The sequence below is a fragment of the Nonomuraea sp. NPDC026600 genome (genome assembly GCF_040638335.1).
GTDB lineage: Bacteria > Actinomycetota > Actinomycetes > Streptosporangiales > Streptosporangiaceae > Nonomuraea.
In genome coordinates this window covers 1-54,232 of the sequence record NZ_JBEZYD010000021.1, presented here as the reverse complement: position 1 = coordinate 54,232, position 54,232 = coordinate 1, and the positions used below count along the sequence as shown (strand labels likewise).

61 protein-coding genes, 2 tRNA genes and 1 pseudogene (1 of these 64 cut by a window edge) are annotated in these 54,232 nt (G+C 68.0%); 22 read left to right on the top strand and 42 right to left on the bottom strand.

Going from position 1 to position 54,232, the window contains the following annotated elements; translation table 11 throughout:
* From AB0F17_RS37855 to AB0F17_RS37845, 3 genes are all read left to right on the top strand, one after another.
* Nucleotides 1–2,517 carry the 3' portion of a S8 family serine peptidase gene (locus tag AB0F17_RS37855; RefSeq protein ID WP_358032959.1) on the top strand. 627 nt of this gene lie to the left of the window's left edge, so 2,517 of the gene's 3,144 nt are visible here — the last part of the coding sequence; the start codon falls outside the window, past its left edge; the stop codon is at nt 2,515–2,517.
* 247 nt (nt 2,518–2,764) lie between these two features.
* The gene (locus tag AB0F17_RS37850) at nt 2,765–3,943 is read left to right on the top strand and encodes an alpha/beta fold hydrolase (protein ID WP_358032957.1); all 1,179 of its coding nucleotides are present in this window, start codon (nt 2,765–2,767) and stop codon (nt 3,941–3,943) included.
* Nucleotides 3,885–4,127 (top strand): hypothetical protein, encoded by a 243-nt coding sequence (locus AB0F17_RS37845; RefSeq protein ID WP_358032954.1) that lies wholly within the window; start codon nt 3,885–3,887, stop codon nt 4,125–4,127. Before AB0F17_RS37850 ends, AB0F17_RS37845 begins: the two co-directional genes overlap by 59 nt.
* 127 nt (nt 4,128–4,254) lie before the next feature.
* Here AB0F17_RS37845 and AB0F17_RS37840 read toward each other — a convergent pair whose 3' ends face one another.
* From AB0F17_RS37840 to AB0F17_RS37830, 3 genes are all read right to left on the bottom strand, one after another.
* Nucleotides 4,255–4,803 (bottom strand): MerR family transcriptional regulator, encoded by a 549-nt coding sequence (locus AB0F17_RS37840; protein WP_358032952.1) that lies wholly within the window; start codon nt 4,801–4,803, stop codon nt 4,255–4,257.
* A 10-nt stretch (nt 4,804–4,813) separates the two neighbouring features.
* Complete coding sequence (locus tag AB0F17_RS37835; protein ID WP_358032950.1) at nt 4,814–5,674, bottom strand: SDR family NAD(P)-dependent oxidoreductase; 861 nt, start codon at nt 5,672–5,674, stop codon at nt 4,814–4,816.
* A 791-nt stretch (nt 5,675–6,465) separates the two neighbouring features.
* On the bottom strand, nt 6,466–7,101 hold the full coding sequence (locus tag AB0F17_RS37830) for a TetR/AcrR family transcriptional regulator (RefSeq protein ID WP_358032948.1): 636 nt from the start codon (nt 7,099–7,101) through the stop codon (nt 6,466–6,468).
* Nucleotides 7,102–7,206: 105 nt separating this feature from the next.
* Here AB0F17_RS37830 and AB0F17_RS37825 point away from each other — a divergent pair, with 105 nt between their 5' ends.
* The 3 genes from AB0F17_RS37825 (at nt 7,207) to AB0F17_RS37815 (ending at nt 9,242) form a co-directional block, all read left to right on the top strand.
* Nucleotides 7,207–7,818 (top strand): NADPH-dependent FMN reductase, encoded by a 612-nt coding sequence (locus AB0F17_RS37825; protein ID WP_358032946.1) that lies wholly within the window; start codon nt 7,207–7,209, stop codon nt 7,816–7,818.
* 2 nt (nt 7,819–7,820) lie between these two features.
* Nucleotides 7,821–8,843 (top strand): aldo/keto reductase, encoded by a 1,023-nt coding sequence (locus AB0F17_RS37820; RefSeq protein ID WP_358033381.1) that lies wholly within the window; start codon nt 7,821–7,823, stop codon nt 8,841–8,843.
* A gap of 132 nt (nt 8,844–8,975) precedes the next feature.
* The gene (locus AB0F17_RS37815) at nt 8,976–9,242 is read left to right on the top strand and encodes a hypothetical protein (RefSeq protein WP_358032944.1); all 267 of its coding nucleotides are present in this window, start codon (nt 8,976–8,978) and stop codon (nt 9,240–9,242) included.
* Between the two features lie 709 nt (nt 9,243–9,951).
* On the opposite strand, the gene AB0F17_RS37810 is transcribed toward AB0F17_RS37815, so the two are convergent.
* Nucleotides 9,952–13,185 (bottom strand): S8 family serine peptidase, encoded by a 3,234-nt coding sequence (locus AB0F17_RS37810; RefSeq protein ID WP_358032942.1) that lies wholly within the window; start codon nt 13,183–13,185, stop codon nt 9,952–9,954.
* A gap of 368 nt (nt 13,186–13,553) precedes the next feature.
* Between AB0F17_RS37810 and AB0F17_RS37805 the strand changes: the two are divergent.
* Nucleotides 13,554–13,721: pseudogene (locus AB0F17_RS37805) on the top strand (IS256 family transposase); the annotation flags it as partial.
* A gap of 143 nt (nt 13,722–13,864) precedes the next feature.
* Here the strand turns inward: AB0F17_RS37805 and AB0F17_RS37800 are convergent.
* The gene (locus AB0F17_RS37800) at nt 13,865–14,827 is read right to left on the bottom strand and encodes a CU044_5270 family protein (protein ID WP_358032939.1); all 963 of its coding nucleotides are present in this window, start codon (nt 14,825–14,827) and stop codon (nt 13,865–13,867) included.
* On the bottom strand, nt 14,824–15,396 hold the full coding sequence (locus AB0F17_RS37795) for an RNA polymerase sigma factor (RefSeq protein ID WP_358032937.1): 573 nt from the start codon (nt 15,394–15,396) through the stop codon (nt 14,824–14,826). Before AB0F17_RS37795 ends, AB0F17_RS37800 begins: the two co-directional genes overlap by 4 nt.
* Before the next feature lie 192 nt (nt 15,397–15,588).
* On the opposite strand from AB0F17_RS37795, the gene AB0F17_RS37790 reads away from it, so the two are divergent.
* Nucleotides 15,589–16,260 (top strand): hypothetical protein, encoded by a 672-nt coding sequence (locus AB0F17_RS37790; protein WP_358032935.1) that lies wholly within the window; start codon nt 15,589–15,591, stop codon nt 16,258–16,260.
* Nucleotides 16,261–16,397: 137 nt separating this feature from the next.
* On the opposite strand, the gene AB0F17_RS37785 is transcribed toward AB0F17_RS37790, so the two are convergent.
* Nucleotides 16,398–16,613, bottom strand: coding sequence for a hypothetical protein (locus AB0F17_RS37785; protein ID WP_358032932.1), 216 nt, complete (start codon nt 16,611–16,613; stop codon nt 16,398–16,400).
* Between AB0F17_RS37785 and AB0F17_RS37780 the strand changes: the two genes are divergently transcribed.
* On the top strand, nt 16,596–17,375 hold the full coding sequence (locus tag AB0F17_RS37780; RefSeq protein ID WP_358032931.1) for a hypothetical protein: 780 nt from the start codon (nt 16,596–16,598) through the stop codon (nt 17,373–17,375). The genes AB0F17_RS37785 and AB0F17_RS37780 overlap by 18 nt on opposite strands.
* Nucleotides 17,376–17,600: 225 nt before the next feature.
* On the opposite strand, the gene AB0F17_RS37775 is transcribed toward AB0F17_RS37780, so the two are convergent.
* The 7 genes from AB0F17_RS37775 to galU all read right to left on the bottom strand — a co-directional run bounded on the left by AB0F17_RS37775 (nt 17,601) and on the right by galU (nt 22,176).
* A tRNA-Ala gene (locus AB0F17_RS37775) sits at nt 17,601–17,674 on the bottom strand.
* 60 nt (nt 17,675–17,734) lie between these two features.
* Nucleotides 17,735–18,325: a hypothetical protein gene (locus AB0F17_RS37770; protein WP_358032929.1), complete on the bottom strand. Its 591-nt coding sequence runs from the start codon at nt 18,323–18,325 to the stop codon at nt 17,735–17,737.
* Between the two features lie 124 nt (nt 18,326–18,449).
* Nucleotides 18,450–19,094 (bottom strand): GNAT family protein, encoded by a 645-nt coding sequence (locus AB0F17_RS37765; protein ID WP_358032926.1) that lies wholly within the window; start codon nt 19,092–19,094, stop codon nt 18,450–18,452.
* A gap of 65 nt (nt 19,095–19,159) precedes the next feature.
* The gene (locus AB0F17_RS37760; protein WP_358033379.1) at nt 19,160–19,639 is read right to left on the bottom strand and encodes a MogA/MoaB family molybdenum cofactor biosynthesis protein; all 480 of its coding nucleotides are present in this window, start codon (nt 19,637–19,639) and stop codon (nt 19,160–19,162) included.
* A complete protein-coding gene (gene moaC, locus AB0F17_RS37755) occupies nt 19,636–20,103 on the bottom strand; it encodes a cyclic pyranopterin monophosphate synthase MoaC (RefSeq protein WP_358032924.1) in 468 nt (155 codons plus the stop codon). The genes AB0F17_RS37760 and moaC overlap by 4 nt, the downstream gene beginning before the upstream one ends.
* Nucleotides 20,100–21,287: a gephyrin-like molybdotransferase Glp gene (gene glp / locus AB0F17_RS37750; protein ID WP_358032922.1), complete on the bottom strand. Its 1,188-nt coding sequence runs from the start codon at nt 21,285–21,287 to the stop codon at nt 20,100–20,102. The genes moaC and glp overlap by 4 nt, the downstream gene beginning before the upstream one ends.
* Nucleotides 21,274–22,176, bottom strand: a complete 903-nt coding sequence (galU, locus tag AB0F17_RS37745) for a UTP--glucose-1-phosphate uridylyltransferase GalU (protein WP_358032920.1) — start codon at nt 22,174–22,176, stop codon at nt 21,274–21,276. The genes glp and galU overlap by 14 nt, the downstream gene beginning before the upstream one ends.
* Nucleotides 22,177–22,209: 33 nt before the next feature.
* Between galU and AB0F17_RS37740 the strand changes: the two genes are divergently transcribed.
* The 3 genes from AB0F17_RS37740 to AB0F17_RS37730 all read left to right on the top strand — a co-directional run bounded on the left by AB0F17_RS37740 (nt 22,210) and on the right by AB0F17_RS37730 (nt 24,698).
* Nucleotides 22,210–22,770, top strand: coding sequence for a 5-formyltetrahydrofolate cyclo-ligase (locus tag AB0F17_RS37740; protein WP_358033377.1), 561 nt, complete (start codon nt 22,210–22,212; stop codon nt 22,768–22,770).
* A 24-nt stretch (nt 22,771–22,794) separates the two neighbouring features.
* Complete coding sequence (locus AB0F17_RS37735) at nt 22,795–24,300, top strand: potassium/proton antiporter (protein WP_358032918.1); 1,506 nt, start codon at nt 22,795–22,797, stop codon at nt 24,298–24,300.
* Between the two features lie 68 nt (nt 24,301–24,368).
* Complete coding sequence (locus tag AB0F17_RS37730; RefSeq protein WP_358032915.1) at nt 24,369–24,698, top strand: FmdB family zinc ribbon protein; 330 nt, start codon at nt 24,369–24,371, stop codon at nt 24,696–24,698.
* Nucleotides 24,699–24,707: 9 nt separating this feature from the next.
* Here AB0F17_RS37730 and AB0F17_RS37725 read toward each other — a convergent pair whose 3' ends face one another.
* Complete coding sequence (locus tag AB0F17_RS37725; RefSeq protein WP_358032913.1) at nt 24,708–26,711, bottom strand: DHA2 family efflux MFS transporter permease subunit; 2,004 nt, start codon at nt 26,709–26,711, stop codon at nt 24,708–24,710.
* Nucleotides 26,712–26,820: 109 nt separating this feature from the next.
* On the opposite strand from AB0F17_RS37725, the gene AB0F17_RS37720 reads away from it, so the two are divergent.
* From AB0F17_RS37720 to mscL, 3 genes are read left to right on the top strand one after another with little or no spacing between them, the layout of a single operon-like run.
* Nucleotides 26,821–27,627 (top strand): S-methyl-5'-thioadenosine phosphorylase, encoded by an 807-nt coding sequence (locus tag AB0F17_RS37720; protein WP_358032910.1) that lies wholly within the window; start codon nt 26,821–26,823, stop codon nt 27,625–27,627.
* Complete coding sequence (locus AB0F17_RS37715) at nt 27,624–28,295, top strand: SAF domain-containing protein (RefSeq protein WP_358032907.1); 672 nt, start codon at nt 27,624–27,626, stop codon at nt 28,293–28,295. Before AB0F17_RS37720 ends, AB0F17_RS37715 begins: the two co-directional genes overlap by 4 nt.
* A gap of 23 nt (nt 28,296–28,318) precedes the next feature.
* A complete protein-coding gene (mscL, locus tag AB0F17_RS37710; RefSeq protein ID WP_358032904.1) occupies nt 28,319–28,717 on the top strand; it encodes a large conductance mechanosensitive channel protein MscL in 399 nt (132 codons plus the stop codon).
* Here the strand turns inward: mscL and AB0F17_RS37705 are convergent.
* Nucleotides 28,714–29,733: a D-alanyl-D-alanine carboxypeptidase family protein gene (locus AB0F17_RS37705; RefSeq protein ID WP_358032902.1), complete on the bottom strand. Its 1,020-nt coding sequence runs from the start codon at nt 29,731–29,733 to the stop codon at nt 28,714–28,716. The two genes, mscL and AB0F17_RS37705, sit on opposite strands and share 4 nt — an antisense overlap.
* A 1,285-nt stretch (nt 29,734–31,018) precedes the next feature.
* Between AB0F17_RS37705 and AB0F17_RS37700 the strand changes: the two genes are divergently transcribed.
* A tRNA-Arg gene (locus tag AB0F17_RS37700) sits at nt 31,019–31,094 on the top strand.
* Nucleotides 31,095–31,221: 127 nt separating this feature from the next.
* Here the strand turns inward: AB0F17_RS37700 and AB0F17_RS37695 are convergent.
* From AB0F17_RS37695 to AB0F17_RS37650, 10 genes are all read right to left on the bottom strand, one after another.
* Nucleotides 31,222–32,634: a tyrosine-type recombinase/integrase gene (locus AB0F17_RS37695; RefSeq protein ID WP_358032900.1), complete on the bottom strand. Its 1,413-nt coding sequence runs from the start codon at nt 32,632–32,634 to the stop codon at nt 31,222–31,224.
* Entirely contained in the window at nt 32,634–32,834 is a 201-nt protein-coding gene (locus AB0F17_RS37690) for a helix-turn-helix domain-containing protein (RefSeq protein ID WP_358032897.1), read from the bottom strand. Before AB0F17_RS37690 ends, AB0F17_RS37695 begins: the two co-directional genes overlap by 1 nt.
* Before the next feature lie 183 nt (nt 32,835–33,017).
* Entirely contained in the window at nt 33,018–34,196 is a 1,179-nt protein-coding gene (locus tag AB0F17_RS37685) for a DUF3631 domain-containing protein (RefSeq protein WP_358032894.1), read from the bottom strand.
* A 23-nt stretch (nt 34,197–34,219) separates the two neighbouring features.
* Nucleotides 34,220–35,131 (bottom strand): bifunctional DNA primase/polymerase, encoded by a 912-nt coding sequence (locus tag AB0F17_RS37680; protein ID WP_358032891.1) that lies wholly within the window; start codon nt 35,129–35,131, stop codon nt 34,220–34,222.
* Between the two features lie 107 nt (nt 35,132–35,238).
* Nucleotides 35,239–36,180: a hypothetical protein gene (locus AB0F17_RS37675; protein WP_358032888.1), complete on the bottom strand. Its 942-nt coding sequence runs from the start codon at nt 36,178–36,180 to the stop codon at nt 35,239–35,241.
* On the bottom strand, nt 36,167–37,135 hold the full coding sequence (locus AB0F17_RS37670) for a hypothetical protein (protein ID WP_358032884.1): 969 nt from the start codon (nt 37,133–37,135) through the stop codon (nt 36,167–36,169). The genes AB0F17_RS37675 and AB0F17_RS37670 overlap by 14 nt, the downstream gene beginning before the upstream one ends.
* A complete protein-coding gene (locus AB0F17_RS37665) occupies nt 37,132–39,030 on the bottom strand; it encodes a DNA polymerase (protein ID WP_358032881.1) in 1,899 nt (632 codons plus the stop codon). Before AB0F17_RS37665 ends, AB0F17_RS37670 begins: the two co-directional genes overlap by 4 nt.
* Nucleotides 39,027–39,311, bottom strand: coding sequence for a hypothetical protein (locus AB0F17_RS37660; RefSeq protein WP_358032878.1), 285 nt, complete (start codon nt 39,309–39,311; stop codon nt 39,027–39,029). Before AB0F17_RS37660 ends, AB0F17_RS37665 begins: the two co-directional genes overlap by 4 nt.
* A 96-nt stretch (nt 39,312–39,407) precedes the next feature.
* Complete coding sequence (locus tag AB0F17_RS37655; RefSeq protein WP_358032875.1) at nt 39,408–39,923, bottom strand: single-stranded DNA-binding protein; 516 nt, start codon at nt 39,921–39,923, stop codon at nt 39,408–39,410.
* A gap of 20 nt (nt 39,924–39,943) precedes the next feature.
* Nucleotides 39,944–40,252 (bottom strand): hypothetical protein, encoded by a 309-nt coding sequence (locus AB0F17_RS37650; protein WP_358032873.1) that lies wholly within the window; start codon nt 40,250–40,252, stop codon nt 39,944–39,946.
* A 69-nt stretch (nt 40,253–40,321) separates the two neighbouring features.
* Here AB0F17_RS37650 and AB0F17_RS37645 point away from each other — a divergent pair, with 69 nt between their 5' ends.
* The gene (locus AB0F17_RS37645) at nt 40,322–40,588 is read left to right on the top strand and encodes a hypothetical protein (protein ID WP_358032870.1); all 267 of its coding nucleotides are present in this window, start codon (nt 40,322–40,324) and stop codon (nt 40,586–40,588) included.
* A 10-nt stretch (nt 40,589–40,598) separates the two neighbouring features.
* On the opposite strand, the gene AB0F17_RS37640 is transcribed toward AB0F17_RS37645, so the two are convergent.
* From AB0F17_RS37640 to AB0F17_RS37565, 16 genes are all read right to left on the bottom strand, one after another.
* Nucleotides 40,599–40,889 (bottom strand): hypothetical protein, encoded by a 291-nt coding sequence (locus AB0F17_RS37640; protein ID WP_358032868.1) that lies wholly within the window; start codon nt 40,887–40,889, stop codon nt 40,599–40,601.
* Between the two features lie 186 nt (nt 40,890–41,075).
* Nucleotides 41,076–43,358 carry a hypothetical protein gene (locus AB0F17_RS37635; RefSeq protein ID WP_358032865.1) on the bottom strand — a complete coding sequence of 761 codons (2,283 nt, stop codon included), beginning with the start codon at nt 43,356–43,358 and terminating at the stop codon, nt 41,076–41,078.
* Nucleotides 43,355–43,582, bottom strand: coding sequence for a hypothetical protein (locus tag AB0F17_RS37630; protein WP_358032863.1), 228 nt, complete (start codon nt 43,580–43,582; stop codon nt 43,355–43,357). The genes AB0F17_RS37635 and AB0F17_RS37630 overlap by 4 nt, the downstream gene beginning before the upstream one ends.
* 14 nt (nt 43,583–43,596) lie before the next feature.
* Nucleotides 43,597–43,944: a MazG-like family protein gene (locus tag AB0F17_RS37625; RefSeq protein WP_358032861.1), complete on the bottom strand. Its 348-nt coding sequence runs from the start codon at nt 43,942–43,944 to the stop codon at nt 43,597–43,599.
* Nucleotides 43,945–44,014: 70 nt separating this feature from the next.
* On the bottom strand, nt 44,015–45,004 hold the full coding sequence (locus AB0F17_RS37620) for a hypothetical protein (protein WP_358032858.1): 990 nt from the start codon (nt 45,002–45,004) through the stop codon (nt 44,015–44,017).
* A complete protein-coding gene (locus AB0F17_RS37615; RefSeq protein ID WP_358032855.1) occupies nt 45,001–45,540 on the bottom strand; it encodes a hypothetical protein in 540 nt (179 codons plus the stop codon). The genes AB0F17_RS37620 and AB0F17_RS37615 overlap by 4 nt, the downstream gene beginning before the upstream one ends.
* Nucleotides 45,537–45,770, bottom strand: coding sequence for a hypothetical protein (locus AB0F17_RS37610; RefSeq protein WP_358032852.1), 234 nt, complete (start codon nt 45,768–45,770; stop codon nt 45,537–45,539). The genes AB0F17_RS37615 and AB0F17_RS37610 overlap by 4 nt, the downstream gene beginning before the upstream one ends.
* Nucleotides 45,767–46,147, bottom strand: a complete 381-nt coding sequence (locus AB0F17_RS37605) for an RRQRL motif-containing zinc-binding protein (RefSeq protein WP_358032849.1) — start codon at nt 46,145–46,147, stop codon at nt 45,767–45,769. Before AB0F17_RS37605 ends, AB0F17_RS37610 begins: the two co-directional genes overlap by 4 nt.
* Complete coding sequence (locus AB0F17_RS37600) at nt 46,147–46,332, bottom strand: hypothetical protein (RefSeq protein WP_358032846.1); 186 nt, start codon at nt 46,330–46,332, stop codon at nt 46,147–46,149. The genes AB0F17_RS37605 and AB0F17_RS37600 overlap by 1 nt, the downstream gene beginning before the upstream one ends.
* Before the next feature lie 16 nt (nt 46,333–46,348).
* A complete protein-coding gene (locus AB0F17_RS37595) occupies nt 46,349–47,272 on the bottom strand; it encodes a DUF4097 family beta strand repeat-containing protein (protein ID WP_358032844.1) in 924 nt (307 codons plus the stop codon).
* Nucleotides 47,272–47,616 carry a WhiB family transcriptional regulator gene (locus tag AB0F17_RS37590; RefSeq protein ID WP_358032841.1) on the bottom strand — a complete coding sequence of 115 codons (345 nt, stop codon included), beginning with the start codon at nt 47,614–47,616 and terminating at the stop codon, nt 47,272–47,274. Before AB0F17_RS37590 ends, AB0F17_RS37595 begins: the two co-directional genes overlap by 1 nt.
* Nucleotides 47,617–47,703: 87 nt before the next feature.
* Nucleotides 47,704–47,877, bottom strand: a complete 174-nt coding sequence (locus AB0F17_RS37585) for a hypothetical protein (protein WP_358032838.1) — start codon at nt 47,875–47,877, stop codon at nt 47,704–47,706.
* A 110-nt stretch (nt 47,878–47,987) separates the two neighbouring features.
* Nucleotides 47,988–48,185, bottom strand: coding sequence for a hypothetical protein (locus AB0F17_RS37580; protein ID WP_358032834.1), 198 nt, complete (start codon nt 48,183–48,185; stop codon nt 47,988–47,990).
* Nucleotides 48,186–48,303: 118 nt separating this feature from the next.
* On the bottom strand, nt 48,304–48,468 hold the full coding sequence (locus tag AB0F17_RS37575; RefSeq protein ID WP_358032831.1) for a hypothetical protein: 165 nt from the start codon (nt 48,466–48,468) through the stop codon (nt 48,304–48,306).
* Between the two features lie 15 nt (nt 48,469–48,483).
* Nucleotides 48,484–49,134, bottom strand: coding sequence for an NUDIX domain-containing protein (locus tag AB0F17_RS37570; protein WP_358032827.1), 651 nt, complete (start codon nt 49,132–49,134; stop codon nt 48,484–48,486).
* Between the two features lie 115 nt (nt 49,135–49,249).
* Nucleotides 49,250–49,681: an RNase adapter RapZ gene (locus tag AB0F17_RS37565; RefSeq protein ID WP_358032824.1), complete on the bottom strand. Its 432-nt coding sequence runs from the start codon at nt 49,679–49,681 to the stop codon at nt 49,250–49,252.
* A 243-nt stretch (nt 49,682–49,924) separates the two neighbouring features.
* Between AB0F17_RS37565 and AB0F17_RS37560 the strand changes: the two genes are divergently transcribed.
* The 5 genes from AB0F17_RS37560 (at nt 49,925) to AB0F17_RS37540 (ending at nt 54,165) form a co-directional block, all read left to right on the top strand.
* The gene (locus tag AB0F17_RS37560; protein WP_358032821.1) at nt 49,925–50,248 is read left to right on the top strand and encodes a hypothetical protein; all 324 of its coding nucleotides are present in this window, start codon (nt 49,925–49,927) and stop codon (nt 50,246–50,248) included.
* Entirely contained in the window at nt 50,241–50,786 is a 546-nt protein-coding gene (locus AB0F17_RS37555; protein WP_358032819.1) for a hypothetical protein, read from the top strand. The genes AB0F17_RS37560 and AB0F17_RS37555 overlap by 8 nt, the downstream gene beginning before the upstream one ends.
* Before the next feature lie 575 nt (nt 50,787–51,361).
* Nucleotides 51,362–52,141 carry a hypothetical protein gene (locus AB0F17_RS37550; RefSeq protein ID WP_358032816.1) on the top strand — a complete coding sequence of 260 codons (780 nt, stop codon included), beginning with the start codon at nt 51,362–51,364 and terminating at the stop codon, nt 52,139–52,141.
* Nucleotides 52,077–53,297 carry an XRE family transcriptional regulator gene (locus AB0F17_RS37545; RefSeq protein ID WP_358032812.1) on the top strand — a complete coding sequence of 407 codons (1,221 nt, stop codon included), beginning with the start codon at nt 52,077–52,079 and terminating at the stop codon, nt 53,295–53,297. Before AB0F17_RS37550 ends, AB0F17_RS37545 begins: the two co-directional genes overlap by 65 nt.
* A gap of 583 nt (nt 53,298–53,880) precedes the next feature.
* On the top strand, nt 53,881–54,165 hold the full coding sequence (locus AB0F17_RS37540; RefSeq protein WP_358033374.1) for a transposase: 285 nt from the start codon (nt 53,881–53,883) through the stop codon (nt 54,163–54,165).
* Nucleotides 54,166–54,232: the final 67 nt, after the last annotated feature.

Genomic DNA, 54,232 nt, shown 5'->3' with positions numbered 1-54,232 from the left:
CACCCCGATCTCAAAGACGTGGTCACGCAGTCGCGGAACTTCTCCGACGAGCCCGACATCACCGACCACGTCGGCCACGGCACCCATGTCTCCTCCATCGTGGCGGGCGCCGGGCCGAAGTATCGGGGTGTCGCACCGGGCGCGAAGATCGCGCTTGGCAAAGTCGGCGGGGACGCCGCCAGCGAATCGGCCATGCTGGCGGGCATGGAGTGGGCCGCCACCGAGGTCAAAGCGAAGATCGTCAACATGAGCATCGGCGGCCCCGACAACCCCGGCATCGACCCGGTGGAGCAGGCCGTCAACACCTTGTCCGAGCGTACCGGGGTGTTGTTCGTCATCGCGGCGGGCAACGACGCAGCGCCCGGCTCGATCAACAGCCCGGGCAGCGCCGACGCGGCGCTGACGGTCGGCGCGGTCGACAAGTCCGACCGGATGGCCGACTCCTCCAGCCGCGGCCCCAGAGCGGGCGATCACGCGGTCAAGCCCGACGTGACCGCTCCCGGCGTCGACATCACGGCGGCGGCCGCGCAGGGCACGGCAGACGGTCCCTACGTCGCCCACAGCGGCACCTCCATGGCGGCGCCGCATGTCGCGGGCGCGGCGGCGATCCTCGCCCAGCGGCACCCGGACTGGAGCGGTGCGCAGCTCAAGGCCGCGCTCATCGGCAGCGCCGCTCCGCAGGCCGGCGCCACGCACTTCGACCAGGGAGCCGGACGCGTCGACGTGGTCCGCGCGATCGGCCAGCAGGTCTACGCCAGTCCCGCGAACATCGGCACGGTCTTCCGCTGGGACGGATCCGGTGAGCGACAGGCGACCAAGGAGATCACCTACACCAACGCCGGCGACTCTCCGGTCACGCTGGACCTCACCGTGGACGGCACCGTGCTGCGCACCTCGGCGCAGCGGGTCGACGTGCCCGCCAAGGGCACCGCATCCGTCACCGTGACGATCGACGTGACGGGCAAGGCACCGGGTGACTACCCGGGCACGATCACGGCCAGATCGGGTGACCTCCTCGTCCGTACCATCGCCACCGCGTACGCCGAGCCGGAATCCTATGACGTGACGATCAGCGCCCTCGGAGCCGACGGCCGGCCCGCTGTCGCGGTCGGGGAGTTCTACAACAGCGAGGGCGAGAGACACGCGATGGTCCTTGACGGCGCGCCGGACACCTACCGGCTCCGTGCGGGTGACTGGAGCCTGTATGTGAACATCTTCGAAGGCACGCGCATCACGACCACGCACCTGCCGGTGAAGGTCGGCAAACAGAGTACGGAGGTGGTGCTGGACACGCGCAAGGCCAAACCGATCAGGTTCACCCTGGACGATCCCACCGCCGTCACCAGTGGGTGGTTCGAAATGTGGGTGATCAACGGTTCGTGGGCCCTCGGCTGGTCCGGAGGCACCCCGGACCCCAGCGCCAGGTACTTCGTGCTCGCCTCCAAGCAACCTGGACTGAAGTACGTCACCAGGATGCATTTCCACAAGAAGGATGCCTCTCCTACCCCGTTCCGCTACGACCTGGTGGATGAACGGCGCGACGGCATGCCCGAAGACCCGACGTACACGGCCAGGGTGAAAGACCTGGACAAGGTGACCACGACCTTCCGCGGCGCTGGAACGGCCGCGAAGGGCGACTACTTCGTGGCAGCCGTCCCCGACGCCAGCATGCCGAACGGATTCCTGACTTCGACGAACGACGTACCGCTGCCGGGCACGCTGACGGAATATCGGACGCGAGGCTACAAGTGGTCCAGCGCTCTTCAGGTCGGCGAGTCCGTGGTCATGGGGGCCGCCAAGCCCACCGGCAGCGGCGATGACCGGCAGACGTGGGGCGTGGCGGTGAGCGGACCGTCCTTCGCCACCCTGGGAGCCTGGCGGGAGAAGGACACAGTGTCCTTTGACGGCGCCCGACTGCTCTCCGAGGGCGTGCCCGGCCGGGTCGGCATGGACCGCGCGGCCACCGGCACCGTCAGCCTCGCCAAGGGCGATCAGGTCGTCTCCACGATCGACTACAACAGGTGCGGGATGTGGGACTCGGATACGTGCCGGTTGACCGCCAGCCTCCCCGCGGAGCCCGCCACGTACACGCTCAGTGCGACGGCCAGCCGGCAGGTACCGTACTCCACGCTGTCCACGAAGGTGGAATCAACGTGGACGTTCCGCTCGGCGAGCACCGCGAAGCGGGAAGCACTCGCCCTGACGGCGATCCGTTACGCACCCGAGGGGCTGGACGAGTACAACCGCGCCAAGCCCGGATCATCCACCCGGCTACCGATCTGGATCGAACGCAATCCCGGCGCTCCAGCGGCGGCCGTGAAGTCCATCCAGCTGCAGATGTCCGTCGATGACGGAGCGACCTGGCAGAACATCCGGGTCAGAGCCAAGGGCCCGGGCTGGACGGCGCAGCTGACCAACCCGCGTACGGCGGGCTTCGTGTCCCTGCGCGCCACGTCGACCGATACCGCGAGCAACAGCGTCAGCCAGACCATCCACCGCGCCTACGCGGTCGGATAACCCTCTCCACAGGGCGGCTTCTCCACAGGCGCGAGCCTCATTCGCCGTGGTGAAGCCGCCCTGCTTCGCCAGCATCCAACTCCAAGACCGCGACGCCGGTTCGGTGCGCCGGGTGCCTCGGCGGTCGCGTGCGCGCGTGACGTTGAAATACGGGGAGACCGCCCATGAACACCATCAGAAAGACCGCCATCAACGATTGGAGCAATGTGCCAAAAAGAACTTCCTACTCGCCATCGCCCTTGTGGCGATGGCGACGCTGTTATCCGCTCCGATGGCCGGGGCTGCCAACGCGGCGATAACCGGAGAGGACGTCACGGATGCCGCCGACAAGCGCGGGATCATCTGGGGGCCATGTGAGGAGGAGCCCACCGTCGAGTGCGGCACACTGGCCGTGCCGATCGACTGGTCCAAGCCGTACGGAGCCACCGTGAAACTGGCGCTGGCGCGGCGTTGGGCCACCGATCCGTCCGCGCGGATCGGCTCCTTACTGACCACCAACCCGGGTGGGCCCGGCAACTCCGGGGTGAATGACATCCTGCGGCCGTCCGGGTTCAGCGAGGACGTTCAGCGGCGGTTCGACATCGTCGGCTACGATCCCCGGGGCGTGGCTCGCAGCGGCTCGACGACCTGTACGGCGTCGGTGTACAACGAGATGCCGTACCCGGTGATGACCAGCCAGGCCGACTACGACAAGTGGGTGGCCTTCGCTGCGAAGCTGCACGCCGACTGCCGTAAACAGACCGGCCCGCTGTACGACCACCTCGACTCGGCCAACGTGGCGCGGGACATGGACGCCATCCGGGCCGCGCTGGGCGAGGACAAGCTGACCTCCTACGGCGTGTCGTACGGCACGCTGGCCCAGCAGATGTACGCCGAGATGTACCCGAATCGGATCCGGGCCATGGTGCTGGACAGCAACATGGACCACAGCCTGAACGTCAAGGGCTTCCAGGTGACCGAGGCGGCCACCGTCCAGGACAGCTTCGACGAATTCGTCGCCTGGTGCGAGCGGGACACCGACTGCGTCCTGCACGGCCGCGACGTCAAGGCCCTGTGGAGGGGGCTGCTGGAGAAGGCGGACCGCGGAGAGCTGTACTGGCCGGGCTTCACCGACCGCCCGGTGAGTGCGCACAACCTGCTGTGGCTGGGCGTGGTGCTCAACGAGGCGCCGGTCTGGCGGCAGGAGGCCAAGGTGCTGCTCACCCTGGACGGCGGGCCGGTACCGGACGACATGGGCAACCCGCCCGGCAACGGGCCCGTGGACGGTGATCTTCCTCTGCCGTTCCGGCGCTCGGCGCCACCCACTGATCATCAAGCGGCTGCCCGACGGCTCCTACCTGTCGACGTTCGGCCTGGGGAAACTGCCGGTGCGGATCATCGAGGCGTGGATCACGGTCACCTACGCCGACGGCACTACGCGTCGTGAGCAGTGGCGCCTTGCCACCAGTCTGACCGACCATATCCGCTATCCCGCCCGCGAACTGGTCGCGCTCTACCACGACGGGTGGCAGGCGGAGACGGCCTACTTCTCGATCAAGGCCACCCTGCTGCATGGCCCGGTCCTGTGCTCACGCTGCCTGCAGGACAGGGGAGTTCACGAGTGCAGTTGAGCTTGGAGAATGAGCGGCCTTGAAGATCGTTTCCCAGCGGGGAAGTGATCGTTTCCCGCAGGGGCTGTGGCCGGAGATTGGAGGGAGGCCGGACTACCGCTAGCAGCCCGGCGAGCGTCGGCGTCCGTCACTCTGCCGGGAGTGCCTGTCGCAGCGGCTCGTCCGGCAGCGCCGTGCGGTCGGTACCGGTGGTGGTGCCGAGGGCCTGAACGTCCGGCCCGGTCGAGCCCCCGTACGTGGCGATCTTGTATTCGACCGCCGTGAGGGAAAGGGTCAGCTCACGGATCCGGCGGCGGATGGTGTCGCGATGTTCGACCAGCACATCGAGCCGCTCCGGCACCGTGTGCCCTCCGGCATCGACGAGCGAGATGTAGTGCTGCGGGTCACGCATCGGCATACCGGACAGCCGCATCCGGGTGAGGAACACCAGGCGCCGAACCGCTTCGGCGTCGTAGACGCGATGACCATTACCGTCGCGGGCCACCTCGACCAGCCCGGCCCGCTCGTGATAGCGCAGCGTGTGGGGCGAGATGTCGAGGAGGTCGGCAACCTCGGCGATCGTCATCGTCTCGGGCAGATCGGCCAGGTCGGCGAGGCGGTGGATCGCCTCGACCGACAGCGGACCGTCGTCCCCAAGCGCTTCGAGCGCCCTGGTCATCAGATCGTCGGTGGCCATGACCACGAGCCTAGATGGGCCGTACCGATGCAGAGACACCCTCGAAGTCGGCGCTGCGGGCGGTCTCGGCCCACTGCTCGACCTCGTCCAGGCCGCGCCGGTAGGCACGCGAGATACGCTCGACCGCCTCGCGCCCGAGCGGCAGCCGCAGCGGCACCTCGTCGCCGTGCGCGAGGGACACGATGATCTCGGCCGCCCGCGCCGGGTCACCTTCCTGGCTGCCGTCGGTCCCGGCCATGTCCGCACGGACGTTGGCGAGCAAGTCACGGTAGGTCGCGGACGGCTCGACGAACTCGAGCACGTCGCCCCCGTTGAAGCCAGTCCTGAACCGGCTGGGCTCGACGAGCATCACCCGGATCCCGAACGGCGCGACCTCCCCGGCCAGGGCCTCGGACCAGCCTTCGAGGGCGAACTTCGACGCGGAGTACGCCGACACGCCGGGGAACGACGTCCGCCCACCCTGGCTGCTCATCTGCACGATCGTCCCGGTGCCCCGCTCACGCATCGTGGGCAGCGCCGCCCGGACGAGCGCGGCGGGGCCGAACAGGTGCAGATCCATCAACTCGCGCAACTGCGCGTCGCTGACCTCCTCGACCGCTCCGACCACGGCCCGGCCCGCGTTGTTGACCAGCACATCGAGCTGACCGAAGCGGTCGAGGGTGTCGCGCACGAGGTCCGCGGCCGCGGCGATGTCCCGGGCATCGAACTTCGCGATCAGGCAGTTATTCGGGTACTTGGCCTCCAGATCCACCACACTCTCGGGCCGGCGCACCGCCGCCACCACGTGGTCGCCCGCCGCGAGCGCCGACTCCGCCAGTGCGCGTCCGAACCCGCGGGACGCGCCAGTGATGATCCAGGTCTGTGTCGTCATGGCGGGGACGCTATGCCTTCGAGCGCGCTCGAACGCAAAACCGCTCGCTGACCGAAGCAGGCCACCACCCGCCCCATAACGCGCAATACAAATCACCTTGCCGCAGCACCCAGCCTGGAGCCGGCATCGCCATGCCCAGAAGCGCGAACGTGGACCTCGACCAGCGGCTTGACATCACCCGGGCCTTCCCGGTCACCTGCTCCGCGACTCCCAAACCAGGACGAACCCGATTCGGAAACTCCTAAAACGACAAGATCCCGCCTGATCGCGATGATCAGACGGGATCCCGTCAACTTCGATCCAGCCGTTTCAAGAACGGCCCCTGGTGGGATGTTCACGAGTAGGTCTGACCTGGGTGGAGAAGCGGCTAGCAAGATCGCTCCCCGGATACGCATTGATCGTTTCCCAGGATCGGCTGTCGTGACGGTCACTCTTGCAGCACGTTCGGTTCGAGTCGATCGAGGACCCGATCCCCCATGGCCGCGATCGTGTCATCGCCGATCTCGCCGATCTCGCCGAGGAGGCGCTGGGGCGCAGGCCCAGGATGAGGCAGGGCAGTTCCCGGGCGTCGGCGTCTCTCGCGGTCCAGAGTTCGTCACGGGCGGACGTCGAGGACAACGCACAGAGTGTCCTCGGCCAGCGAACACAGCCCGGTGTCAGGCCGTTGACCTGGCCGGATCCGATTGAGCGGCACCACAAACCCGGACGGTTGCACCGCGGACCGTCAGCACCCCGACCTGGGCGGGCTCGATTCGATGGCACCGGCTGGCTTCACTGGCGGCCTACCCGCCTCAGCGGAGGTGACCGTGCAGGAAAGTGTGGATGCCCGCGGCGACTGTCTCGGTGAGCTCTTCGGCGGACAGAGAGGCGTGATGCGTCGGCAATTCGGCTGAGATCAGCAGCAGCAAGTGAAGTGCCGCACGGTCGGGGTCGTCGATGCGCAGCAGTCCCCGGTCGGCCAGCCGTCGCAGGTGACCGGCCAGCTCGCGGCGGACACGCCGCGGCCCGGTCTCCTGCCAGGCGTCGATCGCTTCCTGAGGGATGTGGCCCGCTTCGGCGTTGATCTGTCCGACCATGGAGAAGTGGGCGGCGCTGTCGGGCATCGGCGTCGCCCAGTCCCGCCCGAACTCGATGAGGTCGGCCTCCAGGTCGGTGACCTTGCGCAGGTGGCGGTCAATGATGGCGATCTGGACGTCAGCCGCCCGAGTGGCGCTCTCCTGAATCACGGCCAGGAACAACTCGGCCTTGTCGGTGAAGTGGTTGTAGATGGTCCGGGTGGACACACCGGCCCCGGCCGAGATCGCGTCGATGCTGGCGCGGGTGTAGCCGTCGCGGGCGAACACCGTCAGGGCGCCATCCAGGATCGCCTGCCGCTTGCTGACCAGCCCCCCGCGAGGGCGAGGCGTCGTGGTGTTTTCCCTGGTCATCCCAGATCCTCCAACATATTTACAGTCATCGTTTTACTTTTTGCCATGCACGTTGTACTTTACCTCGTGCCGCAGCCCCGCGACACACCACGAGGAGAAACACACATGATCAGGATCGCCATCGTCATCGGCAGCACCCGCCCCCGCCGCCGGAGCGCGGTCGCGGCCCGCTGGGTCGCCGAGGTCGCCGCCCGCCACCTCGCCGTCACCGCCGGAGAGGCGACCTTCGAGATCGTCGACCTGGCCGAATACGGACTGTCGGTACTGGATGAGCCCATGCCCGCACTGTTCGGCGACTACCAACACGCACACACCCACCAGTGGGCCCAAACCATCGCCTCCTTCGACGGGTTCGTCTTCGTCACTCCCGAGTACAACCACTCGGCCCCGGCCGCGCTGAAGAACGCCATCGACTTCCTGTACGCCGAGTGGACCAACAAGGCAGCCGGCTTCGTCAGCCACGGCGTGCACGGCGGCGTGCGTGCCGTAGAGCACCTGCGGCAGGTCATGACCGAGCTCCAGGTAGCCAATGTGCGCACCCAGGTCGCTCTGTCGGCCTTCACCGATTTCGAGATCACCGATCCGGCCGAGCCCGGCGCGATCGCCCCCGGCCCGCACCAGGAGCCGACCCTGAACGAGCTGCTCGATGAGGTCATCGCCTGGTCGGGCGCCTTGAAGAAGCTCCGCGAGGCAGTTGGTCCGGCAGTGGCGGCGTGAGCATGCGATACCGGCTGCTGGGCCGTACCGGACTACGGATCTCCGAGGTCTTCCTCGGCGCGATGACGTTCGGCGAGGAGCAGATCGGCGCCTCGCCGCAGGAGGCCCGCCGCATCTTCGACCTGTACGGAGAGGCTGGCGGAAACCTCATCGACACCGCGAACTTCTACTCCGATGGGCGGAGCGAGACCATCCTGGGCGAGCTGCTGGCGGGCCGTCGCGACAGGTTCGTCGTGGCCAGCAAGTACACCGTCTCCCGCGACGGCGGCGACCCCAACGCCGCCGGCAACCACCGCAAGAACCTCACCCTGTCCCTGGAGGCCAGCCTGCGGCGGCTGGGCACCGACTACCTCGACCTGTACTGGGTCCACCTGTGGGACCGGCACACCCCGATCGAGGAGACCATGCGGGCGCTGGACGACGCCGTGCGTGCCGGGAAGATCCTCTACGTCGGCATGTCCGACGCCCCGGCTTGGGTCGTCTCTCACGCCAACACGCTGGCCGAGTGGCGCGGCTGGACCCCGTTCGCGGCCATCCAAGCCCCATACAGCCTGCTCAACCGCGACATCGAACGCGAACTGCTGCCCATGGCCCAGACGTTCGGACTCACGGTCGCCGCCTGGGGACCGCTCGCCCACGGCGTCCTGTCCGGCAAGTTCAGCTCTGCGGCGGGGCCGCAACAGGGCACGCGGATCAGCCCGCGCTCACTTGGAGCCCGAGAGCACACCGTCGCCCAGGCAGTGCGGGGGGTTGCCGACGAAGTCGGGGCCTCCCCCGCGCAGGTGGCCATCGCCTGGACCCGTGCACGCTCGCGGGCCGTACACCCGATCCTGGGCGCCAGAACCGCCGAGCAGCTCAAGGACACGCTCGGCGCCCTGGACCTCACCCTGCCCGAACACGCGGTGCGACGCCTGGAGGCGGCCACCGACTTCACGCTCGGCTTCCCCGGAGATTTCCTCGCCCAGGCCGACCCGGCGGTATTCGGCGAGTCCGCTGTCAGGCTCGACGGAAGACGCCTCCCATGAGCGTGGTGGTCGCCCACCGATGTCAGAGCCGTCCCGCTGCAACCCTGGCCGCGGTGCTGCTGGGCTAAAGTTCCGCCAGGACGTGATCTACCTCAGCCCGCCTGGGTGGCGGCCTACAAACCCGCTCGTACCATGACGGAGGGGCTGAACGGCCGCCTCAAAAGCCACGACCTCGACCTGAGTGATCCCAAGAACCGGCTCGCCCACGGCCGCGTCGCCCAGACCATCCTGGCCGCGCTGCGCGTCACCGTCGCCAACGATCACTTCCTCGACCAGTGGCGTCAGACCCACAGGCCCGAAACCCTCACCATCGAGCCGCCCGACCACGCCAGAGACCTCACCGACCAGCGGCCCAGCGAGCCGCCCACCCCGAACGGGACATCCCCACCACGGACTTAAGCCACAAATCGCTACATCAAGACCCAGCGCCCCACCAGCCGAGAGCTTCGCCATGCCCACCGGCTCGTCCACCGCGCTCCAACAGCCGCGAGACAGCACCTGAGCCCTTCACCGCGCCCGATCCGTGGGCCCCACCCGGCAGAACCAGGCTCGGAACCCCTGAAACGACAAGATCCCGCCCGATCTCAACGATCAGACGGGATCCCGTCAACTTCAGTCCAGCCGTCTCAAGAACGGCCCTTGGTGGGGTGTTCACGAGTGTGTGCGACCTGGCCGAATTGAGGACCCCGAAAGATCGCTTCCCGTGCGAGGGGTGATCGTTTCCCGAACCGAGGGAGCTCGGTCAGCGTCAGTGGGCGGTCCAGCCGCCGTCAACGGGAGGATCGCGCCGGTGATGTAGGACGCGACGGGACCGGCCAGCAGCAGCGCGGCGGTGGTCAGTTCGGCGGGTTGGGCCCACCAGCGGCGTAGCCGGCCCGGCCTGCGGCACCCACGAGGCCGAGCGCGCTGGCCAGGGTGACGATGCGGCCGTATCGTCACCCTGTCTGGCGCCGGTCTCTGCACGAGCAGGTCAGCGAACCCTCGATGCCCGCCTTGATCGTCGAAGATTGCCTGGATCGCGTCGTTCCGTCCGTGTCGCCCCTTGCCCCGCATTCCGCTTGGCCAGCACCCTGGGCGCTGGCGGCTCCAACGGGTGGTGGTTACCGGGTCACGACGGCCGGATGCGGTAGGCCCGGATGATCGTCTGCTCTGCCATGTTGCCCGCCCCGTCCACCGCTCGGGCGCGCAGCGACACGAACCCGTCGCCGGCCGGGTGGCGCAGGACGGCCGCCGACCCGTGGACCTCGGCCTTGGTCCAGGTGGCGCCGTCGTCGTAGGAGATCTCCACCGAGAGCCGCTTGACGTGGCGGGCGGTGCTTCCCTCCAGCGGCTGAACGGTCACCGGCACGGTGAAGCGCCGTCCGGACGGGGCGGAGTTCTCGGCGTCCAGGTCGGGGCTGAAGCGCACGACCGACATGGGCAGCCGCGCGGGCGTGCCGCTCGTGACGTGCCCGGACCGGAACGTCCACACGCCGGACACGCGCGTGGACAGCGTCGCGGGCGCTCCGCGCTCGCTCTCGACGACGAGACGGTAGGCGGCCTCCCGCGCGGGCACGGTGAAGCTCGTCCTCGTCTCCGGCTGCTCGCCCACGAGGGTGCCGTCACGGTAGAGGGCGGTCCGCTGCGTGGCCCGGGTGGAGGAGCCGAGCGCTCCTCTGCCGTCGCCGTACATGAGCAGGTCGGTCGAGATGACGTCGCCGGTGCGGCTGACGCCGTTCAGTTGTTCCGCGCCAGCCCAGGGCAGCGCGGGCGAGAAGACGCCGTGGTTCCAAAGCTCCGTGTACGCCCGCCCGGACCGGTAGACCGTGAAGGGCGAGTCGAAGCGGTTGAGCCGGCCGTCGGAGCCGTACTCGAACAGGTGACGCTGCCAGCGAATGCCGTCGTCGGTGTTGACGTACTCGACCTGTTTGAACGGCGTGCCGAACGTGGTGGGCGAAAGGAAGGAGAAGACGGCGCCGTCGCGCGGCCAGGCGCCGCTGTACGCGTTGGCCTCCGCGTCAGGCAGGTGGCGGGCGTAGTCGGTCTGGATGGCTGCCAGGTCCCGCTGCGCCACGCGTCGCTCGAATCCGTTGACCATGCCCCCGGAGTGGAACCAGGTCAGGTGGTAGGCGTACGGGCTGCCGACCCGGGCGGCGGCCCACAGCCCGGCGATTTTGGTGCGCACGCCCGGATAGGAGCGGGCGGGGCCGAGCTGGGCGGTGAACGTGCTGTCGTAGGAGTTGCCGAGCCAGCCCCAGGCACGCGACGTCCCGTCGGCCACTTGGTACTGGTAGACGACCTCGGCCAGCAGCGGGACGGCGTCCGCGCGGGGAGGCGTCAGCGAGATCGGCCGGCCCAGCCGCGCGTCGGCGTCCACGGTCTGCGACCGGTTCAGGTCGAGGCCCGGGTGGACGAGGAGCGTCCTGCTCCGGTCGTCGCGGATGGTGGTCCTGATCAGCCATCTGCCCTTGGGCAGCCGCAGGGTGACCGGCCCCTGGGGTTCCTCCAGGTCGATCGGCGTCTGCTCGGCGTCCAGGCGGTACAGCGTCGTGAACGTCCCGGTGGCCGGCCAGCCGTTTCTGCCGGTGAACCTGACGGTGAGGTCGTAGCTCTCGATCTCCTTGTTGACCGCGACCGGCGTGCTGAGGACCAGGTCGCCGTCGCCGGTAGCGACGACGTGCCCGCTGAGGAGTCCGTCAGGCCCGCCGGCGCGGGTGTCGGAGGTGACGATGGCCTCGGCCTGCCCGCCCGCGGGAACGGTCAGGGTTGCGGGTGCGACGCTGAAGGACTTGTCGCCACGCACCTCCAGGCGCAGGGTCACCGGCTGCTGCTGGTGGTTGCGGTAGACGATCTTCTTGCCGGCCGGCTGGTCGTCGTCATGCGGCCACGCCTGCCGTCCGAAGCCGAGACCGGGCGGTTCGGCGGTGATGGCCTGGCTCGTGCCGCGGGCTGCGTCCACGAGCCCCGCGCCCTGCGCGAAGACCCCGATCCCCGGCAGCGGCCGGGCGGTGCCCATGAGGGCCGCCTTGAGCAGGTCGCCCTTCCAGCCGGGATGCGCCCCGGCCAGCAGCGCCGCGACGCCCGTGACGTGCGGGGTGGCCATGGAGGTGCCGGACATGGCGACGTAGGAGCCGTCGCCGGGGCTGTCCTTGCCGCGGGCTGCGGTGATGTCCACGCCGGGGGCGGTGATGTCCGGCTTGAGGCCGTCATCACCGGCGCGCGGCCCGCGGCTGGCGAACTCGGCCTGCTCGCCGGACTTGCTGACGGCGCCGACCGCGAGCGCGGCGTCGGCGGTGCCGGGCGAGATAAGCGTGCGATCGGCGCCGTAGTTGCCGGCCGCCGCCACGAACAGGGTGCCGTAGCGCTCGCTGAGCGTCTGTACGGCCTCCTCCAACGGGTCGAGTCCGGGGGTGTCCGGGCCCCCGAGGCTCATGTTGACCACTCTCGCGCCCTGCTCGGCCGCCCACTGCATGCCCGCCAGGATGGCGGAATCCGCGCACCACTCCGACTCGCACACCTTCCCGTCCAGCAGCGTCACCCCGGGCGCCACGCCACGGTACCTGCCGTCCGAGGCGGCGCCGCTGCCCGCGATGGTGGAGGCCACGTGCGTGCCGTGCCCGATCACGTCGCGTTCGTCCTGGGCCTCGGTGAAGTCGGCGCGCGCCGCGACCCGCCCGGCGAGGTCAGGATGGGTCGCGTCGATCCCGGTGTCGAGCACCGCCACCTTGACGCCGACGCCGGTGTGCCCGCGCTCCCACGCCTGCGGCGCGCCGACCTGCTTGACGCTCACGTCGAGCGAGATGCGCCGGCGCCCGTCGAGCCAGATCTTGCCCGTGCCGCCCGCGAGCGCCTGCCACGTCCGCGCGGCCTCGCCCCTGCGCTGCCGTACGGCGAACCCCCGCACCGCGCCCAGCGCCCTGAACCCGCTCATCGCGCGGACGGCCGGCGCGGGACCGGAAGCGCCGGTCACGAGCAAGGGGAGCTCCTTGCGGCTGTCGTCGTATCCGAGCTCCAGCAGCCCGGTCACGTCGAACAGCCGGGGGTCCAGCCGTCCGGCCTGGACCAACGGCGCGGCGTCACTGGGTAAGACACGGAGCTGCCCCCGCGCTTCGTCGGTGAGGAAGGTGACCTTCTCCCGTCCCTCGCCCGGCTCGACGACCGCGCTCGTGGGGCCGGTCACGGTCACCTTGTCGCCGGTGACCAGCGTGACCGTCGGCACGCTGGTCACCGGCTGGTCGACGGCCTCCGCGACGGCCTGTGGCTGGGCGGTCGGCTCTGCGACCGCTTGTGGCAGGGCGGCCGGCTGGACGGTCATGGCCGCAGCGAGCACGGCGACACCGGCCCACCTTGTCGTGCTTTGCACTCAGTTCTCCGATCATCAGGGAGATATCACTACGTAGTGGGCGATGATTAGGTTTAGTTCCACGGCGTGTCAGGAACGTCCGCAGGACGGCGGAGACCGGGGCCGGGGTCAGGCGCGTTGTGCACCGCCGTTCTCACGCATCCATTCCGGGGCGAGCGTGATCCGCTCAAGACCGAACCCCAGACAGGCGCTGTGTCCTGCTCGACGTCGGCGGCGACCCTCGCCCTGATCTCCCATTTGAGCGCCTTGGGTCTCTGCGGCGAGGTCAGAATCTTGCCAGGACGCCCGAAGAACGGATCGTTCGCCGCTACCACGGAAGTGGGGAGCCCCGGACCCCGCAGGAACCGGTCAGCGGTGTCGAGCGCCTCCGGGATGCGATCATCCGCCTGGTCGGCGCGGTGCTTGCCAAGCAGACCGACGAATGGACCGAAGCCCGCCGCTACATGGGCCTGGACATCCTCGCCAAGGCCCGCATCCGCCTCGTCGCCAGCGACACACCGGCCCAGAACCCACTCCCGCAGACACTTACCACTTGACCTGTAGGAAAAGGATCACGCGAAGATCGATTCATACCGGCGCTGACCGCACAAGCGCAGATTGCATCGTGTCTAGCGCGGCCAGTGCCGCCAACGCGCGCTCGCTAGAGAACAGCCGGGCGGGTCCCTCAGCCGTGGGTTTTTCAGCCGCGGGCGGGGCCGGTTCGCTCTGGTTCGGGGACCACGGGAGGCAGCGTGTCGGTCCACTCGGAAACTCGGACCGTGGTCGTCCCCTCCTTGTAGATCTTGCCGTCCTTGCCACTGCGGTAGCTGCGGCTGACGACGAGCGAGGTTTCGGGGTCGATGATGACCTTCAGGTCCACGCCGAGGTCGGAGATCTCCAGGCCGTCGCCGGCGCGGCCCAGGTCGTCCTTCATGGTGCCGATGCTCTTCACGATGGGAATCGTGGCCAGCGCCCGGAAGGCCGCGGCGCGAACCTCCGGTGGAGCCGGCAAGTCGCCCAGCAGGTTGACCAGAGAGTTGGCCACGAACCACTCGCGTGCGGCGGGATCCGCATCGCCATCGCCGTTGTCGACCTTGTCGGCGATCCACGCCTTCAGCGCCTCCGGATCGGTCGGCAGCTTCTCAATCTGGGAGAAGCTGACGTGGTTGTCGGCCAGGGAGAACGTCTTGGGGCCCTTAGCCGCGTAGACGGTGTCGCCCTCGTCGGAGGGCACCCATGCCTGCCCGTCACGCCTGACCCAGCTTTCGGAGGACTTCGTGGGAAGTGTCTTCTTTCCGGCGCGCACGCTGTGGTCGGCCTTGATATGCCAGTAGGTCCCTGAGTCGGCCCTGTTCTGCGCGGTGGAGGCGGCCGCGAGCAGGATATGAGTGCTGGACAGCTGCGCTGGCACCGCCGACGCACTGTGAGGCGTTCCGTTCGGCGATCCGGTGGTCACCGCCACAGGCGTTCCGCTGGTGGTGACCACCACGGCTACAGCTGCGGCCGCGGCCGCCGTGAGGCCCATACCTCCGGTCAGCCAAACGAAGCTCCTGCGCCTCGGTCGTGCCTGGGCGTTTTGGAGCCGGCGCCGCCCTTCGCGTACGACGGTGTCGGAGGGATCGGGCTTGTGCAGCATCTTGCTGATCATCTCCAGTTCGTTCATGGTTCGATGTCCTTCAGTTCGGTGCGGAGCTTCTTTCGGGCCCGGCTGAGCCGGGAGCCGACGGTGCCGTACGAGATCCGCAGGGTCTGTGCGATCTCCTCGTGGCTGAGCTGGCCGAGCGCCATCAGCAGCAGCACGTCCCGTTCGCCTCGGGTCAGCTTCATCAGCGCCTTGGCCAGCTGAGGCTGCAGTCGTTGGGCGCTGACCGCGCTGACCACCTGGGTCTCGTGGCTGTCGGCATCCGGTTCCGCCCCCGCGCGAGCCAGGGCTCGGTAGTGGCGGGCCTCCTTGCTGCGGTGCCGCGCCACGAGGTTGGTGGCGATCCCGAACAGCCAGGGCCGCAGGCCGCCACGCTTGGGGTCGAAACTCTCTCTTCTGCGGAGGGCGATAAGGAAGGTTTCGGCGGCCAGGTCGTCGGCGGCCTGTACGTCCAGCCGTCCGGCGATGTACCGGTAGATGTCTCGGAAGTGCCGGTCGTAGACGGCCGAGAAAACGGCGGGATCACGACCGGCCTGGGCGGCAAGCTGGGCATCTATGACGTCCTCGACCGCGCCTGGTCCAGGAGTCACGTGTGGGTCTCCGTCATGCGGGCACCTCTCGGGGTTCGGCGACACTCACCTGAACTTCTCCCAACCGCCCGATCGCTTTCCCGCATGGTGCCGTACGGTCCGACGCTCACCGTGGCTCAGGTCTCCGGGCCAGCGGACCGGATGGCGGGTCGGCGGTTCCGGGCGCTGGTCTTTTGACGACCTTCACGAGCCTTGAGGACGGCGAAGCCACGCGCCTGGCCGCCGCGCACCACCCGAGCCCGAGCCACCCGGCCCCGCTCTCCCAGCAAGCAGACGGCACAGATCCCCGACGCGGTCGTCGGTCACTACACCCGACTGCTGGACGACTCCGGGGTCCTGCCGCTGATCGACGCCGAACTCGGCCCGAGGCCCGGCCCACGCGGGCTGCCCATCGCCGCGGTGCTGACCTGCCTGCTGCTGTCCATCAACCACACCGGCAAGGCCACCCTCGTCGAAGCCTGGCGGATCGCCGCGTTCTGCCTGACCGCCACCGCACGCCACCGGCTCGGCCTTCCCGAAGTCGACCCCGAAGACGTCCACCAAGTCCTCGCCTCCTCCCGCCGCTTCTACCGGGCCTTCGACCGGCTGACCACCGTGCTGGATCCGGCCCGCCACGATCGGCGCGCCCGCCTGCCCCAGCACCAGGCCGACGCGCTGGCCGCCGCCTGGGACGATGACGACCCCGAACACTCGCGTAAGCGGGACCTGCTGCAAGACATCGTCACCGCACTGTTGCTCACCCCAGTGCACTGGGCCAAAGGCCGGGGCTACCTCCGCCGCTTCCGCGGCGATGTCGGCATCGACACCACCGCCACCCGGTCTTCGCCCGCCCACCCCGCGCCCGCCGCTCCACCGGCGAACTGATCGCCTCCACCGAGATCACCGCAGGCTGGCACCACTCGGCCGGAAACAACCCACCCGAATACGGCTACAGCGCCACCCTCACCGTCGCCGCCCGCACCCGCTCGGCTCTTGGATCCTTCCCGCAACTGGCGCTCGGCCTAGTCCTCGACACCCCGCACAAACGCATCGGCATCAACGCCATCACCACCCTCAAACCCCTGACCCAACTCGGCCTCCCCACCGCCTTCGCCGTTGTCGACCGCGCCTACACCGACCAGCAACCCGCCCACTTCGCCCAACCCGCACGCGAACTCGGCTACAGGCTCGCCCTCGACTACAAAGTCGATCAACGCGGAGTGCAGGGCAGCGCCCACGGCGCCCTGCTCATCGACGGCAGCCTGGCCTGCCCGCTGACGCCCGAAAGGCTCGCGCACGCCACCGCCGGCCTGGACGACGCCGTCATCCGCAGACCATCGGAAGAACTCACCGCGTTGATCACCGCGCGAGAGCCGTACTTGCTGCGTCTCAAACAGAGCGCGAACGCCAGCGGCGCCCTCCGCTTCCAGTGCCCGGCAGCAGGCACCTCCCCGTCCCTCACCTGCCCCCGCTTCGACCGCCTCCACCAGCGCGGGCCCAGCCGATCCACCGCGGTCGACCTGACCGACGCCCGGCAGCGAGCCGCCCACCTCGCGGCCAAACCCCGCGGCCTGCCCCCACAGCCCGACCACAAGACCGGCGAACTGCCGAAGATCCGCCACCAGCACACCATCACCCTGCACCCTGGCGACCTCGGCCACCTCGACAAGTTCCGCCAGGACCTGCCCTACCTCAGCCCTTCGTGGCGGGGAACATACGCCGCTGCCAGGGCGATGACGGAGGGGCTGAACGGCCGCCTCAAGGGCCACGACCTCGACCTGAGTGACCCGAAGAACCGGCTCGCCCACGGCCGCGTCGCCCAGACCATCCTGGTGGCGTTGCTCGTCGCGGTCGCCAACGACCACTTCCTCGACGCCTGGCGCCACATCCACCAACCCCCGGCCGAGCCCGACACATCCGCCGAGATCCTTCAGATCCCCGCAGAGCACATCGACCGCTGGGCACTCGCGGGCCGGAGCAGGCCGCCGCCCGCCCCATGACCCCCAATTCAGGTCGCCTTGCCGCAGCACCCAGCCCCAGCGACGCGAACTCCAGTCCACCAGCGCCCTGACATCACCCGGGCCTTCCCGGACACCTGCTCCGCAGTTCCCAAACCGGGACGAACCCGATTCGGAAACCCCCAAAACGACAAGATCCCGCCTGATCGCGATGATCAGACGGGATCCCGTCAACTTCAGTCCAGCCGTCTCAACAACGGCCCTGGGTGGAGATGAGGGGATTCGAACCCCTGACCCCTTCGATGCGAACGAAGTGCGCTACCGGACTGCGCTACATCCCCATGGACTCGACCAGATTAGCAAACTCCCAGCAGTCCTCGCGCCATCCCGTCACTCCCCACTCAGTCCCCAACCGCCCGCCGAGGCGGCTCCGCGTACTGATCGAACAGCACATCCCCCTGCCGAGCCGCGAGGTCGATGATCTCGGCCTGCGCCTGTTCGGCTGCCAGCTCCGCCACCCGCTGCTGCTCACGCAGCCGTCGGGCGCGGTCGGCGCGGGCCTGGAGCACGCGATCGCGCCGTTCGCGGTCGACCTGCACCGCGATCCGCAGGAACGTCATATAGGCCAGCATGATGACCCCGGCGGGCGCGACGCTCCACCACGGGATCACCTTGACCGCGGCGGTGACCACCGAGGCGATCACGAGCAGGGCGGTGAAGAAGAGGAGCCGCCGGCGCCGGGCCACGATGATCGCGCGGCGCCTGGCCCGGAACTGCCGTGGATCGACCCGCTCGAACTCAGGCGCGTCCTCGTCGGCCTGCTCCACCAGATCGGCGGGCTGCTGCGAGAGGTCCGGCAACTGGTGTTCGCCGGTGTAGTACTCCTCGAGCTCCACCAGCTCGGCGAGGTTCGTCTTGTCCCTGCGCAACCACATCGGGACCAGGACACACAGCCACATAACGACAATGGCGAGGTAGAGGAGGATGCTCACGGCGACCTCCAGGCAGCACAAAAACGCCTGTGTGTTTCGGGCGTCTTCGATGTGCTCACGTCACGCACCGTAAGACCGCGTGTCACTAATTGACGAGCATTCGGTGCGGTGTGTCGCGAGATCGTCAAACCTCTTCTACTGGAGACCCGCCGTGAGCGGCTGACTCACGCGCGCGACGCCACTGTACGAGCAGCCCGCCAGGTACGTCCTCGACGGTCAACGCGTAGCAAATGTGGTCGCGCCAGGCTCCATCGATGTGAAGTTGACGACGCCGAATGCCTTCTTCCCGGAATCCCAGCTTCTCAACCACCCTGCGGCTGGCTTGATTCTCGGGGCGGATGTTCGCCTCCAGCCGGTGCAGGCCGGTGGTGAAGAAGCAGTGGTCGACGGCCATGGCGAGTGCGGTCGGGGTGATGCCCTGGCCGGCCAGCGCGCCGTCGATCCAGTAGCCCACCTGTGCGGAGCGGGCCGAGCCCCAGACGATCGCGCCGATGGTGAGCTGTCCGGCGAAGCGGCCACCGTACGTGACGACCCAGGGCAGCGCGAGGCCCTGCCTGGATTCGCGGCGCAGGGTGCCGACCATGGAGATGTACGGGCCGAGACCCGTTCTGAACAGGGGAGTCTCCGGATTACTGGGCTCCCAGGGACGCAGCCACTCGGCGTTGCGCAACCGCGTCTCTCGCCACACACGTACGTCGGCCAGCCGCAGCGGTCGCAGGCCTACCTGGCCCTCGTTGAGAACCGCCGGCCAGCCACGAAGTCGATCCACATCTCTCATCATCCCCCTATCGGGCACGATGTCGCCACGGATCAGTAGCGGTGACTCTCCGCACGTTAGGGGCGCGGGTGGTCGCCGCCGCGAATCTGGTCGACCGCGTGCTGGAGGACGGGAGCCAGTACGGCCACGCCATCCCGTACGCCTCCGGAGGATCCGGGCAGATTTACGATCAACGTGTCACCGGCCTGGCCCGCGAGACCACGGGACAGGATCGAGGTGGGCACTTTGTCGCGGTTCGCCTGCCGGATGGCCTCCGCGATGCCGGGAATCTCGCGGGTGATCACCCGGGCCGTCATCTCCGGCGTCAGATCGGTCGGCGTCAGCCCGGTCCCGCCGGTCGTCACGATCACCGCGTACCCCTGCGAAACGCCGTCACGGAGTGCGGCCTCGACCGCCTCCCCATCGGGCACCACGACGGGTCCCTCCACGGCGCACCCGGCCGCAGAAAGCAACGAAACCAGGAGTGGTCCTGATTTATCGGCGTAAATCCCGGCTGACGCGCGGTTGGACACGGTCACCACGAGCGCGCGGATCACCGCGTCCACAACCCGGTCTTGCCGCCCACCTTCTCCTCCACCCGCACATCGGTGATCACCGCGGCGGGATCGACCGCCTTGACCATGTCGATCAACGCGAGCGCCGCCACGGACACCGCCGTCAGCGCCTCCATCTCGACGCCGGTACGGTCGGCCGTCTTCACCCGGCAGGTGATGGCGACCCCCCAATCCTCGACATCGAGCGACACCTTGACCCCGTGCAGCGCGATCGGATGGCAGAGCGGGATCAGGTCGGGCGTCCGTTTGGCGCCCATGATGCCGGCGATCCTCGCCACCCCGAGCGCGTCGCCCTTGGGCACCTCACCCGACCGCAGCAGCTCCACCACCGCGGTCGACAGCAGCACCCGCCCGGTGGCCGTGGCCGAACGCGCCCCGACCTCCTTGCCGGACACATCGACCATGCGCGCCGCGCCGGTCTCGTCGAGATGGGTGAACTCCGTCAAAGCCGGATCACCTCCACAACAGCCCCGGAAGGCACCTCGGTCACGTCCTCCGGTACGACGATCAGCGCGTTGGCCGAGGCCAGCGCGGCCAGTTGGTGCGAGCCCTGTCCGCGCACCGGCGACACGGTTCCGTCGGACGACAGCACGCCGCGCAGGAACGACCGCCGCCCCGCCGGTGACCGCAACGGCGCGGCGACCTGGGCGGACAACGTTTCCAGCGGTCCCGCGGGCAGGCCGCGCATCTTCGCCAGCGCCGGCCGTACGAAAAGCATGAACGAGACGAACGACGAGACGGGGTTGCCGGGCAGCGCGAAGATCGGCACCTGGTCCTCGCCCACGACGCCGAAGCCCTGCGGCATGCCGGGCTGCATCGCGACCTTCTCGAAGTCGACCGTGCCGAGCGGCGTGAGCGCCTCCTTGACCGGCTCGTAGGCGCCCATCGAGACGCCGCCGCTGGTGACGATCGCGTCGGCGCGGACGAGCTGCGCGTCGAGCTGGTCGAGGAAGGCGGCGGGATCGTCGCCGACGGTGGCCGCGCGGAAGCCCTCGGCACCGGACTCGCGTACGGCTGCGGTCAGGGTCACGCTGTTGGAATCCCAGATCTGTCCCGGCCCGAGGGGCAGGCCGGGTTCGACCAGTTCGGCGCCGGTCGACAGCACCACGACGCGCGGACGCGGACGTACCAGGACGCGGCGGCGGCCCACCCCGGCGATGATGCCGAGCTGCGCGGGCCCGATGACCGTGCCCGGTTTGAGGACGACCTCACCGGCTTGGACGTCTTCGCCCGCCCGGCGGATGGCGTTTCCGGCAACGGCGGCGCGGTCGATCGTGACGAAGACGGTCCCGCCGTTCGTCCACTCCACCGGCACCACGGCGTCGGCGCCGGCGGGCACGGGCGCCCCTGTCATGATGCGTACGGCATGTCCGGGACCGACCGCCCGCAGCTCGCTCGATCCGGCGGCCACGTCGTCGATCACCGGCAGCGTGACCGGGACATCGACGACATCACACGCCCGTACGGCATAGCCATCCATGGCCGAGTTGTCGAACGGCGGCAGCGGCACCGGCGAGGAGACCTCTTCGGCCAGCGTCGTGCCCAGGGCCTGTTCCAGGTCGAGTTCGAGTGGCGCGAGTGGACGCACGGTGGCCAGGATCTGGGCCAGATGCGCGTCAACTGATTTCATCGAGGAACTCCCGCAACCACGGCACGAACTCAGGCGCCAGGTCGGGCCGGTCGGCCGCGAACTTCACGACCGTACGCAGATAGTCGAGTTTGTCGCCGGTGTCGTAACGGCGGCCGCGGAACAGCAGGCCATGGACCGGCCCGCCCTCCTCAGAGCCACGCGCGGCGAGCGTGCGGAGCGCGTCGGTGAGCTGGATCTCGTCGCCGCGGCCCGGCGGGGTGTTCTCAAGGACCTCGAAGACGGCTGGGTCGATCACGTAGCGGCCGATGATCGCCCAGTTGGAGGGCGCCTCGTCCACCGGCGGCTTCTCGACGAGGTCGGTCACCCGTACGACGTCCGCCTCGGAGGTGGGCTCGATCGTGGCCACGCCGTACTGCGAGACCTGCTCCTTGGGCACTTCCATCAGCGCGATCACGCTGCCGCCGTAGGTCTGGCGCACCTGGATCATGCGTTCGAGCAGCTTGTCACGGTAGTCGATGAGGTCGTCGCCGAGCAGGCAGGCGAACGGGTGGTCGCCGACGTGCTGCTTGGCGCAGAGCACCGCGTGGCCGAGCCCCTTCGGCTCGCCCTGCCGTACGTAATGCAGGGTCGCGAGGGAGGCCGGGTCGCGGACCTGGGACAGCCGATGTTCGTCGCCCTTCGCCTCCAGCGCCTCCTCCAGCTCGAAGGCCCGGTCGAAGTGGTCCTCGATCGACCGTTTGTTCTTGCCGGTGACCATGAGGAGGTCGAGGAGCCCGGCGGAGGCCGCCTCCTCGACGACATACTGGATCGCGGGCTTGTCGACGATGGGCAACATCTCCTTGGGTGTCGCCTTGGTCGCCGGAAGGAATCGGGTGCCCAGACCTGCGGCGGGCACGACGGCTTTCGTCACAGGGTCGAAGTCAGCCATGAGTAGACCCTAGTGGAGGTATCTGTGGACAAGATGAAACTGCGCCGTGAGCTGCTTTCGGCACGTGGAATTCTCTCCCCGGAACAATTGCGGGTAAACGCCGCGAAAGTTCGCGAAACGCTGCTCGATCAGCCGTGGGCGCAGATGGCCGGGCTGGTGGCCTGCTATTGGTCCACGGGGACGGAGCCGGAGACGCACGGGCTGGTGTTCGCGCTGTGGAAGCACGGCGCGACCGTGATCCTGCCCGTGTTGCGGGAGGACGACGACCTCGACTGGGCGGTCTATGACGGTCCCGACACGCTGGCGCCCGGCCGTTTCGGCATCATGGAGCCGGTCGACACCCGGCGCGGCGTCGACGCGATCCGCACGGCCGCCCTCGTGATCGTCCCCGCTCTCGCCGTGGACAGGAAGTCAGGGGTACGGCTCGGCCGCGGCGGCGGCTCCTACGACCGCGCCCTGGCCAGGGTCGGACCGAACGTCCCCACGGTCGCCCTCCTGCACGACGGCGAACTGATCGACGACGTCCCGGCCGAACCACACGATCAGCGGGTGCGATGGGCGGTTACACCCAGAGAACTCACTAGGCTTATGTGAACGAAACACACAGGAGGGGGCCAGATGACACTTGATGTCTGGCTTCTTCTGGGTGCCGCCATCGTCATCGCGGCCATCGCCTCCGTCCGCATCGCGCATCGCACCGGCCTGCCCAGCCTCCTGCTGTTCCTCGGTCTGGGCCTGATCCTGGGCGATTCCGGGGTCGGCATCCAGTTCAACAACCCTGAGCTGGCCCAGCAGATCGGCCTGAGCGCGCTGGCGGTGATCCTGGCGGAGGGCGGTCTGACCACCAACTGGAGCCATGTGCGCCGCTCGGTGCCGCTGGCCCTGATCCTGGCCACCCTGGGCGTGGCGGTCAGCATCGTGGTGGTGGCGCTGGCCGTACAGGGGCTGCTGGGGCTCGACCAGAACGCCGCGCTGATCCTCGGCGCGGTGCTGGCCTCCACCGACGCCGCCGCCGTGTTCTCGGTACTGCGGCGGCTGCCGCTACCGTCGCGCCTGGCCGGCGTACTGGAGGCGGAGTCGGGCTTCAACGACGCGCCCACGGTGATCGCGGTCATGCTGCTGAGCAGCGCCACGCACTCCTCCCCGACGATCGGCTCGTTCCTGCTGCGGACCGGGACCGAGCTGCTCATCGGCGCGGCGGTCGGCCTGGCCATCGGTCCCGCCGGCGCGTACGCCCTGCGCCGCGTCGCCCTGCCCGCCTCGGGCCTGTACCCGATCGCGGTCCTGGCGCTGACCTTCGTCTCGTACGGCGGTGCGGTGCTGCTGCACGGCTCGGGCTTCCTGGCCGTGTACCTGACGGCGCTGATCCTGGGCAATTCGCGGCTGCCGCACCGGGCGGCGACCAGGGGGTTCGCGGAAGGGGCCGCCTGGCTGGCGCAGATCGGGCTGTTCGTGATGCTCGGGCTGCTGGCCAGCCCCAAGGAACTGCCGTCGGCGATCGTGCCGGGCCTCATAGCGGGAACGGTCCTGGCGCTCGTGGCCAGGCCGCTGTCAGTGATGATCAGCGCGCAGGCGGCCCGGCTGCTGCGCCTCGGCCGGACGAACTGGCGCGAGCAGACGTTCCTGTCCTGGGCCGGCCTGCGGGGAGCGGTCCCCATCGTGCTGGCGACCATCCCATGGGCGGCCGGCGTCGAGGGCTCGAAGGAGATCTTCAACGAGGTCTTCGTGATCGTGATGGTGTTCACGCTGCTGCAGGGGCCGACACTGCCGTTCGTGGCCAGAATCCTCGGTGTGGCCACCCCCGGAGAGGCGCACGACCTGGAGGTGGAGTCGGCACCGCTGGAAGAGCTGAAGGCCGACCTGCTGCAGATCAAGGTGCCGCCCAGCTCCCGGCTGCACGGCGTCGAGATCTTCGAACTGCGTCTGCCGGCCGGGGCCGCCGTCACGCTCATCGTCCGCGACGGCAGATCGTTCGTCCCCTCGGGCACCACCCGGGTCAGGGCGGACGACCAGCTCCTCGTGGTCGCCACGGCGGCCTGCCGCGACGAGGTCGAACGCCGCATGCGGGCCGTCAGCCGCCGGGGCAAGCTGGCTGGATGGTACGGAGAACGCGGTTCGGAATAGACGTTTGACCTAATCGGTTACCATTAGCAGTCGCATCGCTCGAGTGCCAGAACTTGAAGGAGGAGCGCGTGCCGACCTACCAGTACGCCTGCAACGACTGCGGTGACCAGCTCGAGGTCGTTCAGAAATTTACCGACGATGCGCTGACCGTGTGCCCGGCCTGCCAGGGGAACCTGCGTAAGGTGTTCTCCGCCGTCGGGATCGTGTTCAAGGGTTCGGGCTTCTACCGTACGGACAACCGGGCCTCGTCGGCTGCTTCGTCCGCCTCTTCGTCGTCGTCCAACGGGAAGTCGGGCGAGAGCAAGCCCGCCGACTCGAAGCCGTCCGAGTCCGCCAAGTCGTCCGAGTCGAAGTCCACGACGTCCCCCGCCCCCGCGGCCGCATCCGCCACCACGTAGCACTCGCCGTCAGGCCCTACCCTGTGGCGCTCTGCGCTGGCCTGTCTCCCGCGGACAGTCGGTGTCGGCGCCGAGCAGGGCCGAGGCGACTCGTTCGACGAGTTGCTCCAGTTGAGGGTGAGGGCCCCAGTCTGCGACGAGCCTGCTCAAGCCCTCGGACGAGCACCGCAACATCCTCAGCGCGGCCCGCTGCCCCTCCTCCGTCAGCCGGAGCGAATCCCCGTCCGGCGACCGTTCGACGAGGCCGCGGGCTATCAGCTGGTCAGCGAAGGGACGGCCCTGCTCCCTGCTGACGTTCGCACGCTCCGCCAGGTCCGCGGCCTTGACCCAGCCCTCCCCGCCGAGCCGCGCCATGATCCAGACGCATTGCGGTGGAACGTCGGCCAATCCAGCCAAGTCGCCCAACCGGTCGTAGAAGCCCCTGCGCAGGTCTGCATCCGCCAGTCGTACGAGACCTCTCTCGACCTCCGCCAGCGATGACCGCTCCGCCGAGGTGGCCCCCATGACCTCGCCCAGGTCGGTCGCCTTGGTCGTCTGCCGGAGGCGTTGCTGCGGAATCAGCCAGCTGATCAGGAAGGCGACGAACATGACCGGCGCCGCCACCCGGAAGACGGCGGCGATCGCGTCAGCGTACACATGCAGGAAGTCAGCCACGAGCGCCGGCGGCAGCCGCTGGATGGTCGTGGGATCCTGCTGGACGCGCGCCGGATCGAAGCCCGCCGGCAGCCTGGTCGTGGCCAGCAGCGCACGCAGGTCGGAGTCGAGCCGGGCGGTGAAGACCGAGCCGAGCGTTGCGACGCCGAACGACCCGCCGATCATCCGGAAGAACGTGGCACCCGAGGTGGCCACCCCGAGATCCTTGAAGTGCACCGCGTTCTGCACGATGATCACCAGCACCTGCATGGTCATCCCCAGCCCCACGCCCAGGACCAGCAGGAACAGCCCCAGCCTCAGCAGGGTGGTGTGCTCGGTCAGCGTGGCGAGCAGGAACAACCCGACCGTGGCGACGCCCGTGCCCGCGATGGGCAGGAAGCGATATTTGCCGGTCCTGGCGATGATCTGACCGCTCACGATGGACATCGTGAACATCCCAGCCATCATCGGCAGCAGATACACCCCGGACAGAGTCGCACTCACCCCGTGAACCACCTGCAAATACAGCGGCAGGTAGACAAGGGCCCCGAACATCCCGAACCCCACCACGAACGCGACGAGCGACGACATCGAGAACGCCCTGAGCCCGAACAGCCCGAGCGGCAGAACCGGCTCAGCCGCTCGTCGTTCGGCGAACCACCACCCGGCGAGCAGGGCGACGGCCGCCACCCCGAGCCCGATGATCACCGGATCGGCCCACGGATAGATGGTGCCGCCCCAGGTGGCGATCAGGACCAGGCACGACGTGGCACCGCCGAGCAGCACGATGCCCACATAGTCGATCTTGTGTTTGGTCCGCGTACTGTCTCCGGGCAGCACGGTCGCGATCACGAACAGCGCGACCGCCCCGAGGGGCAGATTGATGTAGAAGACCCAGTGCCAGCTGAGATGGTCGACGAACAGACCGCCGAGCAACGGCCCCACGATGCTGGCGAGCGCGAAGACCCCGCCGAAGAACCCCTGGTATTTCCCCCTGTCGCGAGGCGACACGACATCGCCGACGATCGCCTGGGCCAGCACCATGAGGCCGCCGCCGCCCAGGCCCTGGATCGAGCGGAAGAGGATGAGCTCGCCCATGTTCTGGCTCAGGCCGCAGAGCGCCGATCCGATGAGGAAGATGACGATCGCCGCGAGGAACAGCCTTTTACGGCCGAACTGGTCGCCCAGCTTCCCCCAGAGCGGCGTGGAGACCGTCGAAGCGAGCAGGTAGCCCGTCACCACCCACGAAAGCTGCTCCAGGCCGCCGAGGTCGCTGACGATCCTCGGCAGAGCGGTCGACACGATCGTCTGATCGAGCGCCGCCAGCAGCATGCCGAGCATGAGCGCGACGATGATCAGGCCGAGGCCCCGTTGCCGCATGCGAAGATACTACTCTTCGCACACGTGTGCTAACGCAGTGAAGTAAGTTATCCACAGAACGCCATTCAGGCCCTGCTCCCCCTCGACCGATGCCGCTAATCTCGGCGCCATGGTCACTCGTGCAGACATCGGCGTCATCGGCGGTTCGGGCTTTTACTCCCTGCTCGACGACGCGGAGGAGATAGAGGTCGCCACCCCTTACGGGCCACCCAGCGACGTGGTCACGGTCGGGCGCATCGGCACGCGCACCGTGGCGTTCATCCCCAGACACGGGCGGGATCATCGCTTTCCACCCCATCGCATCCCCTACCGGGCCAACCTCTGGGCCTTGCGCTCACTCGGCGTCCGCCAGGTGCTCGCGCCCAGCGCCGTAGGCTCGCTCCGGATCGAGCACGGACCGGGGGCGATGGTGATCCCCGATCAGATCGTCGACCGTACGTCAGGACGAGTCCAGACGTACTACGACGTCGACGGCGCGGTCCACGTATCGTTCGCCGACCCCTACTGCCCTTCGGGCCGCTCCGTGGCCGTGACGGCCGCGCAGGCGGGCGGCTGGGACACGGTAGACGGCGGCACACTCGTGGTGATCGAGGGCCCGCGCTTCTCCACCCGGGCGGAGTCACGATGGTTCGCGGGCAACGGATGGACGGTCGTCGGCATGACCGGCTTCCCGGAGGCCGTGCTGGCACGCGAGCTGGCGCTCTGCTACACGTCGCTGTCCCTGGTGACCGACCACGACGCCGGGGTCGAGGCCGGGGAAGGCGTGACGCACGAGGAGGTGATGGAGTTCTTCGCGGGGAATGTGGCGCGGATGCGGACTCTGGTGGCTGAGGCCGTGCAGGCGCTGCCGAGCGAGCGAACGTGCGTGTGCGGGTCGGCACTCGACGGCATCAAGCTCCCGTTCGAACTGCCGTGACCGGAAACGGCACGGACGCCGCCGCTGCCGGGGTCGGGTGGACGCGGCTCGCGCGTCGCCAACCGCCCGGACCGCCTGGACAGGCTGGACGGCCTGGCCGGCTCGGCCCGCTTGGGCGGCTCGGGCGTCGTCGCCGACTGGTCGCCGCAGCCGTCGCAGGCTTCGGCGTCCTATCCGCCTATATCGCCCTACGCCCCACCCACACCCCCTCAGTACTGGTCGCGACCCACGACCTCTCCCCCGGCGTCCTCAAGCCCGGCGACCTCCGCCCAGCCGCCCTCAACCCACCCCCGTCCGGCGCGGTCCGTTCGGGCGCCATCGGCCGCGTGCTGGCCGGTGCCATGCGCCGAGGCGAGCCCCTAACCGACGTACGCCTGCTCCACTCGCTCCCCCTGCCACCCGGCACGGTGGCCACTCCAGTACGCCTCGCCGACCCCGACACGGCCCAGCTGATCGCCCCGGGCTCGACGATCGGCGTCCTGGCGGCCTGGGAAGGCCAGCCGGCCCAACTGATAGCCGACGACGTCACCGTAGTGACCATCCCCAAGGCCGACGACGACCACGGCGCCCTGATCGTCCTGGCCACCACCCCGTCCCAAGCAACCCAGCTGGCCGCCGCCCAGGCAGGCGGCCGGCTGTCCATCACCATCAAGCCTCACCCGCAGTAACCGTTCAACTACACTTTCGGATCATGAGTGGATTCAAGAAGTTCCTCATGCAGGGGAACGTCATCGACCTGGCCGTAGCAGTGGTCATCGGCGCGGCCTTCAATGCCATCGTCAACTCGTTCGTGACCCACCTGCTCACGCCACTGATCTCCGCCTTCGGCGGGCTGCCCGACTTCTCAACCCTGAAGTTCACCGTCGGCCGTTCCAACTTCATGTACGGCGAGTTCATCAATGCCGTGATCTCGTTCCTGATGATCGCGGCGGTCGTCTACTTCCTGGTCGTCAGGCCGTACACCCACTTCAAGGACCGTGCCGCCACCAGAGAGGAGATCACCCATCGGAGCTGCCCCGAGTGCCTGTCCGAGATCCCAAACGCCGCCACTCGCTGCGCCCACTGCTGCGCCGAGGTCGCCCCCGTCTAAAGAACCGAGTCCATCTTCGGGTCGTACTCCCAATGCCACGGCTCGAACGGACTGCTGTACGCCCAGGACGGATGGAACCACCCATACTTCTTGGAGTTGGTCTCCATCCACACGAACTCCACCGACCGGAACCGCTCCACCCCGCCACAAAGGTCAACGGCCAGCCCGAGACCGTGGTTGCTCCGCCCCGGCACCGCCGCGAACCCCGGCCGCCGATAGTAAACCGACTGCTGCTCAGCCAGGTTGCGGTACGCGTCAGTCACGCACATCTGCTTACCGAACCGCCGCCGGTAGGCCTCATTCAAGCTGACGAAGGCGATCGTCGCATCAGCCCTGAGGCTCATTCCCTTCTGCTGCAACGGACACAACATCGCCTTCGGGATCAACCCATTCGGATACGAGTTAGCTGTAGCCGCCCGCAAGGGATTGCACCCCAGCGCCGCCCGCCCCACCTTGTCGACCTTGATGCCCAACTTCACCAGCGCCGCGGTCAACGACTTCACGATCTTGTCGGACCGCTGCCTGAGCGTGTCGATCTCTGCCGCCATCTGCGCCTCAGCCAGCAGATTCGACGCCCGCAGCTCCTGCGCCTCGCCGGCCAGCCGCTCGGTCTCCTTGTAGAGCGTGCTGGTCTGCTCCACCACCTGCTGCCGATTCGCCACGATATGAGCGGTGCTGGTCATGGCCCGCAACGTCCCCGCATCAGCATCACCAGACAGGAACGGCGCAATCCCATCGCCCCCGACCGGCTGCTCGTACAGCAACTCAGCCATCTGTGACACCGGCTGCCGAATCACGGCAAGCTTCCTCTCCGCCTCCTGCAGGGCGTTCAGCTTGCCCGTCAGCGTCTTCTCAGAGGTGGCGATGTCGTTACGACGCTTCTCCAGCGCCTTGGTCGCGTCCTCGAGCTCCTTGGCCGACTTCTCGGCCTCCTTACGGAGCTCAGTAAGACCCGCCGGATCCCGCCGATCAGCGTGCGCAGGAGCGGCCACAGGCAGCCCGAACAGGGAAGTCATGGCCATGACAACCGCGATCAGACCCGCTGACCGAGGGGATGGCACTGTCGACTCCTCCGTTTGCAACTCTGTTACCAGTGTCCGGCACGCACGTTACTACAGCCCCTGGAGTGCCCGGACCGAACTCTGAAGAGCTGTTATGACGTGTAAGAACCACTTTGTACGCCCACCACCCCTCCCGCCTGCCTTCATACGCTTGTCACGGGGACATCTCAGACAGAAACGCCCACCCCTACGGCAGGCCCATCTGAACGGACATTCAACCCATTCAGCGGGCGCCGGGGCGCATGATCGACTGTGGGGCGCCCACGGGACCACGTTCTACATCCAGACAGACGCTGAGACGGTCAGCCAGGCAGACAAATGCCGCACAACTCACAGTCGCATCAACGCACACTCGGCTTCATGAGTACGCCTCATAGACGGCAGCCGAGCCCGCATCCACACGGCAGCACGGACCATATCGCGGACGCCTCCACGAGCCATGCACCACGCGAACGACATCCCATCTCGGCAGACATCCCAGACAACGACTCCGTGTACGCCAGCAGCTATACACGACCACCGACACCCACACCAGCGTCATACCGGGGCCTCCGAAGCGCCACTACACCCAGACCCGACAAGCACCATCCACAGCGAACACATCAAGCAGGCCACCCCTCCCACACGTCCGCCTCTCCTCCCTCACTCACCTCCTCCCCTTCATCCACCTCCCGCCCGGGCCGCCGCTTATGTTCGCGACACACATCCCAAAGCCACGTATCCACCCACTCCCCCGCACACGCCCGCTCCTTATGCACAGGCTCGGCCGCACGCCGTTCCACAACAACAGGCGCAGAAGGCACCACCACTTCCGCCTGCTTCGCCGGCTCCGGCGCGGGTGCGACAACCCGCACAATCTCTGGCACCACCCCCTCGTACCACCGTTCAGGCCGAGCAGGCGCAGGCACCAAAACCGGCTCAAACGCCATCCGAGCCACGACATCAACCCGCATCCCCTGCTGCGCCACCGCCCGCTCGTACCCGGTCAACTCCCCCACCAACAACCCCCCAGCGAGGATCCCCGGCGCCGACACAGCCGCAATCAACACAACAGGCCGCCTACGCACCTGACTACGTCGCCTTCTGGTCACAGACCGACGCTATCCACGCGGGACGAGCAACAATCTGATCGCTTGCCATGCCTTTACTGCAGCTCAGAGCACCCATGACCCACCCCACCAAACTCACCTCCGCCCGACGTCCCACGCACTGCCGTAGTTTCGCTAGGCTTACGGAGTCCGCCTCCGTAGCTCAGGGGATAGAGCACCGCTCTCCTAAAGCGGGTGCCGCAGGTTCGAATCCTGCCGGGGGCACCAATCACGACCAGCAGAGATATGCCCCTGACCAGCGGGAACGCCAGTCAGGGGCTTTGTTGTGTGTCCGGCTGTGTCCGGCTGTCACCGATCGTTTGCGGCTGGTCTTCCCCAATGCCTCCCCACGCGATCACCCGTCAAGGGCATCGGAGATCCGGCGCTTGGCGGCCTGGTCTTGGCCGACGATGCACTTCGCGTAGATCCGCAACAGCACGTCAACGCTGTGGCCGGCCCACTCGGCGACTTGAGGCGCGGGAACGCCGGCATTGAGCCAGGTGGACACGCAGGCGTGGCGCAGATCGTACGGTCGGCCGGCCAGCGGAGAGGCGAACTCCTTCTCTGTCAGGGCAGCTTCTCGGGCGGCCTTCCATGCGCGCCGGTAGGTGATGAACGGCAACTCACCTCCCTGCACCCCGTAGAACAGTCGTTCCCCAGGGCCGTCGCTGAACTCTGCCAGATGGGCACGGAGGATTTTGACCAGCGGTGGTGAGATGGGCACAGGCCGGATGTGCCCTTCGGCACGGTGTTTGAGCGCGCGTTCCTCGCGTGCCGTACCGGTGTCGGTCCAGGCTCGCCCGGCATACGGCGCAGCTTTGCGCAAGTGCAGTTCTCCCCACGCGTCGGCGGGTTCTTCAAGCTTGCCGGTCTCCGGATTTTTGACCAGAGGCGGGAGTGTGACGTTGTCATGGCGCAGGTTGATGGCTTCTTCCGGACGTAGAGCCGCGTAGTACATGAGCCCGAAGAAGGCAACGAGTCGTTTGCCGCTCGGCCTCTGTGCTTCCACAGCGGCGAGCAACGCCTTGGCCTGTGCGTGGTTGACGACACTTCGCCGGTCTACCTCGTATGCGCTGACGGGCGGTTTCCATTTGAGGGTCTTGAGTGGATTTTCTGGGAGCAGTTTCAGCTCTACGGCGTAATCGAGAGCGTTGGAGAGCAGCATTCGATGCTTGCGGACGGTATTGGCGGCGGCGCGGTTGCCGTTCACGAGCGAGGTTGCCGAGTCGAGAAGGTCGCGCACGAGTCCGACGTCATCGGTAAGCGCGGAAACGGACTTGGTGTTGTTGGCAAGCCAGCGTAATGCGGCGGCGGCTTCCTCGGGTGCCTCGTTGCGCTGTTTGGTGTTGTAACCCCAGCGGTGCATCACCCCGCGGAGCACGCCGTCTTCAGGCTTGCCGCGCGTCGTGGTGTACATCGCGGGTGTAGCTGCTGTGAGAGCGCGCGCGATGTCTTGGCGGTATTTCGCGGCAGCTCCCTTCCACTTCATATCCACGAATTTGCCGGCGAAGTCGTACCAGCTCATCTCAGGCCGTTCAGTGCGGTTCCAACTCACGGGCTCGCCAGTGAGCAGACTAAACGGCTCTCCGTCGCGGGCAGCGGTAAGCAGCTTGCTTCGATAGGCATCCGCCTGAGCGCTCTTTTGAAAGGTCTTACGACAGCGCTTGTCGGCGGTGAGCCACTCAACCCGATAAGAGGTGACCTTGCCAGCCGCGTTCTTGCGGGCCTCGGTCTTGAACACTCGTACGTCGTAGGTGGTGTTCTTCATTAGGCGGCGTCCTGTCGGGCGTTCAGCCAGTTGTCGAGGTCGGTGCGGCGGATGCGTAGGTCGCCGTTGGGCAGCTTGATGCAGCGTGGGGCGCGGCCTTTCTGTCGCCAGTCGTAGAAGGTGGATCGGGAGATCTGGAGTTCGGTGCAGAGTTCGGGGAGGGTGAGCATTGTGTGCAGGCGGGTGACGGTAGCGGCCATCTGGCGCGGTCCTTCCGGGCGTGCAGATCGGTGCGGGAATGGGTGGCCTCGGCGGTGTGCCGGGCGGCTGTCGCCGAGGCCGTTGCGGTGCAGCGGGCGCGGTTGTGCGGGGGTATCCGTCCCATCCGTCCCAAGCTCATTTCCGCAGGTCAAGCCTGGGACGGGTAGAAGGGGTGGGACGGGTCAACCCGTCCCAGGTATGCTTTCCGTCCCGCGCTGACCTGCGCTGACGAGGTTGGGACGGTTGGGACGGATACCCCGCTCGAATGGCACGACATCGCCCTCGGGAAGGGGGTCAAGGGCGGGGCAGTAGCGTGCCCAGGCGTCCGCGAAGTCGGCGCGCTGGTAGCCCTTGGCCTGTCCGGCGGGGAAACGGATGTTGGCTGAGCGGATGTCGTACTCGCTGAGCATGACGCCGAGCTTTCGCGGGGTCAGGCCCGTTGCTCCGTGTTCGGCCCATCCTCCTTCTGGGTCGGCTTTGAGCCGTTCGAGCAGGACAGCGGTGGGCAGGGCGGTATCGGCGCCGAACGCGGTGCGGCAGTCGGACAGCAGGCGTAGCCCTGCGGAGGGGCGGCCGTTGTCGTCGGCTTCGGCAGTCAGGGCGATGGCGGCGGCGCGGGCGCGGTCGGGCCAGGTGCCGCCGGCGTGGTCGGCGATGATAACCAGGGGTTCCCAGGTGTCGGCGGCGCGGTCTTCGACGGGCATGGCGGGTTCGGATTCCTCCAACACGTGCAGGTCTTCGCGGAGCCACTGGTTAAGCGCGGCGGCCAGGTCACGCAGTGGGGTGCGGTCGCGGCGGTGGCGGTAGGGCGCGGCGGTCTCGCCGGGGGCGCGTCGGCGCATGCGGACGATGACGGCGCGGTCTTCGATGGTGTCGGGCATGGTGCCGATGCCGGCGAGTGCGGCCATCGCGAAGGTCGGGATGGACAAGACGGTGTTGCTGTTGGCGTCGTAGCGTTTGGCCGGCCGGTTGCGTTGGTGGCCAGCGTTGAGCAGGCCGCGTAGGTCTTCGTTGCCGTCCGCTTTGGGACCGAAGATGGTGTCAGCTTCGTCTACCAGGATGGTGGGCGGATCGGCGGTGATGGAGCGGTAGACCGCCGCAGAGCTGGAGTTGACGGTGATGAACGGGTTGTGGCAGGTGGCCTCCACGATGTCGAGCAGCCGGGACTTGCCGCATCGCTTTTCCGGGCCGCGGATGACCAGGCGCGGAGCGTGTGCCATGGCGGGTTGGGCGTGGCTGGTGGCAATCCACAGGGTGACGGCGTCGGCGGCCTGGTCGGTGGGCAGGATGACGTAGCGGGTCAGGGCGGCGCGGAGCTGGTCGAGCAGGGCGGCGCCGGTGGGCGGATGCGGTTGGGTCATGGTGTCTCCCAGGTGGGTCGGGTTCATGCGGCGCGTATGCCGGCCTCGATGCCGTAGCCGATGACGGCGGCCAACGCGTGAGGCGGGCGCGGGTCGCGGCTGTGGCTGTTGGCGGTCTCAGCGGCGGCTTGCAGGGCGCGTTCGACGAGCTCGCGGGGAAGCGCGCCGCGGGCGATGAGCTTGCCGAGTTTCCAGGCGGCCAGGTTCAACGCGCGGTTGCGGCCTCCGTCCGGCGCGGCGGTCACCCGCTCGACTTCACCGGTCAGGGCTTTCCGGCCGTAAGTGGACAGCCGCCGGGCGGGCAGGCCGGCCAGCAGTTCGGCGACCGGCGTTGTCGAGGCGGGTTGCGGCGGGGGCGGGGTGAGCGCGGTGGTCAGCCAGTCGGGTAGCGGGGCGGGTGGCCGGTCGCGGGTGAGGGTGTAGGGGCCGGTGCCGTCGCGGGCGGCCACGTAGCTGCCGGGGCCGACGACGTAGCCGCCGCGTGCGCGCGTGTCAATGAGCCAGCCCAACCCGTTGCCGCGCGACCCGGAGGTGTTGCCCAGGTGCAGGCCGGGCGGGGCGATGAAGTACAGATGCAGGCCACCGCGGCGAGTGGTCACGGCGCGGGTGTCGTCGGGGTAGGGCCGGCCGTGGTCGGCGCACAGATGGCGGAAGACCTGCTCACCGGATGCGACGCCACGTGCAGCCCATGCGGCGGGCGGCTGCTCGCCGACTTTGGGCAGGTCCAAGTCGATGACGAGCAGGTTGGACGGGCCGCACGCGATGCCGACATTGAAGGGGGCGCGTCGCCACCAGGCGGTCAGCCGGTCGAGGTTGGTGGTGGCGTTGTGCTCCCAGTCAGTGAAGCCGCGGGCGGGGTACTTGCCGCGGGGGGTGAGCGGGAAGACGTGCCAGCCGCGCCGGGCGGCGTAGGCGGCGGTGAGCAGGTTAGTCATGATGAACCCTCTCGTTTGGGCAGGTCACAGGCTTGATCGGGACGGGCTTCCCCCAACTGGTGGCCTTGTCGGATGGCTGGCATGGCCACCAGTTGGGGGATGGCAGGTCAGGCAGCTTGGTCGAACAGACCGAGCTGATAGGGGCGGCGGCGAGCTCGCGTAAGCCGGTCAACGACTTTGCTGCGCCAACGCAGGGCGGCCTTGGGGCAGTTGGCGCAGTTCTTGTGCACGCCCGCGCACTCGGGAAAGCGGGGGTAGCCGCGGTGCCGTTCGCCATCTGACCAGGCTTGGGAGTCGGCTGAGCTGAGGTCGGCGCCGTACAGGTCCAGCCCGTCAGCTTTGACGCCAAACCCGTGGGTATTGCGCAGCCCACGGTCGGCCAGGGTGCCGACGATCTCGGCAATCTCGCCAGTGTGCTGGCGCCGGCAGACGCTGCCGAGGCCCACGCGCGGCAGCGTGCACAGGTCAACGCCGGCGTCGGCATACATGCCCACGATCGCGAGATAGTGCCTGAGCAGCCATCCCTGGACCACGGGAATCAGACGCCCTTTGAGCTCTGTGGGCAGCAGGTCGCGCAGTTCGAGGTAGTTGGCCACAGTCCATGTCTGGTGCTTGTGGACCGCATCGTCTAACGGCTCGTCAGGGCCGTCTGGCGGGATGCCGCGGGCAGCACGGGTACCGTGGAAAAACCTCGGGTCGGTGCGGTTGAGGTGCTGGTTCTTGCCGTAGATGATCGGGGGCTCACACATCCAGTCCATCGGGGCCACGAAGTCGGGCATCCCGATATCGCGGGCGTACCAGCAGACGAGTTCGGCGTACTCGGCGGGCGTGATGGTCCACTGGCCGTGCATTTTGATCTCGGTGAAGCCGCCGGAGTCGAGCGCCCACCGGCCCACCGCACGCGGTAGCGTCTTGCGGTTGCGTAGGCGGCGGGAGGAGACGAACAGCGGCACCTCCTGGAAACGCTCGTCAGCCAGCCAATGCGGGTGGTGTGTGCCGAGGTAGAACACCGCAGGCGCGTTGTGATGGCGGCCTTCAACGGCTTGCATGTAGCCCTCCTTCCGGGTGGCGGTCAGCCGTCGTGTATGCCGGCGGAGACGACGCGTCGTGTGGACCTGGTGATGCGTCGTTCTCAGCTGGAGGCGACGCGTCGCTTTCGGCCGCAGGCGACGGGACAGGGCTGCCGGCGAAGACGGCCCACGCTCGGCTGACGGCACCAGAGCCGGGGAACAGGTCGTCGAAGCTGTCGCCGGGAGTGGCGCTGAGCAGGTCGAACAGCCACCGGCAGAACGCGGCAGGTTTGGCGCCGATGACCCTGCCGGGCAACGTGGTCATGGCTGAGACCCCATGCACGAGGGAGTCCACCCGTCGCGTCGTGCAGGACCTACGCGACAGGTCAGAGGGGCGCCCCTGGGTGTAGATGACCGGTTCCCACGCGCTGAGCGGCCACTTGCTGGGGGTGGGACGCTCGCCGCGGTGCCAGGCCGCCACCCGCACATCCGGCGGGCACAGCGCCAGCACCGCGGGCAGGGCGGTGGCAGAGGTGGACAGCGCCCACCCGTCGTAGGTCATCAGGTGGCGAATCAGCTCCTGGTGGTTGACTTCGCCGGCGTAGTCACGGTGTCCGCGATACAGGCGCGCGTTGCCCGGATAGGGCGGGTCGGCGTAGGCCAGCCGTAGCGGCTGGCCAACCGCTACGCCTTGGCCGCCGGCGCCCACAGTGCGGGTGAAGCGGTGGCGCGCCTGTCGGCAACGCACCGAACAGCACACCGCATCCCGCCTGACCGCGGCGGGGATCGGGCCAGAGCACCAAGCGCAGACCCGTTGCCCGCCGTTGTCAGAAGGCGAGGCGTCGAGTTGCGCCGTGGTGGAACGCGACGCCTTGTGTAGAGCGGCCGCCGTACACGACGCGTCGGGCTCGACGTCGCAGGCGACGTGTCGCGTTGCGCCGGCGGCACGCGACACGTCGCGGTTGATTGGAATGGGCGTCGTGGTTGCGGTCATGTCGCCTCCGGGTGCGCCTCGGCGGGCTGGTCGGGCAGGTGGCCCCAATGGGTGCCGAGGATGTCGGCGTCGGCCACGATCGGTACGCCCTGGAAGGTGGTCGTCATGGCCTGCCGAAGCGCGTTGCACAGGCGTTCGGCGTCGCGGGCGGGGGCCTGGATGATGACCTCGTCATGCACGAACAGCCACAGCTTGGCCTCGGGGTGGGTGGTGGCGAAGGTGTAGACGGCGGCCAGTAGCAGGTCACGGGCGGTGGATTGCACCATGTAGTTGCCGTTGGCGTAGCCGCGGGCCGGGTCGGCGGGGATGCGTCGGCCGCTCGGCGTGGTCACCGTCTTCTGGTCGGCCAGGCGTTTGGTGTAGGCGATCACGCGCGGGTAGGTGGACTGCCAACGGTCGATGACCTGCCGGGCCACCTCCGGTGTGACGCCGGTCTGACCGGCCAGTGCAGTAGCGCCACCGCCGTACAGGGTGCCGAAGGTACAGCGCTTGGAGATGGTGCGCTGTTCGGGCGTGTAGCCGTCGCCGTACATCAGGGCGGCGGTGGCGTCGTGAATGTCGGTTCCGGATGCGATCACCCGTTTCAGGGTCGGGTCGCCGGACAGGGCTGCGGCCACCCGGACCTCTACTTGGGAGAAGTCGCAGGAGATGAGCACGTGGCCGGGATCGGCGCGGAAGCAGTGCCGTAGCCGCGGGTCGTGTTTCTTGAGTGTCTGCAACGCCGGGCCGGTGACGCTCATGCGGGCGGTCTTGGCGCGCAGGGTGTTGATTTGCGGGTGCACGCGGCCGGCGGGGTCGGCGGCACGCAGGAACGCGGTCAGGTTGGCGATCAGGTTGGAGGTGGCGGCCATCACCCGCCGGGCGGCCAACAGCTCACGCACCTGCTCGGGCAGCGCGCCAGCGTGCTGGTCGGTCAGGGTGGTGAGGGTGTCGGCGGTGACCTTCAGTCGGCCGGTCGGGGTGCGCGGCAGATCGGCAGCGCTGACGCGGGCCTCGGTGAGGTGGTCGTCCAGCCAGGCGGCGAAGCGGGGTGAGTTGCCGGGGAAGCCGAGGGCCTGTTGGATGCGGGTCTCGGCGGTGTGGTGTTCGCGCTGGATTTGGTCGAGTAGGGCGGTGGTGTAGGGGCGGTCCAGCAGCAGGCCGCGGATGGTGATGGCGGTGGCGCGGGCGGCCAACCACTGTTCCATGCGCACGAGGTGGGTGAAGTCGAGGCAGTGCCGTAGCAGCACCGGCAGCAGTCGGCGCACGTAGACGGCGTCCAGCCCGGCGTAGACGACGTATGCCTCTTCGGAGGTGGGCAGGTGGTTCCATCCCCAGGTGCACCAGGTGTTGCCGGCGCGGTGTCCGGTCGGGGCCAGGGCGCGCATCCGGGCGTGCAACGCGGCCTCGGCGTGCTTCAGGCCGTCGTCCAGGTGGCGGCCGGTCAGCTCTTTGAGCCCGTGGCCGGCGCGTTCGTCGGGGTCGATCAGCTTGGAGATCAGGTGTGTGTCGATGACGCGCTGCCCGAGCGCGATGCCGAACGCAGCCCAGATGGCCAGCGGGTCGTAGGTAGTGTGGGTGACGAACCGGCGTGCGGGGTCGGCCAGCGTCGCCCGGATCGCGGCATGCTGGGTGGGGTCGGTCGGGTCCAGGACCCACGCCTGATCGGGTGAGCCGAACTGGACCAACCGGACCGTGAACGCCGGGTCGAACTGGCGCGGTCCTTTGTCGTCGATGGCGCTGGTCTCCACGTCCAGCCCCAGCATCGGTTCGGCGGCGGTGAACCGGGCGAACGCGGCCGGCTCGAACCCGGCGGGGCTGTGGACGGTCATGCGGTGCCCGGCGTGCTCGCGCACGTAGCAGCCGTCCGGGGTGACCGTGGCGGGCGCCGCGGGGGCGGTGAGTGTGGTGGTCATCGGGTCTCCGTGGGGTGGCAGCGCGGGCAGGTCCACAGCACCGGGGCGGCGGCGGGCAGCACGGTCGGGCGGTGGCAGGCCGGGCAGGTGGGCGGTCTCGGGGCGGGCAGCGCGGCGGCCAGCCAGCCGTAGCCGTCACCGATCAGCGCGGCGTCGCTGGCGGCTGGGTCCGCGGCGGTGCAGCGCACGCCCGACGCCACCGCGGCGGCGTCGTCGGGCGCGACGACGAACAGCGACGCCTGGGTGGCGCCGGGTTCGGCGGTCAGGGTGGTTCGCGGCATGGAACACAGGTCCTTTCAGGGAGCGGGTGCGCCTCAGCGCGACGACGGCGGGTGAGAGCAGGCCGCGTCGCCCCGAGGCGCCAGGAACCGGGAGGGTCAGAACGGCGGCTCGTCGCCGTTGCCGTTCCACCCGCCACCGCGCGCCCCGACTGCGGCGGGGGTGGCGCTGGCCCACGGGTCGTCAAACCCGCCTGCCGGCGCGCCGCCGTTGGTGGCGTTGCCGTTGTGGTTGGCCTGACCGTTGCCGCGGGCGGCCTTGACGGGCCGGGCGTTGGCGAACCGGAGTGAGGGGCCGATCTCGTCTACGGTCATCTCCATGACGGTGCGCTTGTCGCCGTCGGTGGTCTCGAACGTGCGCTGACGCAGCCGGCCGGAGGCGATCACGCGTGAGCCCTTGGTGAGCGATTCGGCGACGTGCTCGCCGAGGTCGCGCCACGCCGAGCAGCGCATGAACAGGACTTCGCCGTCCTGCCACTGCTCAACCTGCTTGTTGTAGGTGCGGGCGGCGGAGGCGATGGTGAAGCTCGTCACCGACAGGCCGCTCTGGGTGACGTGCGGTTCGGGGTCGGCGGTCAGGTTGCCGATGATGGTGATGGTGGTCTCGCCGGACATAGCGGGTTTCCTTCCGGGTTTCAGCGGGCGGTGAGGCGGGCGGACAGGTGGGCTGCGCTCGCGGTGACGAACGTGAACCCGTTGCTGGTCGGCCGGAACCGGTCCAGCAGGATGCGGCGGGTGGTCCCGCGCATGTCGTGGGTGGTGCCGTGCGCGTCCGGGTCGGCTAGGTCGATGAGGCGCTGCACTTCGTGGGAGTTGGTCAGGGTCGTACAGATGGCGTGCTGGCCGTCGATGGCGTCGATCAGGACGGTCCGGCCTCGGGCGCGCGTGTCGGCCCAGAGGCTTCCGGGGATGACGGCGTCAAGGCCATAGATCTTTTTGGGCATGGCGGAGCGATCCTTTTCAGATCGTGAGATTGGGTGTGCGGGCGGGTGTCGGCGCGTACCGTCAGGCGTATGGCTGAGGAGAGCTACGCCGGTGACGACCTGGCGGCGTGGGAGTGGTCGGTGAACGTGCTGCGCGGGGGTCCGCGTGAGGATGCGAGCGACGCGCGGCAGGCGCGGGAGGCGACCGCGAATCTGTGCTCGGCGTGGGGCGGCTGGATGGACATGCCCGAGCCGATTTCCAACATCGTGCAGAGCGCGGTCGAAACCGGCTATGTGCAAGCGCTGGCCGATGTCCGGGATGGGCGGGTGTCCGGCCTCGGGGCGTTGGAGGAATGAGGCGCAGGGGTCAGCGGGCGCCGTCGCGGTGCAGCCGTCGCAGGTAGTTGTACAGGCGCCGACCGATGCGCAGGCGTAGGCCGGTGCCGTCGCAGGGGCGGCACCAGCGTTTGACGCGCCCGTTCGGCTTGAGCGTCTTGCCGTGCCCCTTGCAGCGGCGGCAGCAGCCGAACGGGTCGGCGGCGCAGGCGGCGGCGTAGCCGAGCAGCCACAGCAGGGCCAGTGCGACGGCGACGGCCGGGATCGGGGTTGCGACGGGGGTCGCGAGGTGGGTGGTCGCGGTCGCGGCCAGAGGGGTCATGGCAGGTCTCCAGAGCCGGTTTCAGGGCGTGGGAAGCCAAGCCCGCTACCCGCGACCTGCGGATATTCGGGCTGGTCAGACGGTATTTAGGCGGTCGCGGGGCGGGTCGCGCCACCGCGACCGGTCGCGGGAGTTCCGCGACCCGGCGAACCCTCGGAGCGGGGGTCCACCGGGCGCGCGGGCGGGCTATTCGGCGCCGTTTTGGCGGCGGTCGATGGCGGCGGTGATGGCCGTCTTCTTGGCTCCCTTGAGTGCCTTGCCGTCGCGCTTGACGTCCACGCTCGGCACGCCGAGGGCGCGAAGCTGAGCGGAGATGGCGTCGGCAGTCAGGTCGGCGTAGTGCTCGGGGATGCGCTCGGCCAGCCGGGCGGCCAGCACCGTCCAGGGATGGCCGGTCTCACTGCCGCCCTGGAAGACCGACAGGGCGTCGGCCAGCACGTCGCGCGTTTCGCGGGTCATGGTCTGGCCGGCGGCGTAGCCGGTCAGCGTCCCGGCGCGCTCGCGCAGGGCGCGGGCGGTGGTCAGGATCTTCTCGGCGTCGGCGGCGTCGGCCAGGTAGGTGCGCACGGTCGGGGTGTCGTCGGAGGCGCCGTACAGGTAGCCGACCCCGCGATACTGCTTGCCGATCGGCAGGGAGGAGGCGTCGAACCCCTCGGAGTAGGCGTCACCGCCGAGGATGGCGTCGGAGACGTTGCGGTTGCCGCACTTGAGCGCGAAGCGCACGGCGTGGTTGTCGCGGTAGCGGTTGAACAACCGCTGCACGTCGCCGGCGCCGACCCCGCCGGGCTTCTGGCTACTGGACAGGATGATGACGCCGGCGGACGGGCCAACCGCCATGATGAACGACAGCAGGGAGGCGATCTCCTTGTTCGTCTCCTGGTCGTCCAGCTCGTAGTAGACCTGGAACTCCTCCATGACCAGGACCCACACCCGCAGGTTCGCGTACTTGCGCGACAGTTCCTCGGTCAGCTTGCCGTCCGGGCATTCGGTGACGGGCAGCGTGGAAAGGAACTGGTTGACCTGCTGAATGTGCGCCTTGATCTCCCGCAGCGCGTCGAGCAGCATCTCGACCGGGTCGCCGTCGCGGTTGGGCATGGTGCCGAAGATGATGCGGTGCGCGATCAGCGCGAACTTGCGCCAGTCCGGGCTGTCCTTACCATCGACCACGGTAAGCCTTACGTACGGGTCCATGGCCGCGTACAGGGCCAGCAGTCGGGCCGCGAACGTCTTGCCCTTACGCGGCTGCGCGCCGACCAGAATCGAGATCCACAACAGCAGCAGCATCACCTTGCGTCCGCGCTCGTCCAGCCCGAACGGGGCGGGCTGCCAGATGTTGCGCGCCTTGCCGTCTAGCAGCGGTGTCCGGCCGGCGGGGATGGCCAGGGGGTCGCGGTCGGCCACGAACAGCATGTGCCGCCGGTTGGAGGTGGCGTCGCGGGTCAGGTAGACCTGCTGGACGGTGACGTCCAGGCCGGAGGCGATGGAGCCGCGGGCCTTGACCGCATCCTCGAACGTTCTGCCGTAGGGCAGGTCCACCAGCACCTCCGAGCCGGTCCCGGCGTTGTCGCGCGACATCCGAGAGCCGAACTTGACCTGCTGATTGGGCTTGTCCGGGTGACCGAGGCCGGCGGCGTAGTACGCCCGGAGCACGACATCGCTGTTGAGCAGCCGGTAGCGGTTGCTGACCACGGCGGTCGGGATGATCTGTCGGCCGGCCGGACGCCCGTAGCGGGCCAGCGCCGGCACCAGGACGACGGCTGTACCCGCCCACCACAGGGGGGCCAGGTCGGCGCCCATGGCGATCAGAATGACGATGCCGAGGGCGATGATCTGGAAGAACAGGGCGATGCCGCGCCACCGGCGGGTGGCCTTGCCCTCCCGGTGCAGCTTGAGCCACATCGCCGGGTCGTTGTCACTGGCGCTGTTCTGCAACAGCGTGTACTGCTCGATGACCCACCACCATCTGAATTGCCGGCCGATCAGCCGGAACACGCCGACGATCGCCCACCACAGCGCTTGGAGGGTGTACCAGGGGGCGCGGGCGGCGTGGAAACCGGCCACGTACGCCACCTGACCCGCCGTCCTGCGGACGGTGCCGGGCAGGCTGCCCCGACGCAGACCGGGCGGGATGATCGGGCGGCGCTTGTCGCCCTGCTCGGACTCCAGCAGGACGGGCGCGGGCGGGTCCACCGGCACCGGCGCCGAGGTGGCACCGGCGTCGGTCTCGTCCGAGGGCTCGTCCAACTCGACCTCGTAGGAGGTGTCATGGACGGCCCGTAGCGGGTCATCGTGCAGGCCGGGGGTGGGCGGCGGCAGCGTCCCGTACGGCAGCAGGTCAGCGGCCGCCGTGTCCAGGTCCACCACCTGCGCGCCCTGCCCGAGGTCGGCGCCGGGGCCGACCTCGGAGTCGGTGTCGACCTCGGGCGGCGGGTCGGTGAGGGTGTCGAAGTCGGTCGGGCGGTCGGTCATGATGAAGACACCTCGGATGCTCCTTGGGCGACGGGGTGGCAGGGCACGGCTTCGGTTTGGCGACTGGGGGCCGTGTCCTGCTCGGGGCCGCGCCGATGGGCGGCCATGCGGGTGTGGATGCGGGCGCGGTCGGCCGGGCCGGTGATGAGCATCCGCAGGTAGATGACCACCGGTATGGCCAGGCAGAGCAGGCTGACGATGAGCATGAACGTGAGAGTGAACACGGGCGTGCCTCCTTTCACGCGGCGCCGGCGCGAACCAGCGCCGGCAGCCGCGGGTGACGGGCGGACAGGTGCTCATGCAGGATCCGGTCGGCCTGCTCGGCGTCGCCGGCGACGGTGGCCAGCGCGGTCATGGCCGCGATGACGACGTCGCACAGTTCGCCGGTCAACTCGGCGCGGGTGGAGCTGACGCCCTTGCGCGGGTTCTGGCCGGTCACGCCGATGTAGGCCGCGACCACCTCGCCGAACTCTTCGCCGATCTTCAGGATGCGCGTGGCGATCTCGTGCTCGGTGGGCGGGTGGGCGGTGTTCAGCCACGACAGAAGCGCGGCTACGTGCCGGGTCAGAGTGATCTGTCTGGTCATGCGATTGCCTTTCGTTGGCGGGGTGTCGATCGACGGGGGTTCGATGAGCGGGCCGTCCCTGCGGGGTTCGTCACGCGGCCTCAGGAGCGAGGGCGTCGCGGACGGCACGGGCGTCGTCCATGCCGCAGCGCAGCGCACGCTGAATCCTGTAGGCGCTCGGGTGCGCGGGCAGGGTGCCGGCCGTGATGAGCACCTGCGCGCGTTCGATCAGCGGGGCCACCTCGGCGGCGGTCCGCCTTACCCGATCACCGGTGTTCGTGCTGTACGAAAGGCCGGTAAGCCCGTCGTCTGTGCGGGTGTAGTCCAGTTGGGAGAACGCGGCCAGGATGATCGGTAGCGCGATGACGATCGCGACCGCCACGATCGGCCCCAGCACGTGCAGCACCAACCGGGACAGAGAGAACTGCTGCCCTTCGGCCAGCGCCCACGGCAGGTACGGCCAGGCGTTCATGCCGAGGGTCAGGGCCAGGAACAGGTACTCGATGCGGATCAGCTTGCGGTCGTTGAGCGGCCGGCCCTGGGTGCCGAGGTAGGCGCGAGCCCCGACGACGCCCAGCAGGGCGATCGACATGAACGGCTCGACCAGCCACGCGAACATCCACGCGGGTGACCACGCCTCGGCGCCCTCAGCGGCGAAGTGCTGCACGCCGGCGGTGGACCACGCCAGCGCCAACACCAGAGCGACCATGAGCGCGGTCACCAGGATGCGGCGCATCCGGCCGGCCTGCCAGGCGCGCATAGCCGGGTCCTGCCCGAGCAGGTGCAGCCGGGCAGCCTCGTGGGCCTTCCGGCGGCGCTTGCGCACTCGGGGGGTGTCCAGCAGAAGCGGCGTGTCGTCGATCTGCAGGGCTGCCAGGTGGCGGGCCTCGGCGACCTCGGCGCGCAACTGCCGTACGCGCCGAGTCTGGCCGTCGTCGTCCTGCTCAACCGGCGCGGGCGGCGCGTCCGTCGTGTCGGGCGTGTCGGGCGGGGGCGGGTCGATCAGGTGGCGTTCGATCTCGGCCAGGGCGCGGGAGATGTCCTCCGGTCCAGGGTCGGGAGTCGGTGTCGCGGTGCTCATGCGGCTTTCCTCCAATCGGTCTTGTGTGCGGGGGCGGGGTCGTCGTTCCACAGGCGGCGTAGCCGGTGGACGGCGGCGATGTCGGGCAGGTCCTTGGGGCGGCGGGCGCGCTGTTTCCAGGCCAGGACGTCGCCCAGACGCATGAACGGGATGCCGTCGATCAGGTCGGCGGAGGCGATCAGGTACTCGGTCGGCCAACCGGCCGTCCACCGATCGACGAACTCAATGGCGGCGCGCGGGTGGTTGACGACCAGGCCATGACCGGACAGCGCGACGCGCGGCGGCACGCCTAGGGTCAGCACCTTGGCCCATGCCGGGCCGCGCGCGACCACGTCGAGGTCTCCCATCCGGGCGCGCAGGCCACGCACGTACAGCGCGGCGCTACCGCACACGACGTATTCGCCGAGCGGCAGGGCCAGCCGTGCGAGCTCGGCGAACAGGCCGGCCGGGTCGGACACCAGGACGGGCGGGGCAGACACCACCGACAGCCGAGGCGTTGCAGCCTCGGCGGGCGGACGGGTCATGAGGCCGTTCACGGCGTCACGCTCGCGTGACGGACATGGGCAAGGTGCGCACGCTCGCCGCGCCCGGTGGCCAGGACATAGCGAGGCTGACGAGGCATGCGGGTGAACGCTGCCCAATCGTCGGCCTCGTCACAGGCACCGCATTCGCAGACGTCGAGGATGACGTACTCGCCGTGCTGGTCGGTGAGGGAGCCGTGATAGCGGACCTTGATACCGGGGGCGTATCCCTCGGGAGCGGTCATGCCGCGACCTCCTCCGCGCAGTCCAGGCAGGTGCCGAGGTGGCGGGGCAACACGTAGCCGGCATCGCGTAGGCACTCGGGGCAAGTGCGGCGGGCCGCGTTGGCCTTGCCGAGGGCGACGCGCTGACGCGCGGTGGCGGTGCGCTTGGGCAGCGCGAACCGCACGTCATACAGGTAGGCGGCGCGCACACCGGGGGCGCCGTGCCGCTTGGAGCGCCACAGCACTTGCGCCTGTACGCCCTGCCCGCCGGGCCGTAGCCCCTCGGCGGTGAGCTGACGCATCGTAAGCAGGTGGGCGGGGGCCATCCGCCACGGGTAGGTCGGCATGCCGTAGCGCTCGCCGGCCGGGTCCCAGAAGGCGGCGCGGATACGAGACATCAGGCTGTCCTTTCCGGGTTGTGGCGACGGTCGATCAGCTCGAAATACTGCGGGGAGCCGAACGGCGGGCAGTCGCACGGGGCGTGCGTGCACAGCGCGCAGCGGACCTGCGTGGCGTCGATCTCGCCGCTTGCGTAGCGGTCGAGGTCCGGCGACAGGTGGACGCTGACCCTTCTGGTAGTCATGGCGCGGGCCACCTTTCTAGGGGCGGTGCCGGGGACGGCGCGGGCGGGGCGGGCCGGGGAGCGGGCGCGGGGTGCGCACGTCACCGGACAGCGAACGGGCATCGACGGTCAAGCCCTGCTCACCGCCGGCGGCGGCCAGTTCGGCGGGTGCGGTGACACGGATGTCGCCCGAGGTGGAGTTCGCGGTGACGTGGCCGGGCTCGGTGGCGTGCACGGCGATGTCACCCGAGATCGTGCGCAACCGCGCCGAACCGCCGAAGTCGCCGATGGTGATGTCACCGGAGGTAGAGCCGGCGGTGGCGCTGTCGGTCCTGCCGAGCCGGATGTCACCGGAGACGGTGCGCACCTCGGCATGGTCGGCGTAGTCGGCGGACACATCGCCCGAGGTCGAAGCGGCGTTGAGCTTGCTACAGGCATCCAGGCGCAGGCTGCCGGAAACAGAGGTGAACTGCGTCCACTCCAGTTCGCCGCTCGTGGCGACGTCGGCGCTCTTGGTCCGTACCCGCAGCGCCGACCCCTGCGGGAGCCGGACGACGGCGCGCACGCCCTGCGTGATGCCCGCACCGACGTGCAGGCCGGTCACGTGGTTGCCGCGGCCGAATGTCGCACCCGAGATGGTGACCGAACCGCCGGACACGATAATCCCGGAATTGACGTTGCCGACCACGTTGATCAGGCCCCCGCGTTGCCTGCTCACGGTCACGCCACCATCGGGCGTGGGCACGCGGACCGTGATCACCCGCACCTCGGCGGTCAACGCGGCCTCGGCGACGGCCTGCCCGGCAGGGCTGCCGGCCGGGTCCAGCACGGTCAGGCCTATCTCAGCGCGGGCGACATCGCAGACGCGCACGTCGATCTGACCATGCGGCATGTCCAGGTCGAACACGACCGGGCCGGCGATCGGGGCGGACAGGGTCCGCCGGGTGGTCGAGGTGGTCATCACGCCACCTCCGACAGACCGCCGGGGAGCATCGCGTCCAGCTCGACACCCAACAGGGCCAGTTCGTGAGCGGTGCGGCCGGCCCACACGCCGTAGGTCGGGCGAACCTGCATGCTGTACAGCTCGCACCAGGCGCGCACCGGGCAGCCGGCGCACACCTCGCGGGCCACGTGCTCACGGGCGGCGCGCTGGTCGGCAGGCTCGACCTCACCGGCCGGGCCGGTGTGCAGGTCGGGATCATAGACACACTCGGCGGGCGGCGGCTCGTGGTCGATACGCCACGCTGCCGCCCACTGCTCGGGCAGCATGCGCGCCGGGTGGATAGGACGTTCGCGGTGAACCATGATGGTGCTACTCCTTCGGGAGTCGAGAAAAATGGGGGGCGGCTCGCGTCTTGGCCGATCAGAGCCGCCCCCGCCGGAAAGTGGCGGTCACTTGGCCATGGCGCGGATGAACGCGGCGAACTGCTGACCGCCGGTCACGACCGTCTGAAAGACCCACTTGAACGCCACAGCGGCGCCCTGCGGGTCGGTGAAGATGTAGATGACGGCGCCGAGCAGGATCAGCGTCGGCAGGAACCGGCTGACGCTCTTGACAGGCTGCATGTGGGGGCAACTCCCCTCGGTGGGTAGCCGGCTGGGAAGTCAGCCGGAGCGCCCCGGCAGGGAGTCGAACCCTGCCTGCGACCATCGGGGCGGACGTTCGGAAGGGGCCGTTAGGGAAGCTTTCTGTCGCGTCGGGCCTTTTCGATTCGCCCCGCTGCTTGCCGCATGTTGGCGGCAATCTTGGGGCTGTTACGCTCGATCTTGGAAGCCTCGTCCCGAAGGAAATTGACCGCTTCGCGAGGGCTCGCGCTCTGCCCGCGCACGACCTCGTTGCCGTCCTTGTCGTTCATGAAGAACTTGAAAGCCATGTCCGTTCTCCTGTCTTGGCATGTGACCCGGCATGCGTAGCCGGAGCGCCCCAGCGGGGAGTCGAACCCTGCCTGCGACCATCGGGGCTGTAATGCGATCGAGTCGGCCAGGCGGGCGCTAGCAGTCCCAGCAGCGCCAGGGGCCGGTGCCGTAGACGATGACCCTGCGCTCGCGCAGGTCAGGGCGCATGCGCCTGGTGATGGCGATCCACCTCGGGCAGTCCCCCAGGTGCGTCTCACTGCCGTCTGAGCTGTAGAACTGGACGGCCTTGCGTCGCTTCATAGCCAGGGCCGCCCTTCAGCCGAGCAGGTCGCGCAGCATGGCCTTGTGGGCGCGGAACACCTGGCCGTCGTAGGACGCCTTGAGCTGAGCGACCAGGTCGGCGTAGCTGTTCGCGCGCACCCACGCGGCTCTCTTGGCGTCGTCGGCTCCGACCACGGCGGGCAGATCGACGGCGAACAGGGCGCACAGTTTGAAGGTGACGGGGACGGTGACCATCCACGCCTCATCGCTGGCGCGTGGGTCTGGCACGTACCGCGCCGGAAGTACCTGGCGAGACGCGCTCGACAGGTTCAGGCATGTCTCTTCTTCCAACTCGCGGACCGCCGCCGACTCCGGGTCTTCTCCGGGCTCCACGTAGCCGCCGGGAACGGCCCACCCGTGGCCGTCTGAGCGCTCGACCAGCAGCAGCCAGCGCGAGCTCGCCGTGTCGGCGGTGACGATGGCGTCGGCGGCCAACTGTTCACCCCAGTGGCCCAGTTCGTTGCGTCCGTGGCGGATGCCGGTCGTCTCGCAGGGGTTGAGGGGACGACCGTCAACCACGGAGAACGGAATCGCAGCGGCGGCCTGGCGTGCGGTCCAGTCGATCAGCGAAGGGTCGGTGATGGGGTCGGCCCATCCCTCCGTGACGCCTCTGGTGAACACCACGGAGTGCGTGTACGTCCTCATAGCGGATCTCTCTTTGGTCGGGGATTGGGACGGTGGAACCGGCAGCGCGGCCGGAGTGCCCCGGCAGGGAGTCGAACCCTGCCTGCGACCATCGGGGCGGACATGCAACAAGGCGTCAGCGCTGGACTACGGGTTTGTCCAAGTCACGGTGGTGAATGGCGACGGTCAGACCGTCGCGGCGCAACCGCTCTGCTAGCGCCATGGCGAAGGTTGGTGCACGGTGCCGGCCACCAGCGCAGCCATCGGCCACGGTCACCTTTCCGGCGCTCGGGCCGGTGGTGAACGCGGTCACAGCGGTGGCAGTGGCCTCGACCAGGGCGGCAATGCCTGGCGTGTTCAGCACCGTGGCCCGAACCGGCTCATCGTGCGCGGTCATGTAGCGCAGCTCGGGCGAAACGTGCGGGTCCTTGAAGTGCTGACGCAGGTCGAGCGTCAGATGAGCAACGGGCGGCGCGCCGTGCAGGTAGCCGAACGAGACGATCTCGACAGCGGCCATCGTCATCTCCTCCTCTGAGATGAGTCGGGACGTGAGCGTGCGCGGGGTCAAAGTCCCCTGCGCGGACCGCCTTTTTCGGTGGGAGGCGGTGGCCCTTTATGGAGTTGTGGCAAGTGACATGTGCTCCAGCCCGTCGGCGTGCGGCTTGCGCCGCCTTCCCAGGTCTTCCGGCTGTGCGAGTCGTGCAGGGCCTCTGCACGCTCCTACCGTAAACCGCCCCTGCACGAATCGTCAAGGGGCTCTTTCCGGCAAGGGGCGCTTTACGGAAACAGCCCCTGCACGTACCCTGTGGGCATGACCACCGAAGAGGACGACAAGCGGCTGTCCTCAGTACTCAGCGCGTTCTCCGCGGCAGCGGAACGAGCCGAACGCACGATCGGCACCGACCAAGACCTAGATCGGGCATTCCGGCGGGCTGACGCTGCGAGCGAGCATGTGCGCAAGCTGTATGAGGACCTAACGGCTCTGCGATCACAGATCGCCAAACGCATTTACGACACGGAAAGAGTGAGTCTCAGCGTTCTAGCTGAGCGATGGAGTGTCAGTAAGACAAGAGCCGGGCAAATCATCCGTGCCGCCAAGTCGCAAGGCGAATCCACAGGAGGCGAGAATGCCTGAGACCATGAACGTTCGCGTAGAAATCTGGCCGGTCGTAGCCGACGAAATCGGACTATGGCTTATCAGTGGACTTGACGCATGGCGTAGTGGAAATGTCCCCTACGATCTCGGACCGCGCGACGAAGTGCAATACATCCTAGATGAACACGAAATCGGGGATAAGCTTCAGGTCATCCACTCAACAAGCTGGCGGGCCGACAGCGGATACGTCATACTGACCTACATTGCGGCAATTCACAGTCCTGGCCTGGCGCGGAAGCTTTGGCCGGAAGCTGCACCTATTTCGCCGGACCTTGCCGCGCAGGTGGGGAATCCAGCCCCTACACCGCCGACCGGTGAGCCCATCCCGCGATACATTGATGTGCTTCTGCACGGACTGAGGCACTTCCGATTTCTCACACTCACAGACGGGCCAGCTAGGGACGCGCTCGGAGAGGGCTGGAGAAAGCATCTCGAAGCATTCGCACCTGCACTTTCAGGGATGTATGAGTATCCCGATGAACCCATCACGATTGATCCAACCATCCTGGATCGTTAGCAGAAATACGGAAAGCCCTGGTCATCGCCATGATGTCCAGGGCTTTCCGTGTAGTACGACGACATGGGCGACAAAAGGCCCATAACCTTTAAAACTGCTAGTCCAGCCTCTTCTGTCAGCGCTCGGTCGGTGGCTTAATTAGGACTTGGCCATCTAGGTACATGAAGCAGTCGCAGTTTCCACACCCTGGCGTCATGGCTCACCTCTGTCTTGCCGGCTAGGTCACCTTTGACGGTACGGGGACGCTCTAGCGACGACCCTTCCCCCGAAAGCCAGAGTGGTGTTCACCCCATTCCCCGGTGATCTCGTCAAGGCGGTTGGCGCCGGGGGCCAGCCGCACCTTCTCGGCGTCCCCCGCCCACAGGCCGTGACCGGCGCTCGAACCCCGTCTGGTACGGCTCAAGCCGCGCCAACCCCCATCAAGCCGTACCAGGCTGACCGACCGGCCGGCGCATCGCGCTGAGGACTGAAGGGCCACCCCGATAGCCCACACGCAAGTTTTACTAGATCAACTGAAGCGTCCATGATAGGGTCCTGGATCATCCCGAAGTTCATCCAGAGAAAGCCAGGTCAGCATGGAGAAGCTCGTCCCCCCCTGGGCCGCCGCTCTGTTCGGCGAGGAGGACGCTAATCGGATTCTTGAGGCGATTGTTCTCAGCCTGCTCGCCACCGAGAACGCGATGCTCAACACTCATGCCCAAGCCGAGTCGAAGCACCAGTTCGCAGCGAGCGGTGCGCGAATGACGAATCAGTTCGACCAGTTGGAGAAATACATCGCTGCCCTGGAGATTCCGAGCGCACAGATCATTGACGGGCTGGGCGTCTGGTACAAGCTCGTGATCGTCCACAACGTAGTGCTGTACCCCTACCGGGCAGATAAGAAGGAAAGGGTCAAACCTGGCGGCAAGTGGCCCAAGAAGCCCACACAGATCGTAAAGGAGCTATTCGCCTTTTCTCCTGCACCTTCGTGGGAAGCTCTCAATCTCGACGGGATGGAAAGCGACGAGAAGGTTAATCTGCGGGCAGCGCTAGCGAAGCTGAAGCCAGCGCCTCAATTGGTCCTTATCCCTTACGTCATGAACCTCTCAGGTCTCCGGCAAGCATGGTGGGGGCAGGCCGCGCTACTCACCGAAAGTGGTGAACTCGACTGGGTTGGTGAGCCAGCATCGCTACTCCTACCGGTCCGCAAGGCCAAGCCGTCGCAAGGGGCAGAGCAGGCTGCCGGCTTCGATACTGGAGACATGCCCGAGGCGGACATGACAATCAGGCCAGAGGCTGACCGTAAGCGGGATGTTCCGCCGTCTGCAGAACGAGAATCTCCGGACGCCGACACTGTCGAGAACGATGAAGGATAACCAACTCTCTCTTCCCGGAATTAATGGGGGCCGTGTCACGCCTAAGGCGGTGTGGGAAGGCTTTGATCCTGCCCGCCTTACACAAGCTCGACACCTTGCCGGGATGACTAAAAAGGACGTTGCGGCAGAGATAGGCGTGTCTCCTGCCGCAGTTGGTCAATATGAAACTGGAAGCACTCGTCCACGCGCCGACCTAATTCCCAGGCTGGCAGAAGTACTTGACGTACCGATTGCCTTTTTTCTGGCTGGAAGGCCGCATGGCAAACTGGACTCTTCGATGGCGCATTTCCGTACTCTGCGCTCAACTTCTGGTATGCAGCGAAACAGGTCCTTGGGTTTCGCTGAGCAGGTTTGGGAGCTAACCTATGCGCTTGAGAAGAGAGTCCAACTTCCTCTGGTAGACCTGCCGGGCTTCGCTGGCGGAGAGGTTCATCCAGGAGTAGAGCTTTCGCTCGACCCGTTGGAGGCTGCCCGTGAGCTACGCAAGTATTGGGATCTTGGAGAAGGACCAGTCAGGCATCTCGTTCGCCAGATGGAAGCGCGTGGAATCGTTGTGGTGACACCAGAACCCGACGAGTCTGCCGCTAAAACGGACGCCTTTTCCAGCGGTAGCTTGCCGAGGCCCCTTGCCGTGTTGACGCCGAATCGCAGTGATGACGTATATAGGCACAGGTTCAGTGCAGCACATGAACTTGGTCATCTGGTTCTACATACAGTGGCAACTGGCGATGCTCGACAGGAACGAGAGGCTGACATGTTTGCTGCCGAGTTCCTAACCCCACGAACAAGCCTTCAGCCGCTATTGCCTTCCCGGATCGACTTCTCGCAATTGGTGGTCTTGCGGAAGACCTGGGGCGTCTCAGTAAGCTCGCTAGTCTATCGCTACAGAGAGTTCGGCCTATTCTCCGATGCAACCATCAGCCGGGCCTATCAGCGGCTGAATACATTGGAGCATCTTCCTGGATTCTCCCCAGAGCCCGTAAGTAGCTATCCGGGCGAACAGCCCTCCATGCTGCGTAAGGCGTTTGAGCTGGCAGAAAGACACGCCGATCTTACAATCACCCGCCTGGCATCTGAGCTAGCTTGGAAGCCCAGCCGCGTTCGACAGTTGCTAGGCATCGCCGATACCCGACCCGTCCTAAGGATTGTTCAATAGCCTTTCCTGTATGTGACCCTCGCTGACCTGGTAACACCGGCCCAAAGGGGCCACGCGATCACTCAGGTGCGTGCCGGGCCACCGCTCGGGGGTGGGCGGTGCCAAGCACCCGGCGCTCCCATCCCCCGATAGGACACTCAAGGCGACGTGACGACCCCCCGTTCTTCCCGTGGCCTGTCCCCGCGATTCCGGGTCAGTGCCCAGGGCGCAGACATACGCTGACGGCCGTTCGCTAGGTGCCGCGATGCATTCGCCGCGGACGGGCGGCAGGGCGTGAGAATGGCACTCAGGCTTGATCGTTCCCCAATATCTCCCCATTCAGTTTCAGAACTTCCACCCCCTCGGCGCTTTCCGCAGGTGAGAGGCATGAAGGGGCTATAGTGTGGTCCTGTCTCCTAAAGCGGGTGCCGCAGGTTCGAATCCTGCCGGGGGCACACATTTCCACCAGGCATTTCGTTACGCTGACCTGCGGTTTCCCTGCCCCAGGTCTCTTGCCTTCCAGACCCTTGATAGGTCGCCGAGGGGCACCCGCATGCAGCCGTAGGACCTTGATCACGGGACATATACGGGATGATCTTGAGGCCTGCTGGCCGAGATCAAGAACCGCGGCGTCGGCGATGCGCTGATGGTGGTCTACGACAGGCTGAAGGGGCTGCCGCAGACCATCAAGAGCGTCTGGCCGCAAGCCGTCGTGCAGACCTCATCCGTGTGCACACTCTTGTGTGGCGAGATTGTCTCGCTGGTCATCTGCGCTGTCCCGGGCGACCTATTCAGACGAGTACTTCCGAAATTTAGACGCAAATCTGCCTATAATAAATCAAATCGAGATAAACCACTGACTGACGTGATCTCAGTGAATTGCCGGTAGGTGGTTGTGCTCGAAATGGGTGAGGACAAGCGCCGCGCGGGCGATGTCGCCGATTCTGCCGGGGCTG

Bases quoted from the DNA above. Each gene is read 5' to 3' on its own strand.
- galU (WP_358032920.1), bottom strand. From the start codon at position 22,176: ATGGCTGACTTCGACCCTGTGACGAAAGCCGTCGTGCCCGCCGCAGGT.
- AB0F17_RS37850 (WP_358032957.1), top strand. From the start codon at position 2,765: ATGGCGACGCTGTTATCCGCTCCGATGGCCGGGGCTGCCAACGCGGCG.
- AB0F17_RS37815 (WP_358032944.1), top strand. From the start codon at position 8,976: ATGACGGAGGGGCTGAACGGCCGCCTCAAAAGCCACGACCTCGACCTG.
- AB0F17_RS37735 (WP_358032918.1), top strand. From the start codon at position 22,795: ATGACACTTGATGTCTGGCTTCTTCTGGGTGCCGCCATCGTCATCGCG.
- AB0F17_RS37670 (WP_358032884.1), bottom strand. From the start codon at position 37,135: ATGACCGCAACCACGACGCCCATTCCAATCAACCGCGACGTGTCGCGT.
- AB0F17_RS37610 (WP_358032852.1), bottom strand. From the start codon at position 45,770: ATGACCGCTCCCGAGGGATACGCCCCCGGTATCAAGGTCCGCTATCAC.
- AB0F17_RS37685 (WP_358032894.1), bottom strand. From the start codon at position 34,196: ATGACCCAACCGCATCCGCCCACCGGCGCCGCCCTGCTCGACCAGCTC.
- AB0F17_RS37660 (WP_358032878.1), bottom strand. From the start codon at position 39,311: ATGCCGCGAACCACCCTGACCGCCGAACCCGGCGCCACCCAGGCGTCG.
- AB0F17_RS37740 (WP_358033377.1), top strand. From the start codon at position 22,210: ATGAAACTGCGCCGTGAGCTGCTTTCGGCACGTGGAATTCTCTCCCCG.
- AB0F17_RS37695 (WP_358032900.1), bottom strand. From the start codon at position 32,634: ATGAAGAACACCACCTACGACGTACGAGTGTTCAAGACCGAGGCCCGC.
- AB0F17_RS37645 (WP_358032870.1), top strand. From the start codon at position 40,322: ATGGCTGAGGAGAGCTACGCCGGTGACGACCTGGCGGCGTGGGAGTGG.
- AB0F17_RS37840 (WP_358032952.1), bottom strand. From the start codon at position 4,803: ATGGCCACCGACGATCTGATGACCAGGGCGCTCGAAGCGCTTGGGGAC.
- AB0F17_RS37600 (WP_358032846.1), bottom strand. From the start codon at position 46,332: ATGACTACCAGAAGGGTCAGCGTCCACCTGTCGCCGGACCTCGACCGC.
- AB0F17_RS37620 (WP_358032858.1), bottom strand. From the start codon at position 45,004: ATGAGCACCGCGACACCGACTCCCGACCCTGGACCGGAGGACATCTCC.
- AB0F17_RS37560 (WP_358032821.1), top strand. From the start codon at position 49,925: ATGACCACCGAAGAGGACGACAAGCGGCTGTCCTCAGTACTCAGCGCG.
- AB0F17_RS37545 (WP_358032812.1), top strand. From the start codon at position 52,077: ATGTTCCGCCGTCTGCAGAACGAGAATCTCCGGACGCCGACACTGTCG.
- AB0F17_RS37625 (WP_358032861.1), bottom strand. From the start codon at position 43,944: ATGACCAGACAGATCACTCTGACCCGGCACGTAGCCGCGCTTCTGTCG.
- AB0F17_RS37825 (WP_358032946.1), top strand. From the start codon at position 7,207: ATGATCAGGATCGCCATCGTCATCGGCAGCACCCGCCCCCGCCGCCGG.
- AB0F17_RS37550 (WP_358032816.1), top strand. From the start codon at position 51,362: ATGGAGAAGCTCGTCCCCCCCTGGGCCGCCGCTCTGTTCGGCGAGGAG.
- AB0F17_RS37595 (WP_358032844.1), bottom strand. From the start codon at position 47,272: ATGACCACCTCGACCACCCGGCGGACCCTGTCCGCCCCGATCGCCGGC.
- AB0F17_RS37650 (WP_358032873.1), bottom strand. From the start codon at position 40,252: ATGCCCAAAAAGATCTATGGCCTTGACGCCGTCATCCCCGGAAGCCTC.
- AB0F17_RS37680 (WP_358032891.1), bottom strand. From the start codon at position 35,131: ATGACTAACCTGCTCACCGCCGCCTACGCCGCCCGGCGCGGCTGGCAC.
- AB0F17_RS37720 (WP_358032910.1), top strand. From the start codon at position 26,821: ATGGTCACTCGTGCAGACATCGGCGTCATCGGCGGTTCGGGCTTTTAC.
- AB0F17_RS37580 (WP_358032834.1), bottom strand. From the start codon at position 48,185: ATGGCTTTCAAGTTCTTCATGAACGACAAGGACGGCAACGAGGTCGTG.
- AB0F17_RS37605 (WP_358032849.1), bottom strand. From the start codon at position 46,147: ATGTCTCGTATCCGCGCCGCCTTCTGGGACCCGGCCGGCGAGCGCTAC.
- AB0F17_RS37555 (WP_358032819.1), top strand. From the start codon at position 50,241: ATGCCTGAGACCATGAACGTTCGCGTAGAAATCTGGCCGGTCGTAGCC.
- AB0F17_RS37835 (WP_358032950.1), bottom strand. From the start codon at position 5,674: ATGACGACACAGACCTGGATCATCACTGGCGCGTCCCGCGGGTTCGGA.
- AB0F17_RS37570 (WP_358032827.1), bottom strand. From the start codon at position 49,134: ATGAGGACGTACACGCACTCCGTGGTGTTCACCAGAGGCGTCACGGAG.
- AB0F17_RS37725 (WP_358032913.1), bottom strand. From the start codon at position 26,711: ATGCGGCAACGGGGCCTCGGCCTGATCATCGTCGCGCTCATGCTCGGC.
- AB0F17_RS37655 (WP_358032875.1), bottom strand. From the start codon at position 39,923: ATGTCCGGCGAGACCACCATCACCATCATCGGCAACCTGACCGCCGAC.
- AB0F17_RS37640 (WP_358032868.1), bottom strand. From the start codon at position 40,889: ATGACCCCTCTGGCCGCGACCGCGACCACCCACCTCGCGACCCCCGTC.
- AB0F17_RS37635 (WP_358032865.1), bottom strand. From the start codon at position 43,358: ATGACCGACCGCCCGACCGACTTCGACACCCTCACCGACCCGCCGCCC.
- AB0F17_RS37820 (WP_358033381.1), top strand. From the start codon at position 7,821: ATGCGATACCGGCTGCTGGGCCGTACCGGACTACGGATCTCCGAGGTC.
- AB0F17_RS37585 (WP_358032838.1), bottom strand. From the start codon at position 47,877: ATGCAGCCTGTCAAGAGCGTCAGCCGGTTCCTGCCGACGCTGATCCTG.
- AB0F17_RS37675 (WP_358032888.1), bottom strand. From the start codon at position 36,180: ATGCAAGCCGTTGAAGGCCGCCATCACAACGCGCCTGCGGTGTTCTAC.
- AB0F17_RS37590 (WP_358032841.1), bottom strand. From the start codon at position 47,616: ATGGTTCACCGCGAACGTCCTATCCACCCGGCGCGCATGCTGCCCGAG.
- AB0F17_RS37800 (WP_358032939.1), bottom strand. From the start codon at position 14,827: ATGAACGAACTGGAGATGATCAGCAAGATGCTGCACAAGCCCGATCCC.
- AB0F17_RS37830 (WP_358032948.1), bottom strand. From the start codon at position 7,101: ATGACCAGGGAAAACACCACGACGCCTCGCCCTCGCGGGGGGCTGGTC.
- AB0F17_RS37575 (WP_358032831.1), bottom strand. From the start codon at position 48,468: ATGAAGCGACGCAAGGCCGTCCAGTTCTACAGCTCAGACGGCAGTGAG.
- glp (WP_358032922.1), bottom strand. From the start codon at position 21,287: ATGAAATCAGTTGACGCGCATCTGGCCCAGATCCTGGCCACCGTGCGT.
- AB0F17_RS37665 (WP_358032881.1), bottom strand. From the start codon at position 39,030: ATGACCACCACACTCACCGCCCCCGCGGCGCCCGCCACGGTCACCCCG.
- AB0F17_RS37705 (WP_358032902.1), bottom strand. From the start codon at position 29,733: ATGACTTCCCTGTTCGGGCTGCCTGTGGCCGCTCCTGCGCACGCTGAT.
- AB0F17_RS37690 (WP_358032897.1), bottom strand. From the start codon at position 32,834: ATGGCCGCTACCGTCACCCGCCTGCACACAATGCTCACCCTCCCCGAA.
- mscL (WP_358032904.1), top strand. From the start codon at position 28,319: ATGAGTGGATTCAAGAAGTTCCTCATGCAGGGGAACGTCATCGACCTG.